Source organism: Psychrobacter sp. P11G5 (assembly GCF_001593305.1).
Classification (GTDB): Bacteria; Pseudomonadota; Gammaproteobacteria; order Pseudomonadales; family Moraxellaceae; genus Psychrobacter.
In genome coordinates, this window is record NZ_CP012533.1 from 2,018,501 (window position 1) to 2,076,171 (window position 57,671).

A 57,671-nucleotide genomic window follows, 5' to 3' on the forward strand; every position below is an offset into this window, starting at 1 on the left:
CAAAAGTTCTTTTTACGAACTTCTTGCTCGCGGCGTTCAAGCTCTTGTTCACGTAATACTTGTAATACAATATCTTGTGCTTGTTCTTTATCTAGTCCAAGCTCACGACGAATCTTATCAATCATCGTTTGATTCTGCACTAAGTCAAAATCACTATCCACCAACTGTTCACGAAAATCTTGCTCCAACTCATCACGGCGTTGTGCAAGCTCGTTAGCAAGACCTGTCGCTAAAATACCAGCTGGCAGAGCCGCCAAACCCACACCCAAGATAGTAATAACTGCACCTAATATCTTGCCTGCATTGGTTATTGGCGTCACATCACCATAACCGACAGTCGTTAGCGTTACCACGGCCCACCACATTGCTTTCGGTATCGATTCAAATTCTTCTGGCTGCGCGTGGTTTTCTACTAAATAAATACCACTAGAGGCAGTCACAATCATGATAATTAAGATAAAAATAACGGCTTGGAATGAGCCTTTCTCTTTACTGATGACCACTAGCAAGATACGCATTGAGACAAAATAACGTGTAAGCTTTAAAATTCTAAACAGGCGTAGAATTCTTAGGAAACGCAGATCGAAGCTGACAAAGAAGTTTAAGAACGCGGGTACAATCGCTACCAAATCAATCAAAGCTGATGGGCTTCTTACCCAGTCCCAGCGTTGACGCCATGTAGTGTTATCTGGCTTGGCTTCAGCAATACTCCAAAAACGTAGCAAATACTCAATAGAGAATACGACTATTGAGAAGTTTTCAAATAAAGTAAAATATTCTTGATAAGGGTAATACCATTGGTCAACAGATTCAGCAATTACGGCAGCTACGTTCGTCATAATTAAAAAAATCAGAAAGTAATCGACATAACGACTAAATAGGGTGTCGTGGTCATCATTTTGTAAAATATCATAGACAAAATGACGCAGGCGCCGTATAGACTGGAATTGCATGCCGTCCCTATGCGGTGTAACACCGTGATTAAATGAATGAAAAATGAATGGTAAAGTCTTCAGTCCATCAAGTTAATAAATAGATACAGCTATATAAGAATAGGGTCATTTATGTAATCAAACAATTAAGCATCGAAGTATCAGTATAGAAGCATTATTTACCATTTCCCTGTTGGTCTCAATAATAAGAATAATCTATAGCGTATCTTCGATATATATCCTGAACTTTACTAGGCTTTTTAAGATTGGATTGATTATACAAAATTTGCATAAGATATATATATTAAGGCCAGTAGTAATAGAATTATGATAGCTAAACTAGCATGCAAAAACTGCAACTCCATACGAGAGCTACTACTCGAGCTATCAGCAGGCACCAATGACAATCCACATTGAGGACAGCTATTGTCAGCTTGGTTCAGTACGGTCATCGAGCGTGCATTAGTACAACGCATGGGAGAATTACTACAATAGCCAGTCATAAATATATCGCCATTTCTCTGATTAACATTATCTTTATAAAAATATTTCAATAAATTTTGTCTATGATATCTCTATCTGTGTGAGTCAAAAATATAAAACAAACATTAAAACTAACCTTATAGCCTATAACACTCTTATATGGGTTACCACAGATAATTTATTTAAATATTAAGAGCATATCCTCAACGTTAAACCTTATAATTATAAGAGATATTTGAATATCATTGTATAAGCACAAAATGTTATTCGCTACTGAAGTCATATTTACTACCACATATCAGTTATATCGCCTATTAGACTTTAGTACACTACCCTCAGTAAAGGAAATGTATTATAATGCAACTGATTAGTTACTTTTTATTTCATGAATGTAACTTTTTTCATAAGTAGTTGATGTCATCCCTCATTGAATACTTATTTTTTTATTACTGATTATGTTAAGGATCTACAAAATGAAGCTACAATCCCTAGTTTTAGCTACTGCTACTGCACTTACTATGACTACTGCTTTTGCTGTCCCTGCTGGTACTTGGACAGTGGCTGCCGGTGCACATTATGTTGACCCTAAAAGTGACAATGGCACAGTATCTACTGCCTTAGGCGACTTTGCAGTTGACGTTGATGGCGATGTGCGCCCAACAGTCAGTGGTGAGTACTTTGTTGCTAACAACGTTGGTATCGAATTACTAGCTGCCATTCCGTTTCATCATGACATCACTCTCAAGTCTGGCGACACTACTATTGATGCAAAAACACAGCACCTACCACCTACTCTATCTGTACAGTATCACTTCGATGGCTATAATCTGCCTATGAATGTGAAGCCTTTTATTGGCGTTGGTGTGAACTACACAACTTTCTTTAAAGAAAAAGTTTATATTCCTCTTGCTGGTGACTATGATTTAGATCTTGATGATAGTGTTGGCGTTGCAGGTCACATTGGCTTAGATATTCCTTTTGCTCCAACTGAGTCTTTCCGTATTGATGCACGTTATATGGATATCAAAACAGATGCTAGCTTAAACGGTGATGAAATTGGTGAAGTTGATATTAGCCCTTGGGTCTATGGCGTAGCTTACGTTAAAAGCTTCTAATTAGAAGTCTGTTTTATTTAGCATTACTTATGGTAATAAGAAAGCCGGTATCTGCCGGCTTTTTTGTGCCTGTTGATCAATAAAACTAAAAACATCCAATGTTCAAACGTATTGAATATTCGCAAACAATGCCTACTTGAAAATGCTTAACACATTCTAAAAAATCTAAATTTACACCATAAAAAAAGACCATCCAAGGACAGTCTTTTTGTTCGATCATTATATGAACCGTTTACACAATTTATAGCAAGATACGACGTGGATCAGCAAGTAAGCTTGCGACATAACGCGTAAATACGGCGGCATCAGCACCATTAATGACACGATGGTCATAAGACAATGATAGTGGCAACATTAGACGTGGCTCGAAGGTTTGCTTGTCGGCATTCCAGCGTGGCTGCATTGTTGCTTCAGAAGCGCCTAATATACCTACTTGCGGCCAATTTACTAATGGTGTAAATGAAGTCCCACCTAAAACGCCTTGGCTTGAAATCGTGAAACTAGCACCTTGCAAATCTTTGGTACTGAGTTTTTTGTCACGAGCTTTCACTGCCAGCTCGCCAATCTCAATCGCAATCTGCTTAATACCTTTATCTTGAGCATTCTTAATTACTGGCACAATTAAGCCGTCATCAGTCGCCACGGCAATACCCATATTGACACTTTTACGCAAGATAATCTGCGTATTATCATCATTTAGATGGCTATTAAAGCGTGGATGCTGCGTAAGCGCATAGGCGGTCGCTTTGACAATAAATGCCAAGATGGTCAGACCAATACCTTGCGCTTTCATACCACCTTTTAACTCACCACGTAGCTTTTCAGTCTCCGTGATATCTGACAAATCGAACTGCGTTACTTGCGGTAGCAAAGTATTGTAGTTGAGCTGTGGTATTGAGACCTTTTGTAGACGGCTAAGGTCTTGAGTTTCTGTTTCGCCCCAGATATCTGTATTGCTCATGTCAGGCAGTTTTGGCAGACTTGAGCTTGCTACGTTGCTACTAGCAGCAGGTGCAGATTTTTGCGTAGTTAAACTGTTTTTGACGTGCGCAAATAAGTCTTCTTTTAAGATACGGTCATTTATCGCTGTGCCATTTACCTGAGTAATATCTACGCCTAGCTGACGAGCAAGCTTACGTACAGCAGGACCCGCATAAACCTCGGTTAATTTTTCATTAACTTGAGCTTCTGTTAGCTTGCTACCACTAGAGTCACTCGCTGCAGGCGCAGACTTAGTGGCAACTTGCTTGGGCTCACCAGTAGTTTTGCTTTCAGGCTTAGTGCTAACGTCTTGATCGTTAGAGCCAGCTTTCGTTTGTGACTCAGTATCTTTTGACTCATCTGCACTATTATCAGCAGTATCTGAACCACTACTAACGATAACGATGAAATCTTGACCATTAGCAACCATGTCACCAGCTTCAACAAGTATTTTTTCAATCTTGCCTGCTTCTGGAGCTGGCACTTCAACTGAGGCTTTATCAGACTCAATTAATAAGATTGACTGATCAGCACTGACTATGTCACCTACGCTAACCATGATCTCAGCCACTTGCGCTTCATCAACCCCTAAATCTGGCAATGCATGCGTGGTAGCTTTTCCTGCTTTTTCGGCAGGTTTAGACGTATTTGAATCGGCTGATTTAGTATCGTCTTGTTTTTCTTCTTGCTTAGTATCTTGGGGCTCGTTTTGTTTTTCGGTTTCAGGTGCTTCTTTACTCTCTTCATTCGCACTTTTACTGTCGTCTTGGTTATCATCTTGACTGTCAGTATCAGCATCACTATCAAGCTCGATAAGCACCATACCTTCACTAACTTGATCGCCGATAGCAACACTAATTTTAGTGATCTTACCAGCAGCTGAGCTCGGCACTTCGACCGAGGCTTTATCAGATTCTAGCAAGATAATATTGTCGTCTTTGGCAATAACATCGCCGACTTCTACCATAATCTCACTGACTTCGGCGCTATCAACACCCAAATCGGGGGCTTTAATTTCCATCCTTGCTCTCCTTATCTTGTATTTGTCTTATTTTGTGAATCTCATTCTTTGATGTCATCATCATTGAGCAAATTGGCATCGGCTTTATCTTCAGCGCGGCCTTCAGTGCTGACTTCATCATCATCTTCATCGACAAACTCAGGTACAGGATTCGGGTTAACGTTATCAGGTGCTGGTGCTGGCGCATCTGGGAAATGATCATAATGAGGTTGTTGCTGCCATGCAGGTGGCTGGTCCACTTCGATGCCAAAGCTTGAAATAGCATCTTTTACAAGGCGCATCTCAACTTCACCTTCATCAGCTAAGCGTTTGAGCGTTGCTACCACAATGTGAGCGGCGTCCACGTGGAAGAAGCTACGTAAGTTTTCACGGGTATCAGAACGACCATAACCATCTGTACCTAGGGTAGTATAAGGACGATTATCTGGTAACCAACCACGGATTTGCTCTGAGTAGTTACGCATATAGTCAGTTGCGGCGACTACAATACCTTCATGAGGGGCAAGCTGCTCGGTCACCCATGATACTTTCTCTTCTTCCATAGGATGCAGACGGTTGTAATCATCACAAGCCATACCATCACGTGTCAGCTCATTAAAGCTAGTCACGCTCCATACGTTAGACGAAATATTGAACTCGTCTTTTAATATCTGCGACGCTTTTTGTACTTCACGTAAGATAACACCAGAACCCAACAGCTGAACTTGTATTGATCCATTATCTTCAAGCAAGTACATGCCTCGTTTAATACCTTCCTCGCAACCTTCTGGCATCGCAGGTTGCTCATAGTTTTCGTTCATTAAAGTTAAATAATAATAAACGCGCTCGCCTTCGCCATACATGCGGCGTAGGCCATCATGCATAACTACTGCTAGCTCATAACCAAAGCAAGGGTCATAAGTTACACAGTTCGGTACAACGTTAAATAAGATTTGCGAATGACCATCTTGATGCTGTAAGCCTTCGCCATTCAAGGTTGTACGACCCGCTGTCGCTCCTAATAAGAAGCCTTGTGCCTGACAATCACCCGCCGCCCATGCTAGATCACCGATGCGCTGGAAACCGAACATTGAATAGTAAATATACATCGGAATCATCGGTAACGCATTCACAGAATAGCTTGTTGCTAACGCAATCCAAGTACTCATCGCGCCTGCTTCGTTGATGCCTTCTTCTAACATGTGGCCGTCGATTGCTTCTTTATAACCCATCAAGGCTTCGCTATCTTCTGGTGTATATTTTTGCCCAACAGCAGAATAGATACCTAGTTGACGGAACATACCTTCTAAACCAAAAGTACGTGCTTCATCAGGTACGATAGGAACGACGCGATCTTGGATATCTTTATTTTTGAGCATTGCTGATAGCAAACGCACAAACACCATAGTGGTAGATTGCTCTTTACCGTTGCTGCCTTTCAGTACACGATCAAACATAGACAGTTCAGGAATGTTCAGTGGAATGTGACCACTACGACGATTCGGCAAGTGACCACCTAAGGCTTCACGGCGCCCTTTTAGGTACTTCATCTCCGCAGAACCTTCCTCAGGACGATAAAACGGTAGGGTCTCTAACTGCTCATCAGTAAATGGCAAATCAAAGCGATCACGGAAATACATTAGGGCTTCTTGATCTAGTTTTTTGACTTGGTGCGACTTATTAACGGCTTGGGTCTGAGCAGATAAGCCATAGCCTTTAACTGTTTTGACAAGAATAACTGTAGGTTGACCTTTCGTCTTCATCGCTTCACTAAAAGCGGCATAGACTTTCATCGGATCATGACCACCACGATTTAAACGTGAAATATCTTCATCAGACAAGGCGTCTGCCATCTCTTCTAATTCTGGATATTTACCGAAGAACTCCTTGCGGGTAAATTCAGGGGTACGAGCTTCATATAGCTGATACTCACCATCAACTACTTCTTCCATACGATATTTAAGAACACCAGTATCATCATTAGCCAGTAAACTATCCCACTTACCGCCCCAAACGACCTTAATCACACGCCAGCCAGCACCGCGGAACACAGACTCTAACTCTTGAATAATCTTACCATTACCACGTACTGGTCCATCAAGACGCTGTAGATTACAGTTGACGACCCAGATTAAATTATCAAGCTTCTCACGACCAGCAAGTGATATTGCACCTAAGCTTTCTGGCTCATCCGTCTCACCGTCACCTAAGAACGTCCAAATCTTGCGACCTTCCTTCTCAAGCAATCCACGGTTTTCCATATAGCGATGCACATGCGCATGATAAATTGACATGATTGGACCCAAACCCATTGAAACAGTTGGGAACTGCCAGTAGTCAGGCATCAGATACGGATGCGGATAGCTTGATAAACCTTTGCCACCTACTTCACGGCGGAAGTTATCTAACTGCTCCTCGTCTAAGCGACCCTCTAGATAAGAGCGCGCATAAATACCCGGTGCTGAATGACCTTGGTAATAAATCATATCACCGCCGAAATGATCGCTCGCCGCACGGAAAAAATGGTTAAAACCAGTTTCATACAGTGTGGCACTTGATGCAAATGTCGCTAAGTGACCACCTAAGTCATCGTCATTTTTGTTTGCGCGCATCACCATTGCCAAAGCATTATAGCGAATCAAAGCGCGAATCTTGCGCTCGATAGCCAAATCACCAGGGTACATCGGCTCATCTTCTACTGCGATGGTATTGATATAGGCAGTGTCTAAACGATTAAAAGGTAGATCTTCCTGTACGGCCATATTATATAGCGCTTTTAATAAGAACTGTGCACGATCCTTATCAGCATGCTTAATGACAGATTCAAAAGCTTCCAACCATTCTTGCGTTTCGGTGCTATCAGCATCCTTATAGTAATTCATCTTTGTTCGTCCTTTTATATCAGTCATTCCTACCTAAAGGTAGGGTGTTATTTAATAGTGTGTAATGAGATAACGGGCTACTTTACGACGTCCTTGCTACGCTTAAGCATTCCATTGTCTTACGCGGTAATAGAGATAATATTATGCCAGTTGAGTGACTAATAAGCACAATTATGATATTGGCTACATAGTGACTTTAATTTGTCAAAGCCATTTGCTGATCATACTAGTAACATCTGTATATATGATCATAAAATAATTACAGTCGTTCATTATAGGCTCTTATGACTCAAATGTTTATGGCTGTAGAGAAATGACAACATAACAAGTATTTCGTAGATAAATAGCGATTAGTTTTTTTAAAAATGACAAAGCTAAATGTAATATTTATAGCGCGTATTAACAAACTATTGTTATTCATTAAATAATTATATTCTCTCTATCATATCAAAATGACCGTTGGTAATATTAAACTGGCTTTTGTGATACTTACTACCTAACATCTTCTACCAGTAAGCTTGTGAAAACCTGCTTAACTATTGACCATCGTGGTAAATAGCTGATTTTGGGAATAGTCGTATGCACAAAGCTCAATGTTTTTTAGGTTCGCGAGGCTCATCTTTATTGAGTAGAGCTTTACAGAAAACACTAATCTCAATGAGCATTACTGTACTACTATTGTTCAGCAATTCATCTTTTGCTTTTGAATCTAATCCTGGGGCTACTTGTCCTTCTGGCACTGTCCAAGGCAAATTTGCAGATAATGACTATCCTAATTTATTATCGAGCTACAACAACAATAGTTATGTACCAGTAGTAGGCACACCTGCGAATACCATACCACTCAGTGTCAATATGAATATTTCGCAAACGAACAACTCTACAGTTACGCCTTCGGTTGGAAGTAATTACCTTCATATCGATAAAACTGGTAATGATAGCAATTTAACAACGACTGCTATAACCCTTAGCTTTCGGAATTCTAGCAGCGCTACTCCTTTCTATCTAAGCAATGTTGCATTAAGTATTTTCGATATTGATAGAAGCATTCCTAATACTAATAATGGTAGAGGTTGGAGTGATCAAGTAACGATTACTGGTAAGACTGCGAGCGGTGATATTATTGCTGGCAAGACATTCACTGGCTCCAATGTAACAAATTCTGGAAACACATTTTTCTCATCGGAAAACACACAGTGTAGTGCCGAACTTGACACCAAGTGTCAAGCCTCTATCTCGTTTGCACAACCTGTACAATCAGTAGTAATAAGCTATGGCCATACTGACGAAGTTAGGAAACCTTCAAATCAGGATATAGATTTTCGAGTAGATAATTATTGTTATACCCCGCCTTTGTCTTATGAAATTTCTAAGACTGACGGTATAAATAGCATCGGCACTAACAACACGACTAACTACATCGTTAAAATCATCAATACTGGTGGTGCTACCTTAAACAACGTAACTATAAAAGATGCTGCCGTTGCCGGACTCAGCAAACAATCCAACATCACATGTGACACGACAGATACTACCAATAGTTGTACTACCGTACCGACAGTGTCTCAACTAGAAGGGACAGGATTTACGATCCCATCTATTCCTGTCGGCAAGAGCTACAGCATTATTGTGCCTACTCATGTGACTGCGTCTGCAGGCGCTACTGTAACTAATATAGCTACCATCAGTCATGCAAATTTGGCCACCAAAAGTGCAAGTGATAGCAACACAGTTAACTCAACATTTGACGAAGGCTCGACTACCACACCAGCCACTTGTCCAAGTGGTCATCAAATGTATTACTTTGGAGGAAATAAGCCTGCTGGCGCTATACAACCTTCAAATGTAAGCTGGGCAAATGGAAGTTTGAGTAACGAATACACTTTTAACGGCATTAAATTTAAATTAGCTTTTTCTGAGACTACACATCTGCTTTCTGGTTATCCAAGCTATGGTAGTGATCCTGGCGTAACGGAGAATGCTCTCAATATGTTCCATAGTAGCCAACGTGCTGCAATCAATCACAAACTAACCGCTGTCATAGACAGACCTGTCTCAAAATATGGGTTTGTTGTTCAGGATTTGGATTCTAATGAGGCTGGCAAGTATGTTGAGTCAATCTCACTTCTTACTTCTGGCGGACTGTTTTCCAACTTACGCAGTAATTATTTAACACAGTCTGGTAGTACTGTGTCAGGGACTCAGTGGAACAACTGTAGCACCTCCAACTCATGTAACTTCAATGTAGATTGGGGTTATAAATCGGCAAATACCCCTTTTATAGTAACTCATGGTAATACTTATTCTGGAGCATCTAGCACAGAATCGACTGGTAATCACTTGATGGGCTACTCAGACTTTTACTTTTGTCTTGCACCACCGAAAATTGTTGTAAAAAAAGCACTAAACGGTACACGTGTGAATGACAAAGACAGCCAGCGCGATCAGTTTGAGATTATGGTGACGGGTGGATCAATAGCAGCCAATGGTTTTACTACAACTGGCACAGGCGCAACGATCACTAATGGTAGTAGCAACGTCATAAGTTTAGCAGAAAGCACAACATATACGATTACTGAAAGAGTTATGAATGGGACGACGCTTGGCGATATCGCGAACTATAACGCCACTTATACTTGTACTAATGCCACGACAAACGGCACTACTATACCGACTACCGCAATGAAATATGATGCTACTGCCAAAACTCGCTCATTCACTATTTCTGGTACTACTTACGGCGATGAGATTACTTGTACCATCACCAATAGTCCAGCAACCTACTCTTTCTCAGGAACGGTTTTTAATGACAATGGTGGTATCACTGAAGCTCAAGCGGATATCAGAAACGCTACTATAGACAGCGGTGTATATAACAATGCTAACTACTTTGACGGATTATTTAGCATCCCCTCTGAGAGCGGTATAGCGGGTAGTACAGTTAGTCTGGTGAATTGCACCAATACCAGTACTGTCTATGCTACAAAAGCTGCAGAGAACTCTGGTAGTAATATAGGGAAATATCAAATCACTGTAGCTAGTACCACATTGGCTGGTGTTGGCTCAGTATGTCTTATCGAAAGCAATAACAATAGCAGCCCTGCTTACCCTATTCGTACGACTACTGAAAAGCAAAGCATTGCTCTAATAGCAAACAATTATAACTATTTAAATAACAACTTTGGTAGAGTCATTACCAACAATGCAGCGCTGGTTCTTGAAAAAGAACAAGCGGCCAATGACTGTAAATTTACTAACTTTGCTAGCTTAACTTACAGTAAAAACCCTCTTTCTAGCTCTACTACAGGCGCAGGTACAGATGTCAAACCAGGCCAATGCATTGCCTATAAGATCACTGCTACCAATCGCTCAAATGTCGCTATCGATAACTTTGTGATGCAAGACGTATTACAGCGTAAAGATCCTAACAATCCAGCAGATCCTACGGTTACCTCTGTATTAGCAGGACCCGCACGAACGGTTGGCGTCTTTAACGATGGTCTAAGTAATGGTCAGAACGGCACGATTACTACTATATTCGCTACTTTACCCAAAAAAGAGAAACGTATTTTTTACTTTAATACTCAATATGGTTCGACACAGTCCAAGTAGTTGCTAATGTTAGATATTAGATTAATTAGCTTGAGCTGATCAAGCTGGTCTTATTTTAACTACAAACCTGTGATTGTATGATTGATAATAAAAACTTAAACAAGGCTAAATTTCAGCCTTTACCGCTTAACTATCTCAAAACTCCACCTATCTGACTTTAGTCGCACTGACCGAGTTTTACCTTTATATTCCACATAAGTAATATACAAATATCGCTAACATAATAAAAATACATTTTATATATATAAAGTGTAAGTACTATATTTGCCTGCAGAAATGTGCAGCCGTAAATCTACTGTGTTTAGACACTCTGTATTTGCCCTACATTGAGGCTTTTTGACTGGTTGATTAGGGTAAAGGAAGAAAGGAAAAAATCATGAAAGCTAGACTTTATCTAAAAAAACTTATAACTACCATGATGGTATCTGCTGCGTTATTCAGTAGCGCACAGGCGACAGACGCTTTAAAGATGGAATTACAAGCTAATAAAATTATAAAGACCGCTGATGGCAAGCTTAGCTATATCACCGCATCAAATGCTCAAAAGGGTGAGACCGTACAATACCGCGCTACTTATACCAACGTCATTGATCAACCTATTAGCGATGTCGCTGTGACTTTGCCGATACCTGCAAACATGATATTCACTGGTGAAGCACAACCAAAAAGTGCGCAAGCAACAATCGATGGCAAAAACTATGCGGACATGCCGCTTATGCGCAGAGTAGACGGCAAAGTCGTCAAGGTTCCATTGGCTGAATATAAAGCACTTCGTTGGAATATTAAGTGGCTTCCTGCGAACAAACTAGCAGACGTATCTCTTAATACCATTATTAATTAATAACCTTTATCAATTAACAACTTTGATTACTTTGCGCGACACTTTTAGGAAAACTAATTTATGAAGTCTAATATATTCAAATATTCAGTATTAACTGTCGGTGTTGTAGCCGCTATGAGCGTGACTAGTTTGGCCAACTCTGCTACGCCAACAGGAGGCACTTCTGGTACTTTTGACGTTGAAAACAAAGCCACTGCCACTTATACCGTCGCTGGCAACTCTACGCAACAAAACGCTGAATCAAACAAAGTGACTGTAAATGTATCTGAAACAGGTTCTTTTAGTTTAATCGCGACTGTAGCTGATACCACTCCTAACGATAACTTCAATCACGATACGATTAATCCACAAGCCAGTTCAACAGTAGATTTTACTCATAAACTTACTAACAATGGTAACGTTGATGATACTTATACAGTTAATATTGATAATGCGGCAGATGATGATTTTGATTATAGCCTTCCTAGCACTACCATCACTTATCAGAAAAAGGATGCTGGTGGAGTAAGTATAGGCAGCCCCGTGACTATAACTAACGGTGGTACGATAGATCTTGCACCTAATCAATATGCAGATATTACTATCAAAGCACTGACTACGGTAGAACGAATCAATAATAAAACTGGTTCTCTTACAGTTACTGCTACTAGTGTGAACCGCCCCGGGATTGTCGGAGACTCAACATTCTGAGAGAATACGACAATGAAAAAACAAACCTACACTCCTGAGATTAAAGAACGCGCCGTTCGCATGCTGATAGAAGCGTTGGGCGACTATCCCTCCACATGGTCAGCGATTCAAGCCATTGCCCCTAAGATTGGCTGTACGCCTGAAACCCTGCGGTCGTGGCATAAAAAACACATCGATCAAACTATTCCTGCATCGGTGCAAGCGCAAAGTGATAAAGAGCGCATCAAGGAGCTTGAACGCGAATGCAGAGAGCTCAAGCAAGCCAATGAGATCATACGTAAGGCTGCCGCTTTTTTCGCCCAGGCGGAGCTCGACCGCTGACTAAAATCATGATTCAATTCATCGACGATCATAAGAATAATTATGGGGTCGAGCTGATCTGTAGAGTATTACCGATTGCCCCATCAACCTATCACCGTGCTAAAGACTTGGAGAGCTACCCTGAAAAACGCTCACTGCGCAGTCAGCATGACGACTACTATCTCAGCGAGATTAAACGCATCTGGCAGGACAGCAAATGCCGTTACGGTGCGCGTAAAGTATGGCAGCAGATGAAAGCTGACGGGTTAAAGGTTGCTCGGTGTACCGTAGAGCGATTAATGAAGCAGTATGGCCTACAAGGCGTCTGGCGTGGCAAAGGCAAGATTACCACCAACAGCCGTGACGACCAAAAGCGCGCTGATGACTTAGTCAATCGTAACTTTAGCGCTTATCGTCCTAACCAGCTGTGGGTTGCAGATTTTACCTATATCAAGACGACAAGCGGCTGGGTCTATACCGCTTTTATTATTGATGTGTTTGCCCGTGCTATCGTTGGTTGGAAGGTATCTAATCGTATGAACACCGATATGGTGATGGCGGCTTTAAATCAAGCAATAGCAGATAGAAACCATCCCAAAGATGTCATTCATCACAGTGATCGAGGGGTTCAGTACTTATCCATTCGCTATACTGATAAAATGACGGATTCTGGCGTGATTGCCTCTGTTGGTACAACAGGCGACTCTTATGACAACGCATTGGCTGAAACGGTCAATGGGCTTTATAAGTCTGAGGTGATTCATTATTTAAAGCAAAACTGGACTGGTGTGAACGATGTTGAACTGGCAACCCTTGAGTGGGTGGACTGGTTTAATAAAACACGACTGCATAGTACGATTGGTTATGTGTCACCTTTTGATTTTGAAAAGCGGTATTATGATAATTTAACCCTGTCAGGCATCGCTGCCTGACTCAAGTAAATCACTCTCCGATAAAGTCGGGGCGGTTCAGTGCTTACTTAAAAGGTAAGAACACAGGAACGCCAGCTGCTTATAGTGCGTCTAATATAGATCATGCCACTACGGCTACACCTCTCTACGCTATTACGAAATCTGCTGTCACCAACCTTGGTAACAAAACATTCGATACCAATAATGCCAATGCTTATGTTGATTATACAATTACCATTAAAAACGAAGGTACTGCAATTGGTACAGCAGTAAATATCATAGACACCTTGCCGACAGGTCTTGTGGCAATACAATCTACAGAACCAAACTATAAGGCGCCTACTGTAGTTGCTACTGGTGGTAGTGCAGCTAAAGCCGCTGTGATATCAACTAATGGCAAAGAAGTTACTGTTACTGCTCAAGACATAAAAATGAACGAAACCATTACTATTACTTTCCGTGCTAAGAAAGATACGACTACACCTGCTACTGGTACTAACATCACCAACTATGCAGTCGTAAAAGATAGTACTAAGGACAATGGTACTTTCGATCTTGTCGATAGCTCAGGCGATGGAGCAGATAGTTCAGTCTCAGAGAAAACTTATGAAGATACGACAGCTGCTGATTATAAGGGTAAAGATAACAATAGTAATGCTACAGTCACTACCAGTAATCAGACTCGTGCTATCGCCATCAGTACCGGTATAAATAAAGAAGTGGCATTAGTTAGTAGCAACAACACTTATATCTATACCATTACGAACAACGGTACCGATGTCACTGAAGCAGCAACTGCAAACGCAGTCAAATTTAAAGTGACGCCAACTGCGGCTTCAGTTAACAATCCAGACGATCCTAATATTAATATTACACGGGTATTTGCAGATGTAAATGACAATGGTTTATATGACACTGGTGATATTATTTTAACGTCAGATACAGACGGTAACTACGATCTTAACAAAGCTGCGCCCAGTGGTATAGCACCGACTAAATTCGTTAAAATCGGTGTAGAGGTATCGACCAATGGATCAGGTAGCAATCTTGCAGGTGCCACGAATAATCTTGGTAACTCTGAGACTATGACGATTGCCGTGCTGCCACAAGGTTCAGTAGCCGGTACACCAGCACCCGTTAACGTCAACACCACATCGACTACTACGATGCAGGGTATCAATCTAGTCAAATACCAAGCAGTCGCTGCATGTACGACAGCGATAGGTGGCATTGCTGATGCAAGTTGGTCTCAAAATACTGCTCCTGCAACGCCTGAGCAATGTATATTTTACAAGCTTGAAGCAACCAATACGTTTAAGACTGGTAGCGGCATAAATATCACCAATGTTACATTATCAGATACTTTAGCCAGTAAAGTCACTTACCGAAATGACTTCGCGGCTACCCCGACAGCAACTAACCAAACTGTTGCGCCTTTAGTTGAAGGTACTTTTGCAACATTAACACCGCAGTCAAAAGCGACTATCAAATTCTCTGCGAAGATTTCTCAAACAGGTACTAACCAACCTTAACTTTATTTTCATATATTTTATTTAAAACTTAGGACGTATATCTAAAACTTGGGAAGCTACTTTAATCACGTATTAAGGTAGCTCCAATTTTAATTTTCTAATGCCAGTTTTTACCCAGCTTTTACCAACATCTAAAACTCTTCATTGCCTACAATACACTCTTCATTAAAGATAAAACTTAAATAGTTCCTGCACATACAGCATGAGTCTATCTAAGGCCTGTCATTAACTAGCACATCTACACATTCAGTGGCTCTCGAAGGATTAAATTGCTGCTAAATATCGTCAAAAACCTTGTCACTCTCTCCATATACTCGATAGTTCTTTCTTGTTCAGTAATGATTTTTTACCTTAAATCTTGTAATTTAAATGATGACATGCCTTATCTGATTTGTTCTCAATTAATCCCAATTTGCCTAAATATTTAATTTTTGGCATATATTTTGCACATTCCACTCTAAATTCGGTGATTTTTTGCCTTTAGTCATGCTTTAGTTACCGCTTACGGTATAAGCGCTTTAACCATTCTACATTGTGATGTTTAGAGTAAATTTAGTTCCGAGGGAATAAGATGCAAGAAAGCAACCGTGCAACCTCTAAAAGACATACAGACATCCGTGCAACCTCCAAAAGACATACAGACATCCGTGCCACCTCCAAAAGACATACAGACATCAAGTTAGTACTAGGCCTAACTATATCTACTCTCTTGTTCGTTGGAATGAGTATAGGCAGTCAAAATGTCTACGCTAACCCATTCTTACCATCATCTACCCCAACCTCTACGGCAGGCAGCTGCCCAGCTACTCATAAGATGTACTATATTGGAGCAAGCCCGCCAGCATATAGCCCTATAAACTCTCAAGCTCTCAGCTGGACGACAGGCAATCCTTCCAATACTTTTACGTTTGTAGAGACCTCCGGTAATAAGACTTTTTTAATAAACTTCCCCCTACTTTTAGACTTAAATAATAACTATGGTGGTACGCCTCCCTTTTATGGATCTATCAATGGCGCTACTACATCAGCGCTGAATTTAGTTCACGACTCTCCTGCTACCAAAATCAACCATATTTTAGATATCAGTATCAATCGATCAGTGAGTAAAGTTGGTTATAAAATACAAGATTTGGATTCGACTGGCAGCTCTGGGCAAGTGCCCTATATCGAACAGGTTGATGTTTCTGCTAAGAAAGGACAACTGACCTCTAATCCTAATTTTCACACTATCAATACTGCTAAAGATATCGTAAAAGCTCGTGAAGGACTGAACTGCGGTACGGGAGGATGTACTATTGATGCAGCTTGGAGTTATAACATTGCTGATGTTTTTCTTAATCTAAAGCATAGCAATACGCTGACGCAAAGAAATAGTCCCCATGCTATTGGCTATTCAGATTTTTACTTCTGTCTTGCTCCTCCCAAAATTATTGTTAAAAAACAGCTTGATGGTAATCGCGTCAATGATACTAATATCAATCGCGATCAGTTTTCTATCAGTATCAACAATGCCACAACATCACTCAAGACTTTTGAAACGACTGGCTCAGGACAAGTTGTTACTAATGATAATAGCGGTGTCGTAGAGCTTGCAACCAGTACGACTTATACGATCATTGAGCGTGTTACGAACAATCAAAACAATGGCGATATCATTGCCTACAATGCGGCTTACACTTGCAACAACGCTACGAATGGTAGTACGACCGTCATGCCTACTACTGCGATGACTTATAACGCGTCTGCCAAAACTCGCTCATTTACTATATCCAATGCCACTCATGGCGACGAGATCACTTGTACTATTACTAACAGTCCATCTGCTAGTGTCCCATCGAATTATACCTTTGCAGGTATCGTCTTTAATGACAATGGCGGTATCACAGCTAGCACCAGTACTAAGCAGGATATTTCTGCGGCCTTTACAGGTAACGGTAATTATTATAATGGTGTATTTGATAGCAATGAATCAGGTATCTATGACCCTAACTTACGTATCAGTCTCACTGATTGCAATGGCAACAATATCGTATCCACTTCACCCAATCCGCAAACCGTCTCAAGTGCTGCAGCAAGTTTAGGTAGATATAGTTTCAGCGTCAGCCCAAACACCCTTGTAGGTAGATCAAAAGTTTGTCTAGTCGAAACTGAACCAAACCCTTGGGACTATAGTGAAGATACGACTATTAATACTCAAGAAGTCGCGCTAGTCGCTAACGTCTATAACTATAAAACTGAAAAGAACAGCTCAGGTGATGTCACACGCAATCTTGATTTTGGTGAAGTAAAAGCAGACAACACAGCGTTGGTACTCAAAAAGCTCCAGTATGTACATACCTGTAATGACACGCTTAACTACTCTAGCATCACTAATACTAGTCAGCCGACTACAGGTTTTAGTATCAATCCAGCCAATGATGTTAAGCCAGGAAACTGTATCGCTTATAAGTTAGAAGCTTACAATCGTGGTCATGTTGACTTGAATGAAGTTAAAATTAACGACTCTTTACAGCGTACGCCCGTCGAGTCTGTATTTAACTTGCCAAGACCGTTAGGAAACCCTTCATCAGTATTCAGAAGCACTAATACATCAGCACCTATAGGCGTAAACGGTGTAATTATTTCTGATGCCTTTGATTTATTAAAAACGTCTGTATCTTCAACGGAGCCAACTAAGGCAATTTTATACTTTAATACTAAATATGGCTCTAAAAATACAAACCCTTAAATGACTAAGGCTTTGATTTTTTAAGTAATTCACATCCCACTGAGGAACTCGTAAACGTCATTTATCGGTTATTTGGTGACTATTTATCGGTTCTCTGTGAGAATAAAAAACAAAAAATTGTTGCACTTTTTACTAGCAAACCATTGTTCGTACTCACATTTTTATGTAGGTTGGCAAGGATATTGCACGTAGAATTTACCCAACTGAGGATTTTGATATGAAATTATTTCAATTTTTACGCCACGCTCTTATCACCACTGCAGTATCTGCATGCTTAATCAATATATCGTACGCAGCAGATGCTCTAAAAATGGAGCTACAGGCCAATAAGATTGTAAAAACTGCTGACGGCAAGGTCAGCTACATTGCAGCATCAAATGCTCAGAAGGGTGAGACCGTACAGTACCGCGCTACTTATACCAATGTCATTGATCAGCCTATTAGCGATGTTGCTGTGACTCTCCCTATTCCTGCCAGCATGATATTTACTGGCGAGGCAAAACCAAACAGCGCACAAGCAACTATCGATGGCAAAAATTATGCTGATATGCCGCTTGTACGTAAAGTAGATGGCAAAGTCGTCAAAGTTCCATTATCTGAATACAAAGCTCTTCGTTGGAATATTAAATTACTTCCTGCAAAAAAATCAGCAGATGTATCACTTAATACCACTGTCAACTAAACCTTTTAACTTTGACCTTAGCTATTCATTTTTTTACTCAGGAGAATCTCTGGATGAAATCCAGCACCTTTAAGTACTCAGTATTGACAGTCGGTATCGCAGCGGCTTTTGGCATGACTAATGTTGCGAATGCAGCTGAATCAATAGCCGCATCGACTCCTACCATTAAAAACATAGCCAGTGCTACGTATAAAATAGGCACTGTTGCGCAAACTGCGGTTCAGTCTAATCCTGTAACTGTTAACATCACGCAAAGTGCAGCCTTCAGTTTAACGGCTACAACTACTGATGATAATGCTGCCGATGACTATAACCGCAACATCATTGTGACCCCGAAAGGTCGTGTTGCCTTTAACCATATCTTAACCAACTCAGGTAACGTAGAAGATACTTATAAGCTTAACTTAGCTCAGGGCGGTACTATTCCAGGTAGTACGCAAGATGCAAGCTCTTATGATCTAGACGCTACCAATGTCACTTACATTATCTATAATGCGGATAATTCTGTAAAAAGCACTACTACTGTTACTGGTACCGTTTTTCAAAACACTGACATTACACTTAAACCTAATGAGCGCGCTGAGATCTTAATTTCAGCAAAAACAGCAGGGAACGTTGGCGGCAACTCACAGAATTTAACGTTATCAGCAGTCAGCGACTTCTTCACAGGTGCTGATACCACTAAGGCGACGTTAACCAATATCGATAACAGTATTACTAAGGTAGCTGTATTTAAAATTACCAGTAAGGTAAGCAGCACCCTAAACCTAAATGATCCAACATCGAAGGTCACTTATACCGTCACTGTCCGTAACGATGAGACTGCACCTTATGCTGCCAATGCCAACAACATCGTTGTTTTCGATGGTTTACCAGAGGGCTTACGTCTAGCAGATCAGCCGAACTTAAGCGTCAGTAATAATGCCACTATTGTACCGGGTAGAGAAGGTAAAGGTACTAGCACTTCTAACGATAGCATTAGAGTTACTTTATTGAATTTAGCACCAGGTGAAACAGCCACTATTACCTTCGATGTGCAAAAAGATCAAGCCGAACCACTTGCTGATCCTAAAAAAACTATCAACCACGCCTCTATAACTCTCAATCTTGGTGAAAACCAAATCATTTATGACACTACGGATAGTACTGACCCTAAACAAAATACCAGTAACTTCTATCCAGCTGCTGATGATAGTGAAGTTACAGACGGTACTGTTAGTACAACTACTGGTAGTGACTCAGCAGCACCTTTAGTTTCTAACCAGCGTGCTATTAACATATCGTCACCTACTACTAAAGAGATACCAACTACTACGACAGATACGACGCAGATTACACATTCAGCTGTCATAAGAAATACTGGTAGAGAGACTGAAGGCGATCAAGTAGGTGAAATTAAATTCACTATCACTGAAGGTGCCAACGACCAAATCACCCGAGTACCGAACACGGTAGAGGTGGTATATGATGCTGACGACAACCCAGCAACTCCCAACCTCACCTACACAGTCACACGGGACGGTAATGGCGATTATGATCTAAGTACAGCCGTACCCAAAAATGGCGGAGCAGCATGGACTGGTATGGCACCGAACTCAAGTGTCACTATGAACCGCCCCGACTTTATCGGAGAGTGATTTACTTGAGTCAGGCAGCGATGCCTGACAGGGTTAAATTATCATAATACCGCTTTTCAAAATCAAAAGGTGACACATAACCAATCGTACTATGCAGTCGTGTTTTATTAAACCAGTCCACCCACTCAAGGGTTGCCAGTTCAACATCGTTCACACCAGTCCAGTTTTGCTTTAAATAATGAATCACCTCAGACTTATAAAGCCCATTGACCGTTTCAGCCAATGCGTTGTCATAAGAGTCGCCTGTTGTACCAACAGAGGCAATCACGCCAGAATCCGTCATTTTATCAGTATAGCGAATGGATAAGTACTGAACCCCTCGATCACTGTGATGAATGACATCTTTGGGATGGTTTCTATCTGCTATTGCTTGATTTAAAGCCGCCATCACCATATCGGTGTTCATACGATTAGATACCTTCCAACCAACGATAGCACGGGCAAACACATCAATAATAAAAGCGGTATAGACCCAGCCGCTTGTCGTCTTGATATAGGTAAAATCTGCAACCCACAGCTGGTTAGGACGATAAGCGCTAAAGTTACGATTGACTAAGTCATCAGCGCGCTTTTGGTCGTCACGGCTGTTGGTGGTAATCTTGCCTTTGCCACGCCAGACGCCTTGTAGGCCATACTGCTTCATTAATCGCTCTACGGTACACCGAGCAACCTTTAACCCGTCAGCTTTCATCTGCTGCCATACTTTACGCGCACCGTAACGGCATTTGCTGTCCTGCCAGATGCGTTTAATCTCGCTGAGATAGTAGTCGTCATGCTGACTGCGCAGTGAGCGTTTTTCAGGGTAGCTCTCCAAGTCTTTAGCACGGTGATAGGTTGATGGGGCAATCGGTAATACTCTACAGATCAGCTCGACCCCATAATTATTCTTATGATCGTCGATGAATTGAATCATGATTTTAGTCAGCGGTCGAGCTCCGCCTGGGCGAAAAAAGCGGCAGCCTTACGTATGATCTCATTGGCTTGCTTGAGCTCTCTGCATTCGCGTTCAAGCTCCTTGATGCGCTCTTTATCACTTTGCGCTTGCACCGATGCAGGAATAGTTTGATCGATGTGTTTTTTATGCCACGACCGCAGGGTTTCAGGCGTACAGCCAATCTTAGGGGCAATGGCTTGAATCGCTGACCATGTGGAGGGATAGTCGCCCAACGCTTCTATCAGCATGCGAACGGCGCGTTCTTTAATCTCAGGAGTGTAGGTTTGTTTTTTCATTGTCGTATTCTCTCAGAATGTTGAGTCTCCGACAATCCCGGGGCGGTTCACTATCAACTACAAAGTAGAGTCTACACAAGCAATCATTGACTCCACTGAAAAAACCTCAGTTACGTTAGTCGTTGGTGGACAGGATGCGCCTACGGTAGGTGCTCGCTCTGTTGAGAATACTACTATAGTAAAAGGTCTAAAGCTGGTCAAAAAACAAGCACTAAATGAAACCTGTGCTGTCAATGCTTCTCTTGTATTTACACAAGGTGATGTCGCTGCAAAACCCGGTGATTGTATCGTCTATAAAATTACAGCCTTTAATAACTTTTCAGCATCGGATACACGATTTAACTTCACTGACCTGATCGTAACGGATACGACAGATCGCTTTAATAATAAAGCTCAAGTACTAACTTCAAGTACTACCCCTGCCTTTACTGTCAAGCTAGCCGAAGTAGCTGACGCAGATACATCGCCTGCAGACAATACTTATGGGGCATCAGCTAATTCTACTGCTGTTAGTGGCACGGTACCTAGCTTAGCACCTCAAAAATATGCAGCATTAGTATTTTCGGTAAAAATTAATCCTGACGGTGCTGCTCCTGGCTCACTTTAGCATTACGTAAATTACTTATTTTTATATACCGTTATCTGTGATTAAGCTTATAGATAACGCAAAAACTGTCTTTGCTTAGGTTGCTCTACAAGTAAGCAAAGCAAAGACAGCCCCTCTGTTTTTGGATTTGATTGGATAATCACGTAATATGACATTTCACTGTATCGCTCAGTCTACTCGTCTATCGGCTAAAGCAGCCAAGCTATCTGCATTAACGGCAGCTATACTGATTATGCAATCAAATTCTGCTGCGGCAGCTACGTCTGATGTACTCAGCATCATCGATAATATTGCCAATGCTCACTATTACGTTAGTAATGACAAAGCAGTATTATTAACCAGCACCTCAAACCAAGTAAAAGTCCAAGCATCTGCGTTAGAGAAGTATGACCTTCGCCTAAGCCAATCACCATTGCAGACTGTAGCGTCTGGCAGTGAAGTGATATGGAAAAACCTATTAACCAATAATAGCTATAGTGATGAAACCATCGCTCTAAGCTACGATATTCCAAGCAGCCTATCTAACTTTACAGTCTATCAAGATATCAATAAAGACGGTCTGATTGATTCAGATGACTTATTGATCACCAATCTCAACTCAATCAAAATTGGGCAAGGTGAGAGTATTCAGCTCATCGTACAGGCTCTTACTGATAGAAATGCAAAAGATGGTGATACTGCTGATATTAAGATTGGTGCAGTCGTCGTTGAAGATGCGTCAGTAAAGGCAGCTGTGACCGATAGTTTAATTATCGTCGAGCCTAGTATTAATTTCACTACTTGGAACTTTAACGGTAGCAAAATAAATTCGCAAATTGGCGATGACATTTATGTTGAAGCCAGCTATGCACAATGTAATGTACAGCCTGATAAACCAGATCAAGTTTGGGTGACTATCAAGTCTGCTAATCCACCAGTTGGAACTGGTGACACTTACTCACTTAAAGCTATCGAGACAGGTAATAACACGGGAAAGTATCGTTTATCAGCGCCAACACAAAATAATGCCAATGCACTCGATGATAATATTCTTCAAACCTTACAAGACGACACGCTACAAGCTAAACTGGTCGCCTGTATTGATCCTTCTGTCGGTCTCGATCAACAACCTAGTCAATCTGATCTAAACTACATTGATGAGCAGATTAGTAGTGAAGTCGCTATCATTGACGAGACTCCCGACTTACAAGTCAAAAAAGAAAGCGATGTCAAAACTGCTGAGCTTGGCGACTACGTCAGTTACACTATTAAAGTCACCAATGACAATAGCGTCGCAACTGCTTATGACGTCCAGCTAAAAGATGCCCTACCACGTGGCTTTGATTACGTGAGTGGTAGCTTACGCATTGATAAGGCTCAAACCACTGAGTTTAAAGCAGATGGTAAATACCAGGTTTTAAGTTTAGGTAATATGGGTCCTAAGACAGGAAAAGAAATTACTTATCGCGTTCTAGTAGGCTCATCCGCCTTGGGCGGTGACGGTATTAATCGCGCTATCGCTCAAGGTCGCAATGAAAACGACCAAGTATTAGTCTCTAGAGAATCACAATGGAAAATTGATGTCAGCCGCGGCGTTATGAATACCGATGGTATCATCGTTGGTAAAATATACCATGACATCAACCGCGATGGTATTCAACAAAAAGATAATGATGAGCTTGGCGTAGCTGGTGTTCGTATTTATATGGAAAACGGCAACTATATCGTCACAGATCCTGAAGGAAAATATAATTTCTACGGTATCAGCGCCAAGACTCACGTACTAAAAGTTGATCGCACGACTTTACCTATTGGTACTGAACTCATTATTCAAAGTAATCGTAACGCAGGCGATGCCGGTAGCCGTTTCGTCGACTTAAAATATGGCGAAATGCATCGTGCAGATTTTGCGTTGGTAGGCGGCATGGCCGATAGTACTGAACGTTTAAATCAAGAACTCATCACACGTAGCAAAAATATTAGTACTAAAAATGATGCCCTTGAGCAAGCCGTCAAGAGCGAGTTGGCTTTGGAGCCTGATTACGACCTCAATAATGACGACAATGTCGATGCTAGTGGCTGTAAGTCTAATGATGAATTAGACCGTGGTATTCAATGTGACTCAGCAATTGTTGCTGATATGGCTAACCCTACTGCCGAGCGTGTTAACTTAACGGTCAATACTATCGCACCTCCAAAACAAAAAGAGCTTGAAGAATACCTGAAAAAGGTGGCTAATAATGATGTAGCATTCATTAACTTGAGCTCGGGTCAACAGTTGAACTCGTACAAGCAGTTGGTTCAAGTTCAAGCACCATTAGGCTCAAACTTTACCCTATATGCGAATGGTAAAGCCGTATCAGAAGAAAAAATCGGTAAAACAGCTGAACAAGCCAATCAAAGCGTTACTGCTTTTGATTATTACGCTGTTGATTTTAAGCGTGGTAGCAATACCTTACGCGGCGTTGCCACTGACGTAACAGGCAAAGTTATCTCAGAGCAAACCATCGACATCATCGCGCCTGACAGCTTACAAGCGATTAATTATCGTACTCAAGAGCGTTTGATTGAAGCTGACGGTGTGAGCGAATACCAAGTAGTCATTAGCCTAAAAGATCGTAACAATCTTCCTTACATCCCATCAACACCTATCACTATCGATACTAATATTGGACGTATCAATCTAAAAGACAGTAATAAAGATCAAGCTGGTACCCAGTTTAGCGTAGACGGTGGCGAACTACTGATTCCAGTAATTGCACCAAATGCGCCAGGTAAAGGTGAGCTGATTATCGATACTGGTAGCAGCAAACAAGTGATTCCGCTACAATTTACGGCAAAGCTACGCCCGCTCATCGCGGTTGGTATTGTAGAAGGCGCTATATCATTAAAAGACTTTGATAGCGGAAGTATAACCGATGCCCAAGGCGCATTTGAAGAAGAGCTACATGAATTTGCAGGTGGTGACGACTATTCAGCAACTGGTCGTGCGGCGATGTTCCTAAAAGGCAAAGTACGTGGAGACTATCTGCTGACCCTAGCTTATGACAGCGACAAAAAAGGCGAACGTCTGTTCCGCGATATCGATCCAGGTGAATATTATCCAGTATACGGCGATTCATCAGCCAAAGGTTTTGACGCTCAGTCTACGAGCAAACTATATATTCGTTTAGATAAAGGTCGCTCATTTGCTATGTACGGCGACCTAAAAACTCAAGTTGATAACGACGATGGTATTAAGCTTGGTAAATACAGCCGCACTTTAACGGGTATTAAAGCTCAATTTGAGGATACCGATACCCGTATCACGACTTTCCTCGCTGAAACCAGCTCATCACAACGTGTTAATGAAACGCGTGGTCTTGGTATTTCGGGTCCTTATCCACTCGCTGGCGACTTTGACGCGGTACTCGAAAACTCTGAAACCATCGAAGTCATTACTCGTGATGCGAATAACCCTGGCCTGATCATTAGCCGTGAAACACTAACGCGCTTTGCTGACTATGAAATTGATCCTATTAGTCGCAGCCTGTATCTTAAAGCCCCTATTGCTAGTCAAGATATTGATGGCAATCCTATCTATTTACGTGTCACTGTTGAAGTGGACGAAGGCGGCGAAAACTATTGGGTCGGCGGCGTAGCAGCCAAACAACAGCTAACAGATAAAATCTCTGTTGGTGGTAGCTACATTAATAGTGATGATCCACTAAACAAAGAACAGCTTGCCAGCATTAACAGTGTCATCAAATTTAATAATAAGTTGAATCTGGTCGCAGAGTATGCCAAGAACAAAGCTGAAAACCCTAATTATGAGCCTAGCAATCAGATCAATGCAGAGTTATTAGAAGGCGACAATGCTGAAGGCGACGCCCTACGTATTGAGCTAAACTACGATGATAAAAACCGCACGCGCGCTAAAGCTTATTATAATAAAGCTGATGAAGGCTTCGTTACTGGTGCCTCTCCACTAACCGCTGGACGTACTGAATCTGGAGTAGAAGTCACTCATAAGTTAAAGAACAAAACAACTGCGCTAAAGTTTGAAGGCATACGTACTAAAGATCATACTACCGAAGCCAGTCGTGAAGGCATACAGGCGAGTATCGAACAACGCCTAAGCCAAAACATCGTTGGTGAGATTGGACTACGTTATTATAAACAAGAAGCGACTGCTGCCTCACGTAATACGCAAGCTGCAACTGATGTCATAAACACTGATATTGTAGATGAGGATGAGAAGCCAATATTTAATGACAGTCTGATTAACCAGTCGGCACTTAATGGCGTAAATACTTTAGAAAAAGATATCGAAGGCATGACCGCCCGCGCCCGTATTACTGCTCGCTTGCCTAAGCTTAATAAAGCGTTGGTGTTTGCTGAATATGAGCAAGATATTGATCATAGCGCACGTAACGCAACCTCTATCGGCGGCGAAACTCCGCTAGGTAATTTAGGTCGTCTTTATGCGCGTCATGACTTAATCAACAGCCTATCAGGCAGCTACGGTCTTGATGATACCGATGAGCGTCAGCGTACTGTTGTAGGTTTTGATGCCACCTATATGAAAGATGGTAAGGTCTATAGTGAATACCGTGCTCGCGATGCTATTAGTGCACGTGAAGCTGAAGCAGCTATTGGTCTAAAGAACAAATGGTATGTCCAAGAAGGTCTGACCTTAAACACTTTATTTGAGCGTGTTGAATCGCTTGAAGGTGAAAAAGATAGCACTGCGACCGCAGTTGGTTTTGGTGTTGAATACCTTGCCAAAGAAGACTACAAAGCATCAGGCCGCCTAGAAAAACGCTGGGGTGACACTAGTGATACGCTGCTCGGTAGTGCCGGTATCGCCTATCGCTATACTGATGACATTACCCTACTGGCAAAAGACATCTACTCACGAGTAGACTATGACGATGGTCATCGTACTATCAACCGCTTTCAGCTTGGTGCTGCCTACCGTGACTATGACAGTAATCAGTTAGACATGCTCGCAAAGCTTGAGTATCGCTTAGACGATAACAGTACTGGAACAGATCCGTATCAAAAAGACTCACTAATATGGTCATGGAGTGGCAACTACCATCCAACGCGTCCATTAACGCTATCTGGACACTATGCGGGTAAATATAATCAATACGAAGCTGATAATTTAGAAAGCGAAAACACAGCTCATGCTGCTTATGTACGTGGTTTATACGATATTAGTGAGCGCTGGGATATTGGCTTACAAGCAGGTACCTACTGGAACAATCAAGCCAACGATTTAGCTTATATGCTGGGTGCTGAAGTTGGTTATAGTCCAATGACTAACTTGTGGTTGTCACTTGGCTACAATTTCATGGGCTTTGAAGATGAAGATATCGCTTATGATGATAGTACTCAAGAAGGCGCTTACTTTAGACTGCGCTTCAAGTTTGATGAGGACTTGTTCAAACGTGATGATCCACGTAAAAACAAACGCCTAAGTACTGAGACTAAGTACTGAGACTAAGACTTAAGCGATATGTAGCGGATAAAATAGTCTTAAAAATGACAAATGACAAATGACAAATGACAAATGACAAATGACAATAGCTGATAAAAATTATAAGATAGCTCGTAAATGGATTACCATACAATAAGGCTTGCGTTATGCTAAATACTTCACAATTGATAGCGACAGTATCGGCTTATAAACGCCATACGCGTACTATATTGTCTGTAATGATATTATTAACGCTATCACCATTAGTACAGGCCGCAGGTAACAATCATGCTGATGATAGCCTGAATAAAGATTTTGTTATTCCAATAAGCTATTGCTACAACGGTAATGCCACGCAAAATGTTCGCCCAAAACATAAGATGGTTGAGCAGCAAACTATCGACTGTATGCTGACTGAGCTGGCTTTATACCAAAAAAACTCTCTAACCTCACGCCAGCAATATTTTGCTTATAAAGCCCAAGCTTGGCTCAACTATGCTTCTCATGAAAATAGTATTAAAAGCAACACACAGGCTGGTAGCCAAGCATTAAAAGCTGGTGCTCATATTCTACAAAAGTTACGAAGCAATGCTGATGAAGAATTGAAGTTAACGACTGACATTCCATCATCATCTGCTTTGATGAGGCCTGATTTGTGGGCGACAGTAAGCGCTCTAAAAGATAGTGCTTCAAAAGACAGCACCTCAACAGATAGCAACAGTATAATTATTGCGCCACGTGAGCTAGCATTTAGTGAGGTGGCTTTGATTTGGGCAGCAGCTGATCAATGTGCACACGGTTGGCGTCAGTCTGGTACGCATTTTCGTATGGCTGAACGCTGGTTAGAGCAAGCACGTGAAGCATATGTCAATGCTCACGACTCAAAGACTAACGTAGCACTTGAAAGCTCAATTGTTGATTATTACAAGCAATATGCACCTTTAGATCCGCATGATGATGTTTGTCATGGTCAATCATTGCCTCCAATGACTCAAGTTGCTGACAGTAAAAGTGATAATAGTGTACTTTTAGTACACTCTACAACGATACCGATGCCAATACCGACCGTCACTTATCGTATTGGATATAAGACTATAAACCATTTAATTAATTAGAGTACTGATTGTAAGACACAAAAAAGCTGGCATCGCGCCAGCTTTTTTATTATGTCGTACTAACAACCATATTTTAACCATTAAAACTTAACGGTTTTTGCGTGGTAACTTTTCTGGCAAGTAGCAACGCAGGTAAGCAATAGATGCAGTGGTCGCTTCTTGCAAATAATTATCTGTGATACTGGCATGACGACGATAAGATAAAGTAAATACGCCGTTGATGATACTATAGGTCACTAGAAGTATATCTTGTATATCTTCAAACTTTGGCATCTCATAGCGCTCTGATAAACGCTTATAGACTAGCTCAACGATTTGATGATCCATATCTTCACCGAAACTATCACCTTCAAAATCTGGCGTATTAGTATCATAAATCAGTTTAGCTTTGGTTTGATCATCATGAAAGATATTCACACAGCGTTGGATAAGCGCAGTTAAATAACCCTGCCATCTGTCATAGTCTACCGTCTCAACAGTGGTTAGTATTTCTAAAATTTCAATCGCATTTAAGAAACGCAGTGCTAAAAATATCGCTTCAATATTAGGAAAAAAGTGATAAGCAGAAGCTCGCGGAATACCCGCCTCTTCACACACATCAGCTAAACTAATATCATTAATAGCGCGAGTCTCGCTTAGCTTCTTTGCACCCATCAACAGTTTTTGACGGCGTACGCGGCCTTGCTGACTAGTAAACTTAAACTTATTAGGCACCAACTTCTTTGCCAATTCTGAATCGACCAATATGTCTTCTATTTTGTCATCTCTATGATCACTCATTATAAACCTCTTAGTATTACGCCCTATTATGTATAAATACGATCTTCATCGAATAACATTAGCACTAAATCAGCATGCTAATGTCAGTTTAGTGGTAAATATTGTTACTACTATATCCAATGAAGAAGCATCATAAACACTTGCACATTATCAAACAAGGGGCGTGAACGGATTAGAATGATAATGTGCCAATTAATAATATAACCAACTGCAGAATATGATTAATCGTAAAGTTTTATCTTTGCTCGGACAATGCCATGATCAATTACTCTATCTGAATAATCCCACTTTAAATGATCGTTAAAGTAATCTACTCGCTCAACATGACCTAGCGAAAACTTGCTATCAGGTAAAAACTCTTCTGATACGAATAGTTGATCAATGACCTCTGGTATACTCTGATATATGTGCGTATAAGCGACATCTTTCATCCAACCATAGCGAGTTTGGATACGAGCGGCATCGAACAATGCGACATCACGCATACTTTTGTCATAGTTCACCTCCCCAGTCTCAGCCATTAGTTGCGTCGTTACGCTACCAGTAACATCATTCATATCACCCAATAATATCAATGGCTCACGAGTATGTTGTAGCCGCTTGATAATAGACATACGTATTGATGCAGCTTCTGCCGCTCGCATACACAAACTGCGCAGCTTGGCACGAACACGGATATTAGGGTCATCCATATCTTCTAATAAGTTGCCTGACTCATCACGTAAAAAATAAGCGCGTTTACTTTTAAGGTGAGCTGTGACAATTGTTATTGGTTGACCATACGCATCAACACGTAGTAATAATGGTGGACGATTAAATTGATGATAAGGTCCAACATCAGGGATATCGATTACCGCTTCAGGGACTATGTTCTCTAACAACGTAGTTTCTAACTGAGCAAAGCGGCTAATAAAACCGACAGCTGGCGTTTTTTGCGCGCCGTGGCCTTGAGTATATTGACTAGTACGGTCATTACTAGCAAGTGGAGCAATCACATGTTCTGCTTTAAAACCTAATGAAACAGCTAATGCTTCTAGAGCGTCACTATCCCACACCTCTTGTACCGCAATAATATCTGCATGGGCTTTAGAAAGTAATTCGGTTATTCCTTGCAACTTATGCTGGTAAGCCTTACGGTCATATGCTGGTGCATTGTCATAATAAATTCGATCAGGATTGGCAAAATTAAGTAGATTAGCAGTAGCTATGTAAAATTGCTTTTGTTCATCATTATTCGCATGACGATTCATAGTTTACCTATTCTTATTTTTATTTGGTTTTATATTATTATATTGCACTAAAAATATCACTCTACTAAGAGGTCAAAATTGTCTCATAATCCTTTATGATTATGCTGTCTTCTGGCAGTTAATTATAAGATATTAGAAAATAAAACAATGAGCAAATAAAAAAGCTTCCAAAGTCATCTTTGGAAACTTTAACATAGCATAAATTACATTAGTTGGGGCTGTCAGTCAGGCTACGTATACATTTATCACCTTGTAATTCACAAAGCAGTAAGTTTCTGTACACTATGCTTACCACTTCTCACTCAATTGAAATAATACGGCTTATATTTGAACAATTCATAATTATATATTAGCAAATGAGATGGCAAGCTAGTCTCAAATAATAATTAACTAACACGGTTCCACGCATCACGTGATGCATGACGAGCATCATGCCAAGCTAGACGTGATTCGCCCTTTACTTCTTCCCATGAACGCTGCAAATCTGTTTCATGATCTTCGAAACGCGCGTCACTAGGATAACGTGCTCGGTTAGCATAACCTACTGCATAAGCTGGATGTAGATCACGGTCAAAATCGTGTCCTTGCTGATAATAACTAGCATTGGCATGTTCTGCACGCCAATAAGCTTCTTCACGGGTTGGGTCAATAGCTTCTGCTGCTGCATGACCTGCGCCGCCACCAACAATAGCACCAATAGCGCCACCAATTAATGTACCCAATGGTCCTGCCATCGTGCCAATAGCTGCGCCTGCTGCGGCACCACCGATGCCACCAATACCTGTTCCTACTGGATGTGATCCTGGCTCACCAGTAATAGGATCTGCATTAAGATCTTCTCTCGCTTCTTTAGACATGTGCTTGACAGCAGTACGATCAATCGCATCATGATCCTCTATAATATTGTCATTTTCATGCCTAATGACAGTATTATTGATAGTATGATCACTACCAGTTAATCGGCGCTCATTGTCATCGATGATACGCTCTCTATCGCCAACTTCAAGATAGTCATCAGTAAGGACACGGTCATTGTTATCGATTACGCGGTCATTTGTAAGATCATTGTCATGTTTATTCATAATATTATCCTTAAATTGATAGTTATATACTTATTAGTTATTAATTTGAAATGGATTAAGTTGTATTAATCAATCACATTTGAAGTATAAAAAACTATCAACACTTATCGATAGAACGTTTATGTAAATTATGTCAACACTGCGATGACCTTATGTTACACGGTGTATAGTTATAACGTGTGTATATAAATCTATGCTAAATATAGTAATTAAAGAGCATATTATTAGGTATTTATGTTGATACTGATATGGTCGTTAATACAGTGTTTTAGGTATCTTTGATAATATTCTTTGCCTATTTATACCTAATGAAAATTTTATATCTAATACATTTTGAAAGATATTTTAGATATCCATTAACGCCTTAGTAATAACGCGTTGCCACTTATCAAGATGTTGGGCACGTCTCTCAGCTGACATGTTAGGCTCAAAGATACGGTCTACTTGCCATGATTCTTTCATAGTTTGATCATCATACAATCCACTTTTTAAACCAGCAAGAAGCGCTCCGCCTTTAGCAGTGATTTCAGTATCTTTGGGACGCAAAACAGGTACACTAAGCAAGTCTGCTTGAAACTGCATCAACAGATCATTATTAGCAGCGCCTCCATCGACCCGTAGCTCGGTTAATGGATGCGGACTGTCTTTTTGCATAGCGATAAGAACGTCATAAGTTTGAAAGGCAATCGCCTCAAGAGCAGCACGAGCAATGTGTGCTTTGGTAGTACCGCGACTCATGCCACTAATACTGGCATGAATATCAGAGCGCCAATAAGGTGCTCCAAGACCAGTAAATGCGGGAAGCAACACGACATCCTCGCTACTTTCTACCTGCCGAGCTAAATCTTCGACATCACAGCTTTGTTTAATCATGCCCAGATTATCACGTAACCACTGTACGATAGCGCCTGCCATAAACACGCTACCTTCTAACGCGTAAGTGACTTCGCGTCCAAAAAAAGTGGACGGCGCTTGTAGTATGCGTTTACCAGATTGCACAATGTCACTGATAGATAAGTTATCTACACGATTTATTGGTGCTTTGCGCTGCCAAGCTATCGTAGTCAATAGTTGGTGTTCACTAAGCTTGGGGGTCTGACCAATATTCATCAGCATAAAACAACCTGTTCCATAGGTGTTTTTAGCCATACCAGGATCGAGACAACCTTGACCAAACAATGCTGCTTGCTGATCGCCCAATACGGCATGGATAGGAATCTGCTTGGCAAATAAACCCTTTTTGGTTTTACCAAACTCACCGTCTGATGGCAGCACTTTTGGTAGTATCGCCATCGGTATATCAAAGCGTGCGCACAGCTCCTCCGACCACGCCAGCTTATGAATATCATATAATAGTGTACGTGAAGCATTGGTGACATCGATGACATGCTCGCCACCTGTCAGCTGATAAATCAACCAGCTATCAATAGTACCTACTGCTATCTGCCCAGTTGCAGCGCGGGCTTTAATCTTAGGATAGTGCTCAAGCAGCCAAGAAATCTTGCTGGCACTAAAATAAGGGTCGAGTCGTAAGCCTGTAATCTGCTGCACCCTCTTTGACAGACCTACCGACATATCACCCATACTATCGTTAGCTAAGTCCTGACAGTATTTTGCTGTGCGCCTGTCTTGCCAAATAATGGCTGGTGCCAACGGTGTGCCCGTTTGCTTATCCCAAATGACGATAGATTCACGCTGATTGGTAATAGCAATGCTAGTGACATCAGTTGCGAGTAATCCTGCTTGATTAATGACATCGTGAGCACAGCTGATTTGAGTTTGCCAAATTTGCCGCGCATCTTGCTCTACATAGCCAGCTTTTGGCGTTTGCAGCGTGGTGGGCTGTTGGGCAATCTCAATAGGACGCGCGTGATCATCATATAAAATCGCCCGACTCGATGTTGTTCCTTGATCCAAGGCTAATATATATCCTGCCATCATTTACCTCTCACTCTTAATTCGCAATATCGCTTGCTATATTTGTCCAATATTTTTAACAGCTGTCTATATTTTTCAGTATCTATTTATATATAGCGGTCTACTTTAATAGTAGTCTCTTCTCATAATAGGTTATAAAATAAAACATACATCATCATTTTGTGAAATTTATAGTCTTATAATACTACATAGCGCCTGCCTCTCTATACTGCTTGCATTACTGCTTACATTGAAATCTTTTCATTAGTCTTTTGCCTATCTTCTATTAACAAAAGACTCTTATTGAGAAGCAGGTTTTTATCTTTTTTTATAAATAATATAGTGTTTTAGGTTAAAAACCCTGCTTAAGTATAAGAAAACTCAATATTGAATGAATAACAAGTAAATAATAAGCATTGACCCGTCATGGTTGTGGCTCTACAGTGTACGCTTTATTATCAGTGCTAAGACTTATACTATAAATGATGATTAATTCAATCCTTGTTATTTAGGTATTCTGTATTAAAACATCTTATACGACAAAATTTTGCTTCCTGATTAACGGTTTATATCTCTTATGAAATTTGTTATCTCATCTCTACCTAGTGCTATTGCCACTATTATGCTGATAGGAATATCAACTCATACCGCAGCGAACAGCAATACAGAAATTATGAGTAAGGATAAAAATCTTATTTCAAAGGACGAAATATCGCCTATTGCTACTACTCAGATTATAGACATAAACTATACATCTGATGCCAATGCAACCAACAACAGCACGGTAGGCAATAGTAAAAAGTTAACGGCTGATACTGAGGCCGCCAGCTCTGTTTTGGTACAGCCGTCAAGCACCCTCACTCTAGATACTCTCGTCGACCCTATTACTCATAAAAGCATCGCTAACAGTTATCCTTTAGAGGTGGCTAGCTTTTTGAGTCTTGAACAAGCCCAAGAGATTTTGTTGCAAGTCTCACCTAAGCTCGCGGCCAATCAAGCTGCGATTGCAGCCAGTGAATATCAAACCAATGCCCTTAAAACGCTAGACAATCCTTTTGTATTTGCGCAGCTATCAGCCAGTACCTACAACGTGCAGGAAGATATTGATTTATCAACGCTCAAGAATGGCGTAATCAACGGAGTAAATAATGCTGGTGCTAATACTGGTGCTATTGTTCCTCCTATCCCGCCCTTACCAGATTTGCCAAACTTTGGTGAGATGGTCGGCGATCGTATTCCTGATTCCTATGACTTTAAGCGTTCGGGTTCAACGGCGGGAGCAGGTGTAGGTTTTGCTTGGCCTGTTTATACTGCTGGGCGTACTACTGCGCTTACGGGTGCATCAGATGCACGCACTCAAGAAGCAATGGCTGACAGCATACTCGATAAAAACGAGCTTTATAATACTTTGATTGAACGCTACTTTAAGGCACAGCTAGCCATCATCGCCGCCTACCTACGTGAAGACGCCTATGACACGTTGCAGCAGACTGACCATATGGCAAAGCGACTATATGAAGAAGGATTTATATCACGTGTAGATCGTTTAGAAGCGCAGTCTGCACTGGCAGATGCAAAGAGTGAAGCAGTTAACGCAAATAATGACGCCCGCCTTGCTATGATTGCGTTGCAACGTCTGTTACGTACTGACTATCGTATCAAACCTACGACTCCTTTATTTGTCTCCAGCCGGCCTCTACCAGATGTGAGTTACTTTCAAAATTTAGCACTCAGCCATCATCCTGGCTTACAGAAAGTCGCTGCTAAACGCGCGCAAGCCCAAAAACTACATGAGCTATCTGATACCGGTCATAAACCCACTGTTATGTTATATGGCTATGGACAAGTTGAGAAGGATCCTAGCTGGATTGCAGGTATATCAGCCAGTTGGAAGCTATGGGGCGGACTTGATAAAACAGCATCGCTGGCATCCAGTAATGCTAAAATTCGCCAAGCTGATCTATCCGAAATTGAAGTGAGCGACAATCTACTACTACTGGTGGAAAAAAACTGGAACGATGTCAATAATGCTCAGTCGCGTTATCAAGCATTACAAAGCAATGTTGATTTGGCTACAGAGGTATTACGTTTACGACGCCTCGGACTGCAAGAAGGCGTAAATACTACGATTGAAGTGGTACAAGCACAAACACAAGCTCTCAAAGCTCGCACCGAACAAGCACAAGCTGCAAACGCTTATGTACAAGGGTTAGCTGCTTTAATGCAAAGTAGTGGCACGCCGCTCGCTTTTAATGCTTATCTAAATGCGGCTGACATAAGGCTGCCTACTTTGTATTCTGAACAATGATTTGATATTAAGAATGATAGGGCGTGTTGATAAGCGCTTGTACTGATTATAATTAAATTGCTAATGCCTATATTATTACTGACCTTACTTTACTGCTACTAATCTTACTGCTACTAATCTTACTGATACTAACCCTACTGCGAATAACTGTTTTATGAAAAAACTGATTTCTAAATTGACAAGTTGGCTTCAGCCCTTGCTACAGACATGGCGTATAGCGAACAACTCTAATGTTTGGGCACATTGCGCTAGCGTAGGGTTTTTTGGTTTTTTATCTATTTTTCCAGCAATGGCCGTGTTTGTGCTGCTTTATGGTCTCGCTTTCTCACCCTCTGAGATGCAAGAACAGATTTTAATTTTGCGTCAGTTTATACCTGATGGTGTATATGAAGTCCTTAATTCACGTTTAAGCGAACTGGCCTCTAACACCGCGTCAAAACTGACTTTTGGTCTGATTGCATCGACATTACTGGCCCTTTATGCTGGCTCTAAAGGCATCAAATCCCTAATTATTCTTGTCAATCTTGCCTTTCACATCACGCAAGAGCGCAACTTGATACAAGGTACGATCCGAGCGGTTGGTTTAACCTTTGCCACGGTAGTTGTCCTAATAATAGCAATCTCGTCTATCGCTATTATTCCTTTAGGGGCGGCCTATTTCCCCTTCCCTCAAATAGCGAAGACGATTGCACTTTGGAGCAGATGGCCTATATTAGCTGGCATCATATTCTTAAGCTTCTTAAGCCTATATCGTTTGGCGCCAAATCGTGACGCTATACCGCTAAAAAAACTGGTGCCAGGAGCATCTCTTGCGACCGTTCTCTGGATTCTATTGTCTGTGCTGTTTTCGATTTATGTCCAAAACTTTAATAACTATAGCGCTGAGTTTGGTGCGCTTTCAGCAGCCGTAGTCATTATGCTGTGGCTTTACTATTCAGCATTCATCGTAGCCTTTGGTGCTATTTTTAATTTCGAAGCCATAGAAAGCTCTAAACCTCATGCTGTTCGCGTGTACTGATAAACTGATAATTCATTAAAACGCCTTTAGGGTAGTACCTCTGATCGTTATTGATTGTTATCAAGATTAGAGAACTGCCTTGCAGCCTTTTATGCTGCTACCTTTACAATAAACCCTTCATTCTCAACTTTATTGCTTTAGGAATACCATTTTCATGACTGAACATCACAACGACTCGGATGCAGAAAACACGCCTATTGAACCTATGGATAATATTAAATCTGAACAGCCAGCACCTGAGTATCAGCGCCTAAACTCAAAGGCTACATCAGCGAAAAAAAAGGCGACAGTCAAAAAATCTGTTATTGCGTTAGTCGTTATCATGGTGCTTGGTGTCATCGCTTACGGATTGTTTAGAAGCGCCCAAAATAGTGAACCGCAAGTCATCACCTTGCAAGGGCAGATGCAAATGCAGCAAACGTCTATCGCAGCCAAAGTGCCTGGACGTATCGCTCAAATCATGGTCACTGAAGGTGATAGAGTAACTGCCGGTCAGCAGCTAATTGAGATGGATTCGCCTGAGATTAACGCAAAGATTAATCAAGCTCGTGCTGGTAAACAAATGGCACAGAGTCAGTTGGATAAAGCAGAAAATGGCGCGCGTCCTCAAGAGATTGCTCAAGCAAAAGCTGCTTGGCAAGCCAATAAAGCTGCCTCTGATCTAGCCGCCAGTACTTATGAACGTATCAACCGACTTTATGAAGAAGGTTTGATGGCTCGGCAAAAACGTGATGAGGCATTCGCACAATATCTTGCGACTAAAGATCAAACAATAGCGGCACGTCTACAATATGACTTAGCGGTAGAAGGTACTCGTAGCGAAGATAAGTCAGCAGCTACTGCACAAGTGGCACAAGTCGATGCCCAGTTAGAAGAAGCACTAGTCGCCAAAGAAGAGGCCAACCTAAAAAGCCCTATTGCAGGAATTGTAAATAATGTGATTGTCAGCACTGGTGAAGTCATCGGTCAAGGTGTACCTCTCCTAACACTCGTCAATACAGACGATCAATGGGTAGTACTTAATGTCACCGAAACCTATCTCAATCAATTTGCAATCGGTCGGCAGTTTACTGGCACTATTCCAGCACTATCATCAGCTAACAACCCACATACTAAACAATTCATCGTTTATGCAACCTCAACATTGTCTGATTTTGCGACTTGGCGCCCAACCAATAATGACGACGGTTTTGATGTACGTACTTTTGAAGTCAAAGCCCGACCTATGACTCCTGACTCGCGCGTCCGTTCAGGGATGAGTGTCATTGTGAACATCGACCCCACTTCTATTAATCAGACTCCAGAGTAGGTTATGCGTCTGTTCAAGGCTTTTCTGCGCAGTGCTGCGTACGAGCGTCGTTTTTTAACCAAAAACCATTGGGACTTCTCCGTGGTGGTCTGGATACCTTTGGTCACGATATTACTCATTTGGTGGATTTTTGCGCAAACCCAAATTACGGATTTACCTATCGGCGTAATTGACCAAGATAATAGTCCTGTCGCCAACACATTAGTACGGTATTTGGAAGCCAGTCCGGATATTACGGTTAGACAGCTATATCCCTCGCCAGCAGTAGCTGAAGCAGCTATTTTGCAGCGCGATATTTATGCAGTTGTCATTATCCCAGAAGACTTCGAGCGCAACATTCTATCTGGCAAGCCTGCGCCTATAGTCTTGCAAGTCAATGCTCAATACGGTACTCATTCTGGTATCATTCAAAAAAGTGTACAAACGGTAGCTGGTACTCTATCAGCTGGGATTGAAATTCAACGCTTAGTCAAACAAGGCATGGCACCATCACAGGCGACTATCGCTTATTCACCTATTATTGTTCAACGCATCAGCTTATTTAATGCTGCAACTGACTACCAGAAATTTTTGGCCTCAACTGTTATTCCTGCCCTACTACATATTTTAGCAATGGTAATCGGTGCGACAACCATTGGTCGTGAGTTACGTGATAAGCAGCTCGGTCGTTGGTATCGTTTTATTGATACAGGTAGTCCTAACCTGACGTTACTAAACAACAGTCATAGACAGTTAACAGAACTTGATAGCCAAGTTAATAATGCTAACTTCAAATCACAATCTACTCAAAACATCAGTATTCCGATGCTACTATTTGGCCTGACAGGCAAGTATTTTTGGCCTATATTAGCTTATAGTATCTGGTCGATATTGGCATTATGGCTTGCTACACCGCAGCAGACGATTGCGTTAACTTCTTTGCTAGCTACTTATATTGGGCTTGTTCTGTTGATGATATTGTCATTTTGGCTCGGTGCTATATTTACGGTAGCTTCATTTTCATTGCGTGCAGGCTTATCTGCAACAGGCTTTGTATCTGCGCCCTCTTACGCTTTCGCTGGTGTCACTTTCCCTTATATCGCAATTAGCGATAGTGCTAAGCATTGGTCAGACGCCCTACCTTTAACTCATTATCTAAAACTACATATCGCGCAATTACAAATGCAAGCACCAGTGGCTATTTCTTTACCGATTGTTTACGGTCTAATGATTGCGACCATTATCGCGATGGTAATTACCACATTGTTAACCAAACGCGCATTGGCGCATCCTGAACGCTGGGGAGCCCGCTAATGTCATATATACAGAAGCACAAACCATCAAAAGCAACTCTACCTTCACAAACATCATTACAAACTTTTTTAGGTAGCTTTTTACAAACGCTAAGAGATATCTTTACCGATAGCGGTGTCATTTTGATGCTGCTTATTGCGCCCATTATTTATGGTTTTTTTTATCCGTGGCCGTATTCAACTGAAGTAGTCAATCATGTACCTGTCGGTATTATTGATAAGGACAATAGCGACCTATCACGTACTATCGTTCGCTACGCTAGTGCCAGTCCGCAGCTTGATACTACACGCTTTCTTAATGAACAACAGGCTAAAGAAGCAATATGGTCAGATGAAATTGCAGGCTACCTGATTATTCCAAGCGGTCTTGAGCAGCAAGTACTATCAGGAAAGGCAGCCAGTGTTAGCGTACTGGGTAATGGCGGCTACTTTCTTTTGAATAAAAATGTTCAGATGGGATTTCTACAAGCGGTTAGTACGGTATCAGCGGGCATTGAGGTCAAGAAAAGCATTGCACAAGGCGCTTATTCGTCTACTGCGGTGCAAAACACGCAAGCTGTACCGCTACGGATTATTCCTTTGTATAATCAAACTGAAGGTTACGGGGCTTACGTAGTGCCCGCGGTATCTATTATTATATTGCAGCAAACATTACTGATGGCAACTGCCATGCTTATTGGAACTTGGTATGAGCAACGTCGTCATATGACGACTATAGGCGGTTGGCTTGGTAGAATTGCTGCATTAAGCTCGCTAAGCTTTGTCATTGGTTGCTTTTATTATGGCTGGGCTTTTGAGCTCCATCATTATCCGCGTGGGCAAAATATGCTTGGCAGCTTGCTATTCTTGCTTTTATTCTGTCCAACAGTAGCTACACTTGGCTGCGTGCTCGGATTATGGTTTCGTCAGCGGGAGCGTAGTCTACAGATTTTGATCTTTAGCTCGCTACCGATATTCTTTGTCAGTGGCTATCCCTGGCCTGCCAACCAACTTCCAGAAATACTACAAATTGTGCGCTGGCTAGCACCTACCACTCCTGCTATCAATACTTCTGTACAGCTTAATCAAATGGGTGCAAGCATCTCGCAAGTCTCCATAGGATTTTATGCACTTGCTGCACTATGGGTGTTTTATTTCGTTTTACTGATGCTGTTTTGTTGGCGTACAGCACAAAAAGAGTCTGCTTTAAAAGTCATAAAGACCTCTTGAAAATAACTTAGGCAAAAAAAACACCTGCTAACTAAATAACAGGTGCTTTTTTTGTATTGAATCAAAATCTAGAACACTCGGTTAAGACCATTTAATGCTGCTACCCGGTAAGCTTCTGCCATCGTTGGATAGTTGAACGTCGTATTTACAAAATACTCCAGCGTATTATTACACTTCATCACAGCCTGTCCGATATGGATAATCTCTGAAGCATGATTACCGTAGCAATGGATACCCAAGATTTCAAGCGTCTCACGATGGAACAATATCTTCAATACCCCAGAACGTTCACCAATAATTTGCGCTCGCGCCAAGTGTTTAAAGAATGCTTGACCCACCTCATAAGGGACTTTTTCGTCCGTTAATTCTTGCTCAGTTTTACCAATACTTGAGATTTCAGGAATCGTATAGATACCAGTTGGTACACTCGATACTGGCTCTGCATCACTATCGCCAACCATAAATGCCGCCGCACAGCGTCCTTGGTCATAAGCAGCTGAAGCCAGAGATGGCCAACCGATAACGTCACCAGCGGCATAAATGTTTTCAACTTCTGTACAGTAAGTATCGTCTACTTTAAGCTGTCCACGGCCGTTAGCCTTTAAACCAATGGCTTCTAAATTTAGTCCTTCAGTATTACCTGAGCGACCGTTTGACCATAAAATCGCATCGGACTTGATTTTTTTACCGCTCTTTAGATGCAATATGACATAGTCATCATGAGTCTCCAAATAGTCAATCTCTTCATTACTACGAATGACCACACCAAACTGTCTAAAGTCATGCGCAATAGCATCACTAATCTCACTATCAAGATAACTTAGTAATTGGTTTTGGTTATTGATTAGATCAACTTTATAGCCAAGGCCAGTGAAAATTGAAGCATATTCACAGCCGATGACACCCGCACCATAAATGATGATTTTTTTGACTACATAATCCATTTGTAGGATTTTGTCAGAATCAAAGACCCGCGGATGATCAAAATCTAAAATTTCAGGACGATAAGGTCGACTACCAACCGTGATGATCGCTTTATTGAAGGTAATGTTTTCAAAAATATTTTCATCAGTCTCAATGCGCAAAGTATTGGCATCTAAAAAACTTCCCCAACCATGAATGACTTCAATTTGATTGCGCTCATAAAAGCGCGTATGGGTGCTGACCTGATTACGTATTACTTTACGGGCATTTGCTAGCACCTTATTTAGAGGTACTTGCTTATATTCCATAGCTTTAGTGAACATCGGATCACGGCGGAAGTTAATCAAGTTGAATACTGATTGGCGCAGCGCTTTGCTCGGAATCGTACCTACATGCGTAGAGTTGCCACCGACCTGATCACGCGGGTCAACAACCACTACTTTTTTGCCAGACTTAGCAAGCTTCATAGCAGCAGCTTCACCAGCAGGACCTGCACCTAATATCACAGCATCGTATTCAAACTTATGCTTATCACCTTTTATACGTTGCGAATCTTTAGTGAAGCCTGATTTGATATCAATACGCGTATCATCTAGCGGATTGACCAAATCAGGGTGATGCATAACATCTTCAGTGACTTGGTCGTGGGTTTGCTCAATTTGTTCTTGCTTATTTTTATCTTCGGTCTGCTCAGGAGATGTGACAGGTGCAGCACCACTGTCTTTATTTGATACTTCGGTATGAGTGTCGCTACCAGTATCATTAGTTGTATCATCTTTGCGTTTGCTTCCCATGATATCCTCTTTAGTTATTTATTTACTACTTAATCATTAAGCTATTTATGTTAGTCATAAGCGAACTGTGCATGAATCAATATATACATGAGTCAAGATCATGATGTTATGGCGTGCCCACCATACGTTGTGACAAGATATTTTGCAATGTCCAGTGCCCGTTTAAACTCTGACGCTCTTCATCAACTTGCGGACGTGCGCTAATCACATATTCTGTACCAAGGCTTGGCGTAAAGTCATCAATCCAATCATAAGGAATCTGAAATACTGAACCATCTTTACTAGATTTGGCTAGCAAACACTGCATTGGTAGTGCCGATGCACAAGCCACTCGCTCTGGCATAATCGTTAAAGTCTGTGCCTCACCTAAAACAATAGTAGGTATATAGCGCGGTTCAGGGACTGGTTCGCGTGCGAAAGGTGATGATTGACAGGCACTGAGCAAAACTGTACTGCATAGCAAGCCCATCAATAATAAGGGAGATTTTTTAGATTTATGGGATAGACTCATAACACTCTCTATTTGGTGATAAATATATAGCAACGTTTATATAGTTTGTATGGTATGGCGAAGAAAACAACCGTAAGCGAAATTAACCAATGCGGCGTTTGAGACCGGTCATCTGCAAGATACGAGTAGCAATCTCTTCAACCGACATCTCTGAGACATCTAGGCTTGGAATACCATGAGTGATATAGATACCTTGTATGGCACGCTGCTCTTGCTGACACTGCTGATAGCTCGAATAACGACTGCCCGCACGGCGTTCTTGACGGATTTTTACTAAGCGATCAGTATCAATTAGCAAACCAAATAGCTTGTCTTTATGCTCACGCAGCGCTTTTGGCAGCTGATTATCATACAAATCATCTTCAGTTAGCGGGTAGTTGGCAGCGCGAATACCGAATTGTAGAGCTAAGTATAGAGACGTTGGTGTCTTGCCTGAACGTGACACGCCAATCAATATAATATCTGCCATACTATAGTGGCGAGTGCGTGCACCATCATCATTGTCTAAGGCAAAATGTACCGCATCAATACGTTCTTTATAAGTTTCAGAGTCGACATTGTCATGAGCATGGCCAGAGTGACCATCAGGCTCTACTCCGGTCTCTTCAGCGATACGTCCAATCAAACCCTCATACATATCCAAGTTGCAGCTGTGCGCAGAGTTAATCTTCTCACGGATTTCAGGACTGACAATAGTATCGAAGACTAATGGTAATAATCCATCGCGCTGATAGGCCATGTTGATCTTCTCAACTGCATCTTCCGCGCGCTCTATGCTATCAACATAGGGTAATACACATGTTTCAAATGGTACCGAGGCAAACTGGCTCAATATAGAACGACCCAACGTTTCGGCAGTAATGGCAGTACCATCAGAGATAAAAAAAGCACTTCTTATAGTTTGTGAGTTATCTAAACTTAAAGCGTGATGATTTTGAATAGTAGGCTTATTTTGCTCGGACGGATTGTTAGAGTACATAACTTGAAAACCTCAGTGTAAACCTCAATAGTAAGCTTTAATTGACTCATTATACTTATACTAATTAAGTACGATAATTAAGTCGCTGTGTGACGCACATTCAATAAGCAGCTATAACACATTCCTATAATATAAATAGGTAGATCAATAGTTACATTGTCATATACGCCTGATATTTCATGCTCTACATTATACTCATAATAGCGTCTTAATAGGAATCAAAGTTAGCATAACTAGCGAACCTTAATAGCAGGTTCTTGCTACAGATTGTCATAGACCTTTTGCACTATTAAAATTATATGCGCTACATATAGGCATATAATTTATAGGCACATTTAGACTGAATTAGCTGCTTTATATTCGGATAAGTGAGACAATAGTGCGATTGTTTATTGCAGAACTCTATAATTTGTATCTTTTTCATAAGTTTTTTGGCTTAACCCCTCGAAATTGTCCAAATATAGCGGTATAATTTACCGTTATAATCCTTACTAAATAACCTTATTTTCTGGAGTTATCATGGCAGCTCAATCTACAGCACTTGTGATCAATCTTGATCAGTTAGGAAAAAACGACATTGACATGGTCGGTGGTAAGAATGCTTCGCTTGGTGAGATGATCAGTCATCTGTCTGATTTGGGCGTTAGCGTCCCAGGCGGCTTTGCTACAACTTCAAATGCTTTCAATCGTTTTTTGACTGAAACAGGTTTGCTTGACAAGATTAACAGCGAGCTTAAAGAGCTAGATGTTAACGATGTTAATAAGCTTACTGCTACGGGTAAAAAAATCCGTACGTGGATTATTGAACAAGAATTGCCAAAAGATCTTGAGCAAGAGGTGCGCAAATCATTCGAAGAGATGAGTGATGGCAAAGATATCGCTGTTGCTGTACGTTCTTCTGCAACTGCTGAAGATTTGCCAGATGCTTCATTTGCTGGTCAACAAGAGACTTTTTTGAACATTCGCGGTATTGATAACGTCCTTATCGCTATTAAAGAAGTATTTGCCTCCCTTTATAATGACCGTGCTATCTCTTATCGTGTACATAAAGGTTTTGAGCATGAAGGCGTTGCCTTATCTGCTGCTGTACAACGTATGGTACGTTCAGAAACAGGCGCAGCTGGCGTTATGTTTACCCTAGATACCGAAAGTGGCTTTGATCAAGTGGTCTTTATCACTTCAAGCTATGGCCTAGGTGAAATGGTCGTTCAAGGCGCGGTAAACCCTGATGAGTTCTATTTATCAAAACGCCTACTTGCTGATGGTAAGCCTGCGATTATTCGCCGTAACCTAGGCAGCAAGCATAAGAAAATGATTTATGGTGATGAAGGCAGCACGACTAAATCGGTCAAAACTGTCGATGTCGAAAAAGAAGAGCGCATGCAGTTCTCATTATCAACTGAAGAGCTGACTGACCTTGCCAAACAAGCAGTGACCATCGAAAAGCATTATGGTCAAGCAATGGACATCGAATGGGCAAAAGACGGTGATACGAATGAAATCTTTATCGTTCAAGCCCGTCCAGAAACGGTAAAAAGCCGCCAAGATAGCAATGTCATGGAACGTTATATCATCGATACTAACAACGCAAAAGTATTATGTGAAGGTCGTTCAATCGGTCAACGTATCGGCGCAGGTAAAGTACGTATCGTTAGCAACTTAAATGAGATGGACAAAGTACAAGACGGCGATGTCTTAGTTTCAGATATGACCGATCCGGATTGGGAACCAGTCATGAAGCGTGCTTCTGCGATCATCACCAACCGTGGTGGCCGTACTTGTCATGCTGCGATTATCGCGCGTGAGCTTGGTGTTCCAGCTATCGTTGGTTGTGGTAATGCCACCGAATTGTTGGTTGATGGTCAAGACGTCACCGTTTCTTGTGCTGAAGGTGATACAGGCTTTATTTATGAGAGCCAAATTGATTTTGAAATTCAGACCAACTCTATTGAGTCTATGCCAGAGCTTGCATTTAAAATTATGATGAACGTTGGCAACCCAGATCGTGCCTTCTCATTCACGCAAATGCCAAACGAAGGTATCGGTCTTGCCCGTCTTGAATTCATCATCAACCGCATGATTGGTGTACATCCAAAAGCATTGTTAAATATGAACAGCTTACCACGTGAAGTGGCACAAGCGATTAATGAGCGTATTGCAGGTTATGCATCGCCTGTTGATTTCTATGTTGATAAATTGGTCGAAGGTATCTCAACGTTAGCCGTTGCCTTTATGGATCAACCAGTTATCGTTCGCATGTCAGATTTTAAATCAAACGAATATGCCAACTTACTTGGTGGTAAATTATACGAGCCATCAGAAGAGAACCCAATGCTTGGTTTCCGTGGTGCTAGCCGCTACGTTTCTGATAACTTCCGTGACTGCTTTGAGCTTGAGTGTAAAGCGCTTAAGCGTGTACGTGATGAGATGGGCTTGACCAACGTCGAGATTATGATTCCTTTCGTACGTACTGTTGGTGAAGCAGCCCAAGTCATTGAGTTGCTAGAGAAAAATGGTCTAAAACGTGGTGAAAATGGTCTACGCATCATTATGATGTGTGAGCTACCAACTAACTGCTTACTAGCAGAAGAGTTCCTTGAGCACTTCGATGGCTTCTCAATTGGTTCAAACGACTTAACTCAACTTACTCTTGGTCTTGATCGTGACTCAGGTATCGTCTCACATCTATTTGATGAACGTGATCCTGCCGTTAAGAAATTATTGTCGATGGCGATTGATGCCTGCCGTAAAGCTGATAAATATATCGGTATCTGTGGTCAAGGTCCTTCAGACCATCCAGATCTTGCTTTTTGGCTTATGGAACAAGGTATTAGCTCAGTGTCACTTAACCCTGACTCAGTATTAGATACTTGGTTCTTCTTAGCTGGTGAAGAAGTACAATAAGCTGTAACGTTAAGTCACCGCAGTAATTCACACAGTCATTAAGTAAGTAATCATTAGGGTCTATTTGAAAAATCCTCAATAGACCCTAATACTATGGCTTACAGTAGCGACTTAAGATATGACTAACTATGCAGGCAATTATGCAGATTTTCCTTGCTCGAAATAACGTACAAGCTGGTCCATATACTTTGGATCAACTCAATATTATGCTGACATCTGGTGAGGTATTATTAGATGATTTGGTATGGCATGAAGGCTTAGATAAGTGGCAGCGTGTTGGAGACTTGACAGGTAACCAACCTCTTTATAGTCCTGCTAACATTCCTACGCCTAACGACTCTATCATTAATAATGTGACGGTATTCCCTGAAGACTCTGATACTAATAGTCGCGATGGCAAAAACGTGTCTCTTGATAGATTATATGGTAAGCCTGAACGCCCAAAAAGTAATACTGACAAGAATGCTAAAGGTGGCATGACGTCCAACCGTCATCATACGCCAAATAAAAATGTATCATTGAACAAACCTGGTACGACCAAACTTGCCAATAGTAAAGACAAAGTACTTGGCGATGTGGTCCTTGCACCTATTATGTCACGCGTATTGGCAACAGCACTTAATGGCCTATTATATATATTAGCGATTTTTCCGTTAGTACTAGCATTGACCAAAATGGATGTAGATTACTCAAAGTTCCAAGATATTCAGAATATGGATGCCGCTTATCAGTACTCGATGACACTCATGGAGAGCTTACCTAGCTCTACCTTAATGATGTCACAAGTTATGGTCTTTGGTCTATTCGCCCTACAACTGGTATTTATTACATTACGTGGACAGTCTCTTGGTAAATTAATTACCGGTATTCGCGTGGTCGATCAAACCACACACCGTATACCGTCGTTTATCAAACTTATCGGCATGCGTACATTGGTACTATTTATTATCTACAATTTATTGTTCTCATTCACGAGTTTCTTAGGATTTGTTGTCATTGCTGTTCATTATTATATGGCATCTAGAAGTCCTGAAAATATTGGTTGGCATGATAAGTTGGCTAAGACTTTAGTAGTAAAAGCTGATAGCAGTCAATTGGTCAAGCAACCAAAAATAAAGTAGCTAAAACACTTCGTTATTTAAAATCATATCTGTTTGCAAGAAGCAGCGCTTAGTCGTTGCTTTTTATTTATTAGCAGACGACTGTATTAACCTTTGTGTTAGTACACGACTACTGCTATAATACGGCGCTTTATAACCTAAGCTTACCTTCTCTATATGAGATTGAGTTTACCTTATAAATCTCCTTGCTATTAACATAGGGTTAATAGCTACTAATCCGTAAGGAGTCCAAATGAGACATTACGAGCTGGTGTTAATTGTACACCCAGACCAAAGCGACCAAGTGGTCGGCATGGTTGAACGCTATATCAAGTTGGTTCAAGACAATGGCGGTGTTATCCATCGTCTAGAAGATTGGGGCCGTCGTCAACTGGCTTACCCAATCAACAAGATTCACAAAGCTCATTACGTTCTTTTCAATATTGAGACTGACGGTGAGACTTTAGCTGAGCTTGAAGAATTATTCCGTTATAACGACGCGATCATTCGTAGCCTAGTTATGCGCCGTGACGACGCTATCACTGAAGAGTCGCAGTTAGCTAAGAATGCCGATGAAAAACGCGCACGCAAAGCAACTACTCGTCGTCCAGACAGTCGTGAAAACGATAATGACGACAACGACAACAGTGAAGACTAATTAAAGGAGAATACTCATGGCACGTTTCTATCGCCGTCGCAAATTCTGCCGTTTCACTGCTGAAGGCATCACTCACATCGATTATAAAGATGTTGAATTGCTAAAACAGTATATCAGTGATAATGGCAAGATTGTACCAAGCCGCATTACCGGTACATCTACTAAATATCAGCGTCAACTAGCGACTGCTATCAAGCAAGCTCGTTATTTATCGCTACTTCCATACACTGATAACCATCAGGGTTAACCGTTAACTTTAACTAGGAATGACTCATGCAAATTATTTTGTTACAGCGTATCGTCAACCTTGGTAAACTCGGTGAAACTGTCGATGTGAAACCAGGTTACGGACGTAACTTCCTTATCCCTCACGGCAAAGCGCTACCTGCTACGGCAGCTAACGTTGAAAAGTTCGAAGCACGTCGTGCTGAACTTGAAGCTGAAGAGGCAAAAGAAATCAATGCCGCCAAAGAACGTGCTGACGCATTAACTGATGTTAATGTCATCATGCGCGCTAAATCAGGTGACGAAGGCAAACTATTCGGCTCTATCGGTACTCGTGATATCGCTGAAGCGTTAACTAACTCAGGCTTAGAAGTTGATCGCTCTGAAGTTAAACTTCCAGAAGGCGCTTTACGTCAAGTTGGCGAATATAACGTTGATATCCAATTGCATCATGACGTTACTGCTAGCATCTTAGTTACTATTCTTTCTGAAGATGGTAATGACGAAGATTTAGTTGATGACGAAAATGAAGCACAAGACGAAAACGAAGACTATTCTGAAGAGTAATCTTTAGAAAGTTTGAATCAAGTCTAAAAAAGCCAGTAACTTCAAGTTACTGGCTTTTTTTTGTTTCTCAATAATTATAGAGTCTTGGGGACTATTTCAGTATCACGCACTATATGAGAATATGCTGTAGGATGAAGCTTGCAAAGTATTTCTACGTAAAACTATTTGATATAGAAGCAACAGCCTATTACTATAAATGTTATTAACCTATTTTAGATTCTTATCATAATGCCAAATAGTGAGATAAGCATCGCTTTAGCGTTATACGATTATTATGAATTAGAGTGTTCACATGACATTTTACTCAAAGCCAAATTATTCTGACCATCTGCATGAGTGGCTTAAGCGTGGTAGAAACTGGCACATTGAATATGGTGACTACTTATCAAATCATATCACTCATAATTGGATTGCATTAGACGCTGCTGGTGCTAGTCAAGAAAAAATGCAGTGGTGGCAAGATACTTATACCTATAATGCTACTAACAAGACTTCTGAAAATGCTGTAAGAGAGCCAGAAATGTTAGAAGCGCCTCGCAGTAACCTGATTGATTACACAGAAATAACCGATGCTAACTGGTTAAATAATTTGCAGTCTATTCGGATTGCCTTTCCTTTATATCGTGATTTTTTTGATAAAAAAATAGCAGAGCTAGGGTTAAGCGCTTGCCTTAAACGCTACTACCCTATGCTATCAGAAGGTATGGCAGGCGCTGCGTTTCATCCTTTGATACATACGGGCTGGGCCGTTGATGTTGACTCTGATGACATGGCAGCGGAAGGGTTGGCATATATGGCAACCGCATTCCAACCATTAGCTACCGGCTCAATCCATACCGAACATCAGCTTTGGTCTCCTGATGCACCACGCCCTATAGAAGCACTTGAGCAAATCTTAAACGATGTTAGAATATCACAACTGACTGAAGAAGCCGATTGGTTAAGTAAAACTGAAGACTACAAAAGGCTAAATAGAGGTGGTTTCCAACAGCGATTAATCACTTTTGATAATCCAGAAGAGTCGATGTCGCTGTTTCTCAATGAGATGGTGAGGCTTAAACTGCCTGATATCGGGCAAGATCTAACTTCATCAATCGAAGAGCTGACTGTTATTGCCGCAACTGCCTTACACAGCAGCGACAATGAATTTTTTATACTTCATGGACTAACGAGCCTATACGCTGTTTTATGTGTATTGCCACATCTTGATGAAAGCGCTCAGCGCAATACTTTGGGTTATTGGTTTAGAGCACTGGTGGCTACTATCATAGTTCAGGGAAGTCCTGGAATGACTGATACAGCTACTCTACTTAAAAAGTGGCTTGCTGATAAAGAAGACACTAAGACTAGCGGTTATCAATTAAATGATGAGCTAAAAGCATGGTGGCTACAAACCCTACAATATACTACAGACAGTTTTGATGAGCATGTGCCAAAAGCAGTTTATGTTTTGAGGCGCTGGGCTGAATGGCAGTCATTTTCAAAAGTATCACATGAGGTCTATGTTAAAGCGGCTCGAAATATAACAAAACCTAATATGGATGGCGAGCTGCAAGATAATCTATGGTTTAGTAATGCCTTAATGAAAGCTTCAGAAAGTAAAAATAAGCAGTGATTTAACACTTACATATTCTTAGATGTTTATCATAGGTGTGTTATCAAGTGTAACGACTTAGCATTACCCTATTGCCAAAACTGGCTATGTCTATTATAATACGTCGTTCTATTGGGGATGTTCTGGCTTCGACGCTGGTGATGAAACTCAATGATGCATGTCGAGAGTGTATGTCCTCTCGTTAATCAAACATATATTGTTATAGTCGCAAACGACGAAACTTACGCTCTAGCAGCTTAAACCCTGCTTACTTGGTTGCTGATCACCTACAGTTGGTTAACTAAGTTGAAGCGTCCGCATGTAGGCTCGCCACAAGGGATTGTCTCAATCGCTTGGGTTCAAAAGTAGAGAATCGTCCAATCCATCCTGACTGTCGGATCGGTGCGGATTAAAGCCAAAGACAGAAACTAAACATGTAGATTCATGAGCGTAATGCTGGCGGACGCGGGTTCAACTCCCGCCATCTCCACCAAATATTAAAAAACCGATCACTCAAAGTGGTCGGTTTTTTTTATCCTTAAAATCCCTAGCCTTGGTATGTTTGCAGTCTAATTGGCAACATTCTGTATTCAGGCTCAAAATTATATGCTTAGGCTATTATCTGAACCCTTTCTTTATAGTTCTGCTATTAGCTTGCTTATTGCGTAGCAGGATTGTCGAGAGCCCATTTATATAGCTTCCTAAGACCGTAACTTGCGGGGTCTACCAGCTCTAACATATCTGCACAGGCCTCAGAACAAAACAATCGACGTTCAGGATTATAAAACCCCGGAATTACAGTTCTAATTAAAGCAAGGTAATCATACTTAAAGTTTTGACGCCTATTAAACCAACGTAGAGCATAGTCGATATCACACATAACTGGTATCAACACCCAGTGACTAGGCTCCATATGAATGGTCTTACGACGCAAACCACCATCACGATGGCTTGAGCTAATACAATCATAGCGCTGCCCACCTAAGTTCTTAATTACAAGCTCGCAATGACTGTAGGGTGAACGATCAATCATACTAATAATACGGTCTAGTGCCTTACCCTGCTTAGCAATATAGAAAGCCAAATAAGTAATTTTCATAGCAAATCTCCAGAAGTTTCTTCATCTGTCAAATTTTAGACTTTGCTGAACTTCAAAATTGCTCTGACATTTTAACTAACGAATTTGTGGATTAATGACCTTATAAATTTGGTGGTGTTCTAAAAAGTATGCTGGCGATAAAAGTCAATAAGAAATCTATGCTAAGTTCTCTGATTCTATAGGGCTTTCAAGGCTTCAAGAATTGTTCAAATTCTAATCAGCATACTTTTTGACACATCACCATAAATTGCAGTCAAACAAGGAAAATAGCGCAGATAATATCGAGATATTAACTAGCTATTTGACGCTGTTTGGCAAAATTTAGCCATTTTTAGTCCATTTAGATGATAATTAATTGAATTGAAGACATGCCCTAATAAACTTCAAAAAAGATCATCTGGTTCTTCATTTAATAAGCTAGTAGTAGAATTTAATATAGCCCATCGATATAGCTTTTTGAGGCCATAACTTCCAGGGTCTACCAGCTCCAGCATATCCGCACAGGCTTCGGAACAAAATAAGCGATATACAGGGTTATAAAATCCTGGTATCTCAGGTCTAAATAAAGCAAGGTAATCGTATTTGAAGTTGCGGCGCTTATTAAACCAGCGCAGGACATAGCCCATATCACACATGACTGGTATCAATACCCAGTGACTGCCTGACATGTCAATATTTTTGCGTCGCAATCCGCCATCACGATAGCTTGAACTAATACAATCATAGCACTTATTACCATGATCGCTGATTATCAGTTCGCAATGACTATACGGTGAACCATCAATTACACTAATGATTCGGTCTAGCAGCTTACCGTGATCGGCAATATAAAAAGCCAAATACGTGCGTTGCATGGTCACTCTCCAAAGGACCTTATAACTCTATATTATAGAAATTTATTCATACCACTATATTGGTCATTATAAGTAGATAACCCTCTTTTTACTGTGATTAGTTGTAGTAACATAAAACAAAAGCCAACCATATAATATGGTTGGCTTTTATTGCATATTCTCAAAATAACAGAATCTCAAGAACTTTAACTCAAAATTTTGTTTAACCACTTACCGATATTTTGAATCTGCGGCATACACACCTGATGTGCCATCGGATAAGTATTATACTCAACACCATAGCCCTTCGCTGCTAGTAATTGATGTGCCTGCTCACCCAGAATAACAGGCACAACAGGATCATGAGTACCGTGTTCAATTAGTATTGGCATGTCTTTGTTAGCAGCACTATAGTCGATGTTATCATTGGTCGCAAGATAAGTAGATAGCGTCATCAATCCTGCCAAGCGCTTTGGATAACCCAGGGCGACATGATAAGCCACTGCCCCGCCCTGCGAAAAGCCTGCAATGACAATATGTTCAGGTAACACGCCACGCTCAATCTCACGACTAATCAAATCATGTATTTGCTGCGTAGACTCTTCAATCTGAGCGATGTCGACTTTGCGTTCAAGACTCATCTCCAAGATGTCATACCATGCTGGCATCACCATACCACCATTGACAGTCACTGGACGCTTAGGTGCATGCGGAAATATAAAACGTACTGCCATATCATCAGCCAAACCTAACTGCGGTACGACTGGCTCAAAATCATGACCGCTAGCACCCAAACCATGTAACCAAATAACAGCTCTATCTATATTCTTTTGTGATGGATTATGCTCAACAATGACCGCATCTAAATAATTATTCATATTTCCTGTATTCCTTTTATAGAAAACCACATATTTAAAAACTCATATTTCCAATAGTAGAGGCATTTGCCATACCTCTAGTTTCTTCTTTATTATCATAATGCCCGTTATTTTACAGCCTTTAAGCAAAACTGCTAATCAAAAACTCATAGATTAACCAATCCAATTTCCATCAATTTTTCACATCGTTTGATAGGAGATGGCAAAATATGACCATGCTTTTATGCTACGATAATTTAATAATTTTGGCATAGCACTCTAGCTACTTTATGACGCCCTATTATTATTTTTCAATGTTCGTATATCTATGAGCGTTATTCACGCCAATTCATCATAAATTATTTTTTCTTATACAACGATATAAAGCCTATGACCCATATTTTATTGGTAGAAGATGACCCCGCTATTGCTATGTCTCTCAAAGTTACTTGCAAACGTGAAGGCTGGAAAATAACTTGGCTAGATAATGCTAGTAGCGTGCTGCCGATGCTACATAGTAATGAGGTGCAAGACTTATCAGCTATTATTTTGGATGTAGGACTACCAGATGGTGATGGTTTAAGTTTATGCCAACAAATACGCCATACGCCTGCTATTGGCACGCTAAAAGATGTGCCTGTGGTATTTTTGACCGCGCGTAGTGATGAGGTCGATCGTATCTTGGGTTTAGAGATGGGCGCTGATGACTATTGTGCAAAGCCTTTTAGTCCGCGAGAATTGGTCGCACGCTTAAAAGCTATTTGGCGACGTGAACAGTTACTGTATGAGCAAAGCACTGCTCATAAAACAGCAATAGATAATGCGACTGACGACACTTCACCTAGCCTCTCATCTAGCGCATCCTCTTCTCATAATATGTCAGGGCAAGCGTTGACTTTTGAGTGCCAGTCTGGTATCTGGTATTACCAACCGCTCAATTACTCTTTAAAGTGGCAAGATCAAAAACTTGAGCTTAGCAATACGGAACGCAAAATTTTATTAACCTTATTACAAGCGCCCAATCAAGTCTTCAGCCGTGAACAGCTGTTAAATGCAGTGAGCGATTATCCAGATCATCGCCTAGCGCGAACGATAGACAGCCATATCAAGTCAATTCGCAAGCAGCTAGCGGCTGTCGATTCTAGCATTGATGTCATCCATACGCATCGCGGACTGGGTTATGCATTATGTCCTGCCTAGTTATATCTCACTTAGTACTGGCATTTTACAACTTTAAATAGCACTTCTAAAAATATGAACCATAAAGCAAACGCTAGCACTAATCAAAGCAACTGGTATGCAAAATTGCATCCTATTGGCACTGCGCAGCAAACGACTGAGCCTAAACGTTTACTGAACTTGAGTATTTTTTTTAGGATTTGGCTAGCCGTTGCTTTAGTACTTATCTTTTGCGGTGTAGTAGTGTTTACTCAGCTGTTTGGTTATGTCAAACCCACAGCGCAGCAAGTCATCGAAGACACTTTACTAGATACTAGTAAATTGCTCGCAGCAAGCTTGCAAGTGCCATTAACTTCAGGACAGCTATACGACGATGCCTATCAGGCCAAACTTGATGCTGCATTTATCGGCGTACCAGCCATTGATAAACCTATAAAACCAGCGGATAGAAACAAAAGTGGTAGTAGCGTTCGGATATATGTGACAGATAGCAAAGGTACAGTCATATACGATTCACTACCCGCCCCTGAAAACTCTGAGGGACAGGACTATAGTCGCTGGAATGATGTGTATTTGACCTTAAAGGGTCAGTATGGCGCGAGAAGCACCCCAGATATTAATAGCACACGTGGTAGCTCTATCATGTATGTGGCCCAGCCTATTAAGGATGCGTCTGGTGCACTTATCGGAGTCGCTAGCGTTGGTAAGCCAGTCGATAGCGTGTTGCCTTATCTAGACAATACTCGCAATCGTATGCTTCTTACTGCTTTGCTCATTAGTATTGTTGCACTGATCTTGGCAGGACTGGTCGCCTGGTGGCTGAAGCAAAGCATAACTCTAGTTATCCAATATACAAGTGCGCTGGCTGAGGATACCAAAAAGCCTTATTTTTACTTAGGTCATGAGCTTAATAGCCTGACAGACACTATTGAGACCATGAAATATCGCTTAGAAAACAGAGCCTATGTCACTGACTATGTCCATACCCTCACTCATGAACTTAAGAGTCCTTTAACGGCAATTCGTGCCAGCAGCGAGCTACTAGAGGATGATAGACTTGATGAAGAAGATCGGCAGATGCTAATCCAATCTGTCGGTGAACAAAGCATCAAAATGCAGCAGTTAATTGATCGACTGCTATTACTTGCCAAGATTGAGCAACCAAGCTTTAAGCTGAATCGGCAGCTGACACCTTTATTACCACTACTACAGACTCTAATAAAAGACAATGCCGCTAAGTTGCAACAGCAGCATCTAATACCTATTGAAATCTATATTGATGACAAACGCTTTACGGAAACAACCTCTTTATCCTCAGATATGTTGGCAAATACCAGCGTTTTTGCCGATCAGTTTTGGTTGGTGCAAGTGCTACAAAACGTAATGGATAACGCCATTCACTTTGCTGAGAGCACTGTCAGTATTGATATTCATAACACCATGCAAACTGTAATCATCGATATCTTCAATGATGGCAAGTTATTACCTGGTTATGCGGTTGATAAAGCTTTTGACCGTTATTTTAGCCTATCTCATCAAAGTCAGGTTTTTGACAATCCATCAGAGTATTCATCAGTGCATTCATTGAATAAGAACCCAACACTAAGCGTTGAGAAAGAACAGTCTAGTATGTCTAGTAGCACCCTCAAGAAAGGCACTGGTCTTGGTTTAACTTTGGTCAAACAGGTGATTGAACATCACGGAGGCCATGTGGGCATTCGTAACATTAATGCTAACGATAATAGACATATTATTATAAGTAATCGTTCTGGCGTGATGGTTAGTATTACCTTACCCTTGGCTAAAAATTTAAAAGGTTGCGCAAAATAAATACTTGCTCTTTTCAATAAGTTTTTTTCAATTATTAAAAGCCAAATCATTGATGACAGTTCATAAACTTTCCATCATTCCTACATATGCTTTCTATCTCTTTGTTTTACGATAGCGTTATTCAAATTCGTAAATAAAACTTAAGAGAGAAATCCTATGCAAAATATTGTTATTAAAAGCTTGTTAGGTCAGAACCGCCATCATTGCGCACAGACTTTGTTAAATCAAGGCATCGACAGCATTGAATTTGGCCATTGGTTAGCCATCCCAAGTCAGCAATTATTATTGGTTTTCCGTCATCAGCAATGTGTGGCTATTGATGATTATCAATTGGCAACTTAAGACTGCTATTAATTTGCCAACTAGAACGCAACCATCGATTGGGTAATTACCCTTTTAAACATTCATAAAAAAACCCTATATCGTTTCTAATAATATTTCATTAGAAACGATATAGGGCTGATAGCTTTATAATATACTTTGAGGCGACTCTAAGTAATCGATTCTACCGGTTGCTTAACATCAGCGTTTTGACCACGATGACGCAGATAATGATCGAGCAATACAATCGCTAGCATGGCTTCTGCAATGGGCGTTGCACGTACCCCAACGCAAGGGTCATGACGACCTTTAGTTAGCATATCAATTGCTTCGCCATCTGTATTTATGCTCTTACCAGGGGTAGTAATACTAGAAGTTGGCTTAAGCGCGATACTGACACTGATATCTTG

General features: G+C 41.1%; 40 protein-coding genes, 1 other RNA gene and 2 other annotated features (2 of these 43 running past the window's edge). Of the genes, 26 read left to right on the forward strand and 15 right to left on the reverse strand.

All coding sequences use genetic code 11. The annotated features are described in order from the left end of the window. A protein-coding gene (locus AK825_RS08175) for an ion transporter (RefSeq protein WP_068036150.1) crosses the window boundary here: on the reverse strand, nt 1–953 show its 5' portion. The gene continues 28 nt to the left of window position 1, outside the view; 953 of the gene's 981 nt are visible here — the first part of the coding sequence; it begins with the start codon at nt 951–953; its stop codon lies off the left edge, out of view. A 935-nt stretch (nt 954–1,888) separates the two neighbouring features. On the opposite strand from AK825_RS08175, the gene AK825_RS08185 reads away from it, so the two are divergent. Next, complete coding sequence (locus AK825_RS08185; RefSeq protein ID WP_068036154.1) at nt 1,889–2,530, forward strand: OmpW family outer membrane protein; 642 nt, start codon at nt 1,889–1,891, stop codon at nt 2,528–2,530. A 241-nt stretch (nt 2,531–2,771) separates the two neighbouring features. On the opposite strand, the gene AK825_RS08190 is transcribed toward AK825_RS08185, so the two are convergent. Continuing rightward, on the reverse strand, nt 2,772–4,532 hold the full coding sequence (locus AK825_RS08190; protein ID WP_068036156.1) for a 2-oxo acid dehydrogenase subunit E2: 1,761 nt from the start codon (nt 4,530–4,532) through the stop codon (nt 2,772–2,774). A gap of 41 nt (nt 4,533–4,573) precedes the next feature. Then, entirely contained in the window at nt 4,574–7,393 is a 2,820-nt protein-coding gene (aceE, locus tag AK825_RS08195) for a pyruvate dehydrogenase (acetyl-transferring), homodimeric type (protein ID WP_068036157.1), read from the reverse strand. A gap of 579 nt (nt 7,394–7,972) precedes the next feature. Here aceE and AK825_RS08200 point away from each other — a divergent pair. From AK825_RS08200 to AK825_RS08240, 8 genes are all read left to right on the forward strand, one after another. Next, on the forward strand, nt 7,973–11,005 hold the full coding sequence (locus AK825_RS08200) for a DUF11 domain-containing protein (RefSeq protein WP_068036159.1): 3,033 nt from the start codon (nt 7,973–7,975) through the stop codon (nt 11,003–11,005). A 376-nt stretch (nt 11,006–11,381) separates the two neighbouring features. Beyond that, complete coding sequence (locus tag AK825_RS08205) at nt 11,382–11,846, forward strand: hypothetical protein (RefSeq protein WP_068036161.1); 465 nt, start codon at nt 11,382–11,384, stop codon at nt 11,844–11,846. Nucleotides 11,847–11,906: 60 nt separating this feature from the next. After that, the gene (locus AK825_RS08210; protein WP_068036163.1) at nt 11,907–12,536 is read left to right on the forward strand and encodes a hypothetical protein; all 630 of its coding nucleotides are present in this window, start codon (nt 11,907–11,909) and stop codon (nt 12,534–12,536) included. Between the two features lie 12 nt (nt 12,537–12,548). Further along, nucleotides 12,549–13,768, forward strand: a protein-coding gene (locus AK825_RS08220; protein WP_149038742.1) for an IS3 family transposase whose coding sequence is annotated in 2 segments (ribosomal slippage) — nt 12,549–12,834 and nt 12,834–13,768 — 1,221 coding nt in all. Because the reading frame shifts where the segments join, the coding sequence is not laid out codon by codon here. After that, nucleotides 12,824–12,940 (forward strand) — a sequence feature (AL1L pseudoknot). (Overlaps the previous gene by 117 nt.) Before the next feature lie 131 nt (nt 13,769–13,899). Continuing rightward, nucleotides 13,900–15,279: a DUF11 domain-containing protein gene (locus tag AK825_RS08225; protein WP_227514155.1), complete on the forward strand. Its 1,380-nt coding sequence runs from the start codon at nt 13,900–13,902 to the stop codon at nt 15,277–15,279. A gap of 571 nt (nt 15,280–15,850) precedes the next feature. Beyond that, complete coding sequence (locus tag AK825_RS08230; RefSeq protein WP_068036168.1) at nt 15,851–18,007, forward strand: hypothetical protein; 2,157 nt, start codon at nt 15,851–15,853, stop codon at nt 18,005–18,007. Between the two features lie 217 nt (nt 18,008–18,224). Further along, on the forward strand, nt 18,225–18,689 hold the full coding sequence (locus AK825_RS08235; protein WP_068036170.1) for a hypothetical protein: 465 nt from the start codon (nt 18,225–18,227) through the stop codon (nt 18,687–18,689). Between the two features lie 53 nt (nt 18,690–18,742). Continuing rightward, nucleotides 18,743–20,326 (forward strand): DUF11 domain-containing protein, encoded by a 1,584-nt coding sequence (locus tag AK825_RS08240; protein ID WP_068036172.1) that lies wholly within the window; start codon nt 18,743–18,745, stop codon nt 20,324–20,326. 10 nt (nt 20,327–20,336) lie between these two features. Here the strand turns inward: AK825_RS08240 and AK825_RS08245 are convergent. Continuing rightward, nucleotides 20,337–21,556, reverse strand: a protein-coding gene (locus tag AK825_RS08245) for an IS3 family transposase (RefSeq protein WP_149038742.1) whose coding sequence is annotated in 2 segments (ribosomal slippage) — nt 20,337–21,271 and nt 21,271–21,556 — 1,221 coding nt in all. Because the reading frame shifts where the segments join, the coding sequence is not laid out codon by codon here. Continuing rightward, nucleotides 21,165–21,281 (reverse strand) — a sequence feature (AL1L pseudoknot). Its footprint overlaps the gene before it by 117 nt. Before the next feature lie 755 nt (nt 21,557–22,311). On the opposite strand from AK825_RS08245, the gene AK825_RS08255 reads away from it, so the two are divergent. Together AK825_RS08255 and AK825_RS08260 are read left to right on the forward strand one after the other, a co-directional pair. Next, nucleotides 22,312–27,627 (forward strand): DUF11 domain-containing protein, encoded by a 5,316-nt coding sequence (locus tag AK825_RS08255; RefSeq protein ID WP_068036175.1) that lies wholly within the window; start codon nt 22,312–22,314, stop codon nt 27,625–27,627. A 146-nt stretch (nt 27,628–27,773) separates the two neighbouring features. Next, complete coding sequence (locus AK825_RS08260) at nt 27,774–28,721, forward strand: hypothetical protein (protein WP_203226466.1); 948 nt, start codon at nt 27,774–27,776, stop codon at nt 28,719–28,721. An 87-nt stretch (nt 28,722–28,808) separates the two neighbouring features. Here the strand turns inward: AK825_RS08260 and AK825_RS08265 are convergent, their stop codons facing one another. The 4 genes from AK825_RS08265 to glpK form a co-directional block, all read right to left on the reverse strand. Beyond that, a complete protein-coding gene (locus AK825_RS08265; RefSeq protein WP_068036176.1) occupies nt 28,809–29,501 on the reverse strand; it encodes a TetR/AcrR family transcriptional regulator in 693 nt (230 codons plus the stop codon). A 221-nt stretch (nt 29,502–29,722) separates the two neighbouring features. Next, nucleotides 29,723–30,751 (reverse strand): endonuclease/exonuclease/phosphatase family protein, encoded by a 1,029-nt coding sequence (locus AK825_RS08270; protein WP_068036179.1) that lies wholly within the window; start codon nt 30,749–30,751, stop codon nt 29,723–29,725. Nucleotides 30,752–31,137: 386 nt separating this feature from the next. Continuing rightward, a complete protein-coding gene (locus tag AK825_RS08275; RefSeq protein WP_068039236.1) occupies nt 31,138–31,608 on the reverse strand; it encodes a hypothetical protein in 471 nt (156 codons plus the stop codon). 570 nt (nt 31,609–32,178) lie between these two features. Further along, entirely contained in the window at nt 32,179–33,771 is a 1,593-nt protein-coding gene (gene glpK / locus AK825_RS08280; RefSeq protein WP_068039239.1) for a glycerol kinase GlpK, read from the reverse strand. 556 nt (nt 33,772–34,327) lie between these two features. Here glpK and AK825_RS08285 point away from each other — a divergent pair. The 5 genes from AK825_RS08285 (at nt 34,328) to AK825_RS08305 (ending at nt 40,886) form a co-directional block, all read left to right on the forward strand. Continuing rightward, nucleotides 34,328–36,058: a TolC family protein gene (locus AK825_RS08285; protein ID WP_068036181.1), complete on the forward strand. Its 1,731-nt coding sequence runs from the start codon at nt 34,328–34,330 to the stop codon at nt 36,056–36,058. A 154-nt stretch (nt 36,059–36,212) separates the two neighbouring features. Continuing rightward, nucleotides 36,213–37,076, forward strand: a complete 864-nt coding sequence (locus AK825_RS08290; protein WP_068036182.1) for a YihY/virulence factor BrkB family protein — start codon at nt 36,213–36,215, stop codon at nt 37,074–37,076. 154 nt (nt 37,077–37,230) lie between these two features. Beyond that, complete coding sequence (locus AK825_RS08295; RefSeq protein WP_082787216.1) at nt 37,231–38,385, forward strand: efflux RND transporter periplasmic adaptor subunit; 1,155 nt, start codon at nt 37,231–37,233, stop codon at nt 38,383–38,385. Between the two features lie 3 nt (nt 38,386–38,388). Then, nucleotides 38,389–39,678 carry an ABC transporter permease gene (locus AK825_RS08300; RefSeq protein ID WP_068036185.1) on the forward strand — a complete coding sequence of 430 codons (1,290 nt, stop codon included), beginning with the start codon at nt 38,389–38,391 and terminating at the stop codon, nt 39,676–39,678. Beyond that, complete coding sequence (locus tag AK825_RS08305; protein ID WP_068036187.1) at nt 39,678–40,886, forward strand: ABC transporter permease; 1,209 nt, start codon at nt 39,678–39,680, stop codon at nt 40,884–40,886. The genes AK825_RS08300 and AK825_RS08305 overlap by 1 nt, the downstream gene beginning before the upstream one ends. A 68-nt stretch (nt 40,887–40,954) precedes the next feature. On the opposite strand, the gene sthA is transcribed toward AK825_RS08305, so the two are convergent. The 3 genes from sthA to AK825_RS08320 all read right to left on the reverse strand — a co-directional run bounded on the left by sthA (nt 40,955) and on the right by AK825_RS08320 (nt 44,094). Beyond that, entirely contained in the window at nt 40,955–42,604 is a 1,650-nt protein-coding gene (gene sthA / locus AK825_RS08310; protein ID WP_068036189.1) for a Si-specific NAD(P)(+) transhydrogenase, read from the reverse strand. A gap of 106 nt (nt 42,605–42,710) precedes the next feature. After that, on the reverse strand, nt 42,711–43,115 hold the full coding sequence (locus AK825_RS08315) for a DUF4377 domain-containing protein (protein WP_068036191.1): 405 nt from the start codon (nt 43,113–43,115) through the stop codon (nt 42,711–42,713). Nucleotides 43,116–43,197: 82 nt separating this feature from the next. Continuing rightward, nucleotides 43,198–44,094 carry a pyruvate, water dikinase regulatory protein gene (locus AK825_RS08320; RefSeq protein WP_068036193.1) on the reverse strand — a complete coding sequence of 299 codons (897 nt, stop codon included), beginning with the start codon at nt 44,092–44,094 and terminating at the stop codon, nt 43,198–43,200. Nucleotides 44,095–44,613: 519 nt separating this feature from the next. Between AK825_RS08320 and ppsA the strand changes: the two genes are divergently transcribed. The 7 genes from ppsA (at nt 44,614) to ssrA (ending at nt 51,635) form a co-directional block, all read left to right on the forward strand. After that, entirely contained in the window at nt 44,614–46,998 is a 2,385-nt protein-coding gene (gene ppsA / locus AK825_RS08325; RefSeq protein ID WP_068036195.1) for a phosphoenolpyruvate synthase, read from the forward strand. A gap of 128 nt (nt 46,999–47,126) precedes the next feature. Beyond that, complete coding sequence (locus tag AK825_RS08330; protein ID WP_068036197.1) at nt 47,127–48,119, forward strand: RDD family protein; 993 nt, start codon at nt 47,127–47,129, stop codon at nt 48,117–48,119. Between the two features lie 232 nt (nt 48,120–48,351). Continuing rightward, nucleotides 48,352–48,756 (forward strand): 30S ribosomal protein S6, encoded by a 405-nt coding sequence (gene rpsF, locus AK825_RS08335; RefSeq protein WP_068036200.1) that lies wholly within the window; start codon nt 48,352–48,354, stop codon nt 48,754–48,756. A gap of 16 nt (nt 48,757–48,772) precedes the next feature. Beyond that, complete coding sequence (gene rpsR, locus AK825_RS08340) at nt 48,773–49,003, forward strand: 30S ribosomal protein S18 (protein WP_010198808.1); 231 nt, start codon at nt 48,773–48,775, stop codon at nt 49,001–49,003. Between the two features lie 26 nt (nt 49,004–49,029). Next, the gene (rplI, locus tag AK825_RS08345; RefSeq protein WP_068036202.1) at nt 49,030–49,548 is read left to right on the forward strand and encodes a 50S ribosomal protein L9; all 519 of its coding nucleotides are present in this window, start codon (nt 49,030–49,032) and stop codon (nt 49,546–49,548) included. 292 nt (nt 49,549–49,840) lie between these two features. Then, on the forward strand, nt 49,841–51,163 hold the full coding sequence (locus tag AK825_RS08350; RefSeq protein WP_068036204.1) for a questin oxidase family protein: 1,323 nt from the start codon (nt 49,841–49,843) through the stop codon (nt 51,161–51,163). A 113-nt stretch (nt 51,164–51,276) separates the two neighbouring features. After that, nucleotides 51,277–51,635: a transfer-messenger RNA gene (gene ssrA, locus AK825_RS08355) on the forward strand. A gap of 165 nt (nt 51,636–51,800) precedes the next feature. Here ssrA and AK825_RS08360 read toward each other — a convergent pair. The 3 genes from AK825_RS08360 to AK825_RS08370 form a co-directional block, all read right to left on the reverse strand. Further along, nucleotides 51,801–52,241 carry a hypothetical protein gene (locus tag AK825_RS08360; protein ID WP_068036206.1) on the reverse strand — a complete coding sequence of 147 codons (441 nt, stop codon included), beginning with the start codon at nt 52,239–52,241 and terminating at the stop codon, nt 51,801–51,803. A 383-nt stretch (nt 52,242–52,624) separates the two neighbouring features. Then, on the reverse strand, nt 52,625–53,095 hold the full coding sequence (locus AK825_RS08365) for a hypothetical protein (RefSeq protein ID WP_068036208.1): 471 nt from the start codon (nt 53,093–53,095) through the stop codon (nt 52,625–52,627). Between the two features lie 185 nt (nt 53,096–53,280). Further along, nucleotides 53,281–53,952 (reverse strand): dienelactone hydrolase family protein, encoded by a 672-nt coding sequence (locus tag AK825_RS08370; protein ID WP_068036210.1) that lies wholly within the window; start codon nt 53,950–53,952, stop codon nt 53,281–53,283. A 369-nt stretch (nt 53,953–54,321) separates the two neighbouring features. On the opposite strand from AK825_RS08370, the gene AK825_RS08375 reads away from it, so the two are divergent. The 3 genes from AK825_RS08375 to AK825_RS08385 all read left to right on the forward strand — a co-directional run bounded on the left by AK825_RS08375 (nt 54,322) and on the right by AK825_RS08385 (nt 57,282). Further along, nucleotides 54,322–55,131, forward strand: coding sequence for a response regulator (locus AK825_RS08375; RefSeq protein WP_068036212.1), 810 nt, complete (start codon nt 54,322–54,324; stop codon nt 55,129–55,131). A 54-nt stretch (nt 55,132–55,185) separates the two neighbouring features. Continuing rightward, a complete protein-coding gene (gene creC / locus AK825_RS08380; RefSeq protein ID WP_068036214.1) occupies nt 55,186–56,940 on the forward strand; it encodes a two-component system sensor histidine kinase CreC in 1,755 nt (584 codons plus the stop codon). Nucleotides 56,941–57,096: 156 nt separating this feature from the next. Continuing rightward, a complete protein-coding gene (locus tag AK825_RS08385; protein WP_068036216.1) occupies nt 57,097–57,282 on the forward strand; it encodes a hypothetical protein in 186 nt (61 codons plus the stop codon). A gap of 149 nt (nt 57,283–57,431) precedes the next feature. On the opposite strand, the gene aroC is transcribed toward AK825_RS08385, so the two are convergent. Further along, nucleotides 57,432–57,671: the end of a chorismate synthase gene (gene aroC, locus AK825_RS08390; protein ID WP_068036219.1), read on the reverse strand. The gene runs 864 nt beyond the window's last position; only the last 240 of its 1,104 coding nucleotides appear in the window; its start codon lies beyond the right edge, outside the window; it ends in the stop codon at nt 57,432–57,434.

Bases quoted from the DNA above. Each gene is read 5' to 3' on its own strand.
- AK825_RS08185 (WP_068036154.1), top strand. From the start codon at position 1,889: ATGAAGCTACAATCCCTAGTTTTAGCTACTGCTACTGCACTTACTATG.
- AK825_RS08190 (WP_068036156.1), bottom strand. From the start codon at position 4,532: ATGGAAATTAAAGCCCCCGATTTGGGTGTTGATAGCGCCGAAGTCAGT.
- aceE (WP_068036157.1), bottom strand. From the start codon at position 7,393: ATGAATTACTATAAGGATGCTGATAGCACCGAAACGCAAGAATGGTTG.
- AK825_RS08200 (WP_068036159.1), top strand. From the start codon at position 7,973: ATGCACAAAGCTCAATGTTTTTTAGGTTCGCGAGGCTCATCTTTATTG.
- AK825_RS08205 (WP_068036161.1), top strand. From the start codon at position 11,382: ATGAAAGCTAGACTTTATCTAAAAAAACTTATAACTACCATGATGGTA.
- AK825_RS08210 (WP_068036163.1), top strand. From the start codon at position 11,907: ATGAAGTCTAATATATTCAAATATTCAGTATTAACTGTCGGTGTTGTA.
- AK825_RS08230 (WP_068036168.1), top strand. From the start codon at position 15,851: ATGCAAGAAAGCAACCGTGCAACCTCTAAAAGACATACAGACATCCGT.
- AK825_RS08235 (WP_068036170.1), top strand. From the start codon at position 18,225: ATGAAATTATTTCAATTTTTACGCCACGCTCTTATCACCACTGCAGTA.
- AK825_RS08240 (WP_068036172.1), top strand. From the start codon at position 18,743: ATGAAATCCAGCACCTTTAAGTACTCAGTATTGACAGTCGGTATCGCA.
- AK825_RS08255 (WP_068036175.1), top strand. From the start codon at position 22,312: ATGACATTTCACTGTATCGCTCAGTCTACTCGTCTATCGGCTAAAGCA.
- AK825_RS08260 (WP_203226466.1), top strand. From the start codon at position 27,774: ATGCTAAATACTTCACAATTGATAGCGACAGTATCGGCTTATAAACGC.
- AK825_RS08265 (WP_068036176.1), bottom strand. From the start codon at position 29,501: ATGAGTGATCATAGAGATGACAAAATAGAAGACATATTGGTCGATTCA.
- AK825_RS08270 (WP_068036179.1), bottom strand. From the start codon at position 30,751: ATGAATCGTCATGCGAATAATGATGAACAAAAGCAATTTTACATAGCT.
- AK825_RS08275 (WP_068039236.1), bottom strand. From the start codon at position 31,608: ATGTCTAAAGAAGCGAGAGAAGATCTTAATGCAGATCCTATTACTGGT.
- glpK (WP_068039239.1), bottom strand. From the start codon at position 33,771: ATGGCAGGATATATATTAGCCTTGGATCAAGGAACAACATCGAGTCGG.
- AK825_RS08285 (WP_068036181.1), top strand. From the start codon at position 34,328: ATGAAATTTGTTATCTCATCTCTACCTAGTGCTATTGCCACTATTATG.
- AK825_RS08290 (WP_068036182.1), top strand. From the start codon at position 36,213: ATGAAAAAACTGATTTCTAAATTGACAAGTTGGCTTCAGCCCTTGCTA.
- AK825_RS08295 (WP_082787216.1), top strand. From the start codon at position 37,231: ATGACTGAACATCACAACGACTCGGATGCAGAAAACACGCCTATTGAA.
- AK825_RS08300 (WP_068036185.1), top strand. From the start codon at position 38,389: ATGCGTCTGTTCAAGGCTTTTCTGCGCAGTGCTGCGTACGAGCGTCGT.
- AK825_RS08305 (WP_068036187.1), top strand. From the start codon at position 39,678: ATGTCATATATACAGAAGCACAAACCATCAAAAGCAACTCTACCTTCA.
- sthA (WP_068036189.1), bottom strand. From the start codon at position 42,604: ATGGGAAGCAAACGCAAAGATGATACAACTAATGATACTGGTAGCGAC.
- AK825_RS08315 (WP_068036191.1), bottom strand. From the start codon at position 43,115: ATGAGTCTATCCCATAAATCTAAAAAATCTCCCTTATTATTGATGGGC.
- AK825_RS08320 (WP_068036193.1), bottom strand. From the start codon at position 44,094: ATGTACTCTAACAATCCGTCCGAGCAAAATAAGCCTACTATTCAAAAT.
- ppsA (WP_068036195.1), top strand. From the start codon at position 44,614: ATGGCAGCTCAATCTACAGCACTTGTGATCAATCTTGATCAGTTAGGA.
- AK825_RS08330 (WP_068036197.1), top strand. From the start codon at position 47,127: ATGCAGGCAATTATGCAGATTTTCCTTGCTCGAAATAACGTACAAGCT.
- rpsF (WP_068036200.1), top strand. From the start codon at position 48,352: ATGAGACATTACGAGCTGGTGTTAATTGTACACCCAGACCAAAGCGAC.
- rpsR (WP_010198808.1), top strand. From the start codon at position 48,773: ATGGCACGTTTCTATCGCCGTCGCAAATTCTGCCGTTTCACTGCTGAA.
- rplI (WP_068036202.1), top strand. From the start codon at position 49,030: ATGCAAATTATTTTGTTACAGCGTATCGTCAACCTTGGTAAACTCGGT.
- AK825_RS08350 (WP_068036204.1), top strand. From the start codon at position 49,841: ATGACATTTTACTCAAAGCCAAATTATTCTGACCATCTGCATGAGTGG.
- AK825_RS08360 (WP_068036206.1), bottom strand. From the start codon at position 52,241: ATGAAAATTACTTATTTGGCTTTCTATATTGCTAAGCAGGGTAAGGCA.
- AK825_RS08365 (WP_068036208.1), bottom strand. From the start codon at position 53,095: ATGCAACGCACGTATTTGGCTTTTTATATTGCCGATCACGGTAAGCTG.
- AK825_RS08370 (WP_068036210.1), bottom strand. From the start codon at position 53,952: ATGAATAATTATTTAGATGCGGTCATTGTTGAGCATAATCCATCACAA.
- AK825_RS08375 (WP_068036212.1), top strand. From the start codon at position 54,322: ATGACCCATATTTTATTGGTAGAAGATGACCCCGCTATTGCTATGTCT.
- creC (WP_068036214.1), top strand. From the start codon at position 55,186: ATGAACCATAAAGCAAACGCTAGCACTAATCAAAGCAACTGGTATGCA.
- AK825_RS08385 (WP_068036216.1), top strand. From the start codon at position 57,097: ATGCAAAATATTGTTATTAAAAGCTTGTTAGGTCAGAACCGCCATCAT.